57 protein-coding genes and 2 tRNA genes (2 of these 59 cut by a window edge) are annotated in these 57671 nt (G+C 43.5%); 17 read left to right on the top strand and 42 right to left on the bottom strand.

Going from position 1 to position 57671, the window contains the following annotated elements; genetic code table 11:
* The 11 genes from F6K52_RS00240 to F6K52_RS00290 all read right to left on the bottom strand — a co-directional run.
* Positions 1-933: the 5' portion of a nucleoside recognition domain-containing protein gene (locus F6K52_RS00240; RefSeq protein WP_293072464.1), read on the bottom strand. It extends 762 nt beyond the left edge of the window; only the first 933 of its 1695 coding nucleotides appear in the window; the start codon lies at positions 931-933; its stop codon lies beyond the left edge, outside the window.
* An 8-nt stretch (positions 934-941) separates the two neighbouring features.
* On the bottom strand, positions 942-2063 hold the full coding sequence (locus F6K52_RS00245) for an NAD(P)/FAD-dependent oxidoreductase (RefSeq protein WP_293072466.1): 1122 nt from the start codon (positions 2061-2063) through the stop codon (positions 942-944).
* A 432-nt stretch (positions 2064-2495) separates the two neighbouring features.
* Positions 2496-3314 (bottom strand): Uma2 family endonuclease, encoded by an 819-nt coding sequence (locus F6K52_RS00250; RefSeq protein WP_293072467.1) that lies wholly within the window; start codon positions 3312-3314, stop codon positions 2496-2498.
* A 215-nt stretch (positions 3315-3529) separates the two neighbouring features.
* Positions 3530-4777, bottom strand: coding sequence for an NAD-dependent epimerase/dehydratase family protein (locus F6K52_RS00255; protein ID WP_293072468.1), 1248 nt, complete (start codon positions 4775-4777; stop codon positions 3530-3532).
* Positions 4778-4968: 191 nt separating this feature from the next.
* Positions 4969-5304: a hypothetical protein gene (locus F6K52_RS00260; protein WP_293072469.1), complete on the bottom strand. Its 336-nt coding sequence runs from the start codon at positions 5302-5304 to the stop codon at positions 4969-4971.
* 178 nt (positions 5305-5482) lie between these two features.
* Positions 5483-6238 carry a phosphoadenylyl-sulfate reductase gene (locus F6K52_RS00265; RefSeq protein ID WP_364415402.1) on the bottom strand — a complete coding sequence of 252 codons (756 nt, stop codon included), beginning with the start codon at positions 6236-6238 and terminating at the stop codon, positions 5483-5485.
* An 806-nt stretch (positions 6239-7044) separates the two neighbouring features.
* Positions 7045-8478, bottom strand: coding sequence for a vWA domain-containing protein (locus tag F6K52_RS00270; protein ID WP_293072471.1), 1434 nt, complete (start codon positions 8476-8478; stop codon positions 7045-7047).
* A gap of 135 nt (positions 8479-8613) precedes the next feature.
* Positions 8614-8760: a hypothetical protein gene (locus tag F6K52_RS00275; protein WP_293072472.1), complete on the bottom strand. Its 147-nt coding sequence runs from the start codon at positions 8758-8760 to the stop codon at positions 8614-8616.
* Positions 8761-9296: 536 nt separating this feature from the next.
* A tRNA-Tyr gene (locus F6K52_RS00280) sits at positions 9297-9369 on the bottom strand.
* Between the two features lie 456 nt (positions 9370-9825).
* Positions 9826-9897: transfer RNA gene (locus F6K52_RS00285), tRNA-Ile, on the bottom strand.
* 485 nt (positions 9898-10382) lie between these two features.
* Complete coding sequence (locus tag F6K52_RS00290; protein ID WP_293072473.1) at positions 10383-10583, bottom strand: hypothetical protein; 201 nt, start codon at positions 10581-10583, stop codon at positions 10383-10385.
* A gap of 248 nt (positions 10584-10831) precedes the next feature.
* On the opposite strand from F6K52_RS00290, the gene F6K52_RS00295 reads away from it, so the two are divergent.
* A complete protein-coding gene (locus tag F6K52_RS00295; RefSeq protein ID WP_293072474.1) occupies positions 10832-11659 on the top strand; it encodes an SDR family oxidoreductase in 828 nt (275 codons plus the stop codon).
* A gap of 97 nt (positions 11660-11756) precedes the next feature.
* Here F6K52_RS00295 and F6K52_RS00300 read toward each other — a convergent pair whose 3' ends face one another.
* From F6K52_RS00300 to F6K52_RS00320, 5 genes are all read right to left on the bottom strand, one after another.
* Positions 11757-12479: a metallophosphoesterase family protein gene (locus F6K52_RS00300; RefSeq protein ID WP_293072475.1), complete on the bottom strand. Its 723-nt coding sequence runs from the start codon at positions 12477-12479 to the stop codon at positions 11757-11759.
* Positions 12480-12512: 33 nt separating this feature from the next.
* Positions 12513-13328: a metallophosphoesterase family protein gene (locus tag F6K52_RS00305; RefSeq protein ID WP_293072476.1), complete on the bottom strand. Its 816-nt coding sequence runs from the start codon at positions 13326-13328 to the stop codon at positions 12513-12515.
* A complete protein-coding gene (locus F6K52_RS00310) occupies positions 13325-14092 on the bottom strand; it encodes a GTP-binding protein (RefSeq protein ID WP_293072477.1) in 768 nt (255 codons plus the stop codon). The genes F6K52_RS00305 and F6K52_RS00310 overlap by 4 nt, the downstream gene beginning before the upstream one ends.
* 86 nt (positions 14093-14178) lie before the next feature.
* Positions 14179-14835 (bottom strand): GTP cyclohydrolase I FolE, encoded by a 657-nt coding sequence (folE, locus tag F6K52_RS00315; protein ID WP_293072478.1) that lies wholly within the window; start codon positions 14833-14835, stop codon positions 14179-14181.
* Positions 14836-15134: 299 nt separating this feature from the next.
* Positions 15135-15305, bottom strand: a complete 171-nt coding sequence (locus F6K52_RS00320) for a hypothetical protein (RefSeq protein ID WP_293072479.1) — start codon at positions 15303-15305, stop codon at positions 15135-15137.
* 1108 nt (positions 15306-16413) lie between these two features.
* On the opposite strand from F6K52_RS00320, the gene F6K52_RS00325 reads away from it, so the two are divergent.
* Entirely contained in the window at positions 16414-16815 is a 402-nt protein-coding gene (locus tag F6K52_RS00325) for an Hsp20/alpha crystallin family protein (protein ID WP_293072480.1), read from the top strand.
* A gap of 78 nt (positions 16816-16893) precedes the next feature.
* Here F6K52_RS00325 and F6K52_RS00330 read toward each other — a convergent pair whose 3' ends face one another.
* A complete protein-coding gene (locus F6K52_RS00330) occupies positions 16894-17190 on the bottom strand; it encodes a DUF2470 domain-containing protein (RefSeq protein ID WP_070393148.1) in 297 nt (98 codons plus the stop codon).
* A 926-nt stretch (positions 17191-18116) separates the two neighbouring features.
* On the opposite strand from F6K52_RS00330, the gene F6K52_RS00335 reads away from it, so the two are divergent.
* A complete protein-coding gene (locus F6K52_RS00335; protein WP_364415354.1) occupies positions 18117-19268 on the top strand; it encodes a HetZ-related protein 2 in 1152 nt (383 codons plus the stop codon).
* A gap of 231 nt (positions 19269-19499) precedes the next feature.
* Here the strand turns inward: F6K52_RS00335 and F6K52_RS00340 are convergent, their stop codons facing one another.
* On the bottom strand, positions 19500-19964 hold the full coding sequence (locus F6K52_RS00340; protein ID WP_293072482.1) for a CAAD domain-containing protein: 465 nt from the start codon (positions 19962-19964) through the stop codon (positions 19500-19502).
* Positions 19965-20237: 273 nt separating this feature from the next.
* Here F6K52_RS00340 and rpe point away from each other — a divergent pair, with 273 nt between their 5' ends.
* A complete protein-coding gene (rpe, locus tag F6K52_RS00345) occupies positions 20238-20951 on the top strand; it encodes a ribulose-phosphate 3-epimerase (protein ID WP_293072483.1) in 714 nt (237 codons plus the stop codon).
* Positions 20952-21091: 140 nt separating this feature from the next.
* Here the strand turns inward: rpe and F6K52_RS00350 are convergent, their stop codons facing one another.
* The 6 genes from F6K52_RS00350 to F6K52_RS00375 form a co-directional block, all read right to left on the bottom strand.
* Complete coding sequence (locus F6K52_RS00350; protein ID WP_293072484.1) at positions 21092-22573, bottom strand: family 10 glycosylhydrolase; 1482 nt, start codon at positions 22571-22573, stop codon at positions 21092-21094.
* Positions 22574-23216: 643 nt separating this feature from the next.
* Positions 23217-23621 carry a photosystem II protein Psb27 gene (psb27, locus tag F6K52_RS00355; protein WP_364415405.1) on the bottom strand — a complete coding sequence of 135 codons (405 nt, stop codon included), beginning with the start codon at positions 23619-23621 and terminating at the stop codon, positions 23217-23219.
* A gap of 193 nt (positions 23622-23814) precedes the next feature.
* Positions 23815-24645, bottom strand: coding sequence for a phosphate ABC transporter ATP-binding protein PstB (gene pstB / locus F6K52_RS00360; RefSeq protein WP_293072485.1), 831 nt, complete (start codon positions 24643-24645; stop codon positions 23815-23817).
* Positions 24646-24742: 97 nt separating this feature from the next.
* Positions 24743-25651: a phosphate ABC transporter permease PstA gene (gene pstA, locus F6K52_RS00365; protein ID WP_293072486.1), complete on the bottom strand. Its 909-nt coding sequence runs from the start codon at positions 25649-25651 to the stop codon at positions 24743-24745.
* Complete coding sequence (gene pstC / locus F6K52_RS00370) at positions 25651-26592, bottom strand: phosphate ABC transporter permease subunit PstC (protein ID WP_293072487.1); 942 nt, start codon at positions 26590-26592, stop codon at positions 25651-25653. The genes pstA and pstC overlap by 1 nt, the downstream gene beginning before the upstream one ends.
* Positions 26593-26863: 271 nt before the next feature.
* A complete protein-coding gene (locus F6K52_RS00375; RefSeq protein WP_293072488.1) occupies positions 26864-27820 on the bottom strand; it encodes a PstS family phosphate ABC transporter substrate-binding protein in 957 nt (318 codons plus the stop codon).
* A gap of 230 nt (positions 27821-28050) precedes the next feature.
* Here F6K52_RS00375 and bioB point away from each other — a divergent pair, with 230 nt between their 5' ends.
* The 4 genes from bioB to F6K52_RS00395 all read left to right on the top strand — a co-directional run bounded on the left by bioB (position 28051) and on the right by F6K52_RS00395 (position 31341).
* Positions 28051-29184: a biotin synthase BioB gene (bioB, locus tag F6K52_RS00380; RefSeq protein ID WP_293072489.1), complete on the top strand. Its 1134-nt coding sequence runs from the start codon at positions 28051-28053 to the stop codon at positions 29182-29184.
* Between the two features lie 28 nt (positions 29185-29212).
* Entirely contained in the window at positions 29213-29797 is a 585-nt protein-coding gene (locus F6K52_RS00385; protein WP_293072490.1) for a biotin transporter BioY, read from the top strand.
* A 225-nt stretch (positions 29798-30022) separates the two neighbouring features.
* Positions 30023-30529 (top strand): signal peptidase II, encoded by a 507-nt coding sequence (lspA, locus tag F6K52_RS00390; RefSeq protein ID WP_293072492.1) that lies wholly within the window; start codon positions 30023-30025, stop codon positions 30527-30529.
* A 305-nt stretch (positions 30530-30834) separates the two neighbouring features.
* Complete coding sequence (locus tag F6K52_RS00395) at positions 30835-31341, top strand: transcriptional repressor (RefSeq protein ID WP_293072494.1); 507 nt, start codon at positions 30835-30837, stop codon at positions 31339-31341.
* Positions 31342-31365: 24 nt separating this feature from the next.
* On the opposite strand, the gene F6K52_RS00400 is transcribed toward F6K52_RS00395, so the two are convergent.
* A complete protein-coding gene (locus tag F6K52_RS00400) occupies positions 31366-32385 on the bottom strand; it encodes a dipeptide ABC transporter ATP-binding protein (RefSeq protein WP_293072496.1) in 1020 nt (339 codons plus the stop codon).
* A 190-nt stretch (positions 32386-32575) separates the two neighbouring features.
* Positions 32576-32899, bottom strand: coding sequence for a hypothetical protein (locus F6K52_RS00405; protein WP_293072498.1), 324 nt, complete (start codon positions 32897-32899; stop codon positions 32576-32578).
* 46 nt (positions 32900-32945) lie between these two features.
* Between F6K52_RS00405 and F6K52_RS00410 the strand changes: the two genes are divergently transcribed.
* Positions 32946-34532, top strand: a complete 1587-nt coding sequence (locus F6K52_RS00410) for a right-handed parallel beta-helix repeat-containing protein (RefSeq protein WP_293072500.1) — start codon at positions 32946-32948, stop codon at positions 34530-34532.
* A gap of 397 nt (positions 34533-34929) precedes the next feature.
* Here F6K52_RS00410 and F6K52_RS00415 read toward each other — a convergent pair whose 3' ends face one another.
* Positions 34930-35538 carry a TetR/AcrR family transcriptional regulator gene (locus F6K52_RS00415; RefSeq protein WP_293072502.1) on the bottom strand — a complete coding sequence of 203 codons (609 nt, stop codon included), beginning with the start codon at positions 35536-35538 and terminating at the stop codon, positions 34930-34932.
* Positions 35539-35775: 237 nt separating this feature from the next.
* On the opposite strand from F6K52_RS00415, the gene F6K52_RS00420 reads away from it, so the two are divergent.
* Together F6K52_RS00420 and F6K52_RS00425 are read left to right on the top strand one after the other, a co-directional pair.
* Positions 35776-36372, top strand: a complete 597-nt coding sequence (locus F6K52_RS00420) for a hypothetical protein (RefSeq protein WP_293072503.1) — start codon at positions 35776-35778, stop codon at positions 36370-36372.
* Between the two features lie 61 nt (positions 36373-36433).
* The gene (locus F6K52_RS00425; protein ID WP_293072505.1) at positions 36434-36952 is read left to right on the top strand and encodes a hypothetical protein; all 519 of its coding nucleotides are present in this window, start codon (positions 36434-36436) and stop codon (positions 36950-36952) included.
* Positions 36953-37257: 305 nt separating this feature from the next.
* On the opposite strand, the gene F6K52_RS00430 is transcribed toward F6K52_RS00425, so the two are convergent.
* Together F6K52_RS00430 and F6K52_RS00435 are read right to left on the bottom strand one after the other, a co-directional pair.
* The gene (locus F6K52_RS00430) at positions 37258-37998 is read right to left on the bottom strand and encodes a phosphocholine cytidylyltransferase family protein (protein WP_293072507.1); all 741 of its coding nucleotides are present in this window, start codon (positions 37996-37998) and stop codon (positions 37258-37260) included.
* A 13-nt stretch (positions 37999-38011) separates the two neighbouring features.
* Positions 38012-38425 carry a class I SAM-dependent methyltransferase gene (locus F6K52_RS00435; protein ID WP_293072509.1) on the bottom strand — a complete coding sequence of 138 codons (414 nt, stop codon included), beginning with the start codon at positions 38423-38425 and terminating at the stop codon, positions 38012-38014.
* A gap of 119 nt (positions 38426-38544) precedes the next feature.
* Between F6K52_RS00435 and F6K52_RS00440 the strand changes: the two genes are divergently transcribed.
* Positions 38545-39384, top strand: coding sequence for a class I SAM-dependent methyltransferase (locus F6K52_RS00440; protein WP_293072511.1), 840 nt, complete (start codon positions 38545-38547; stop codon positions 39382-39384).
* Positions 39385-39488: 104 nt separating this feature from the next.
* Here F6K52_RS00440 and F6K52_RS00445 read toward each other — a convergent pair whose 3' ends face one another.
* The 11 genes from F6K52_RS00445 to F6K52_RS00490 form a co-directional block, all read right to left on the bottom strand.
* On the bottom strand, positions 39489-40136 hold the full coding sequence (locus F6K52_RS00445) for a class I SAM-dependent methyltransferase (protein WP_293072513.1): 648 nt from the start codon (positions 40134-40136) through the stop codon (positions 39489-39491).
* Positions 40137-40236: 100 nt separating this feature from the next.
* A complete protein-coding gene (locus F6K52_RS00450) occupies positions 40237-40944 on the bottom strand; it encodes a CDP-alcohol phosphatidyltransferase family protein (RefSeq protein ID WP_293072515.1) in 708 nt (235 codons plus the stop codon).
* Complete coding sequence (locus F6K52_RS00455) at positions 40941-41954, bottom strand: iron-containing alcohol dehydrogenase (RefSeq protein WP_293072518.1); 1014 nt, start codon at positions 41952-41954, stop codon at positions 40941-40943. Before F6K52_RS00455 ends, F6K52_RS00450 begins: the two co-directional genes overlap by 4 nt.
* 15 nt (positions 41955-41969) lie before the next feature.
* Positions 41970-42635 (bottom strand): hypothetical protein, encoded by a 666-nt coding sequence (locus F6K52_RS00460; RefSeq protein WP_293072520.1) that lies wholly within the window; start codon positions 42633-42635, stop codon positions 41970-41972.
* Between the two features lie 131 nt (positions 42636-42766).
* Positions 42767-43888: a TauD/TfdA family dioxygenase gene (locus tag F6K52_RS00465; RefSeq protein ID WP_293072524.1), complete on the bottom strand. Its 1122-nt coding sequence runs from the start codon at positions 43886-43888 to the stop codon at positions 42767-42769.
* 44 nt (positions 43889-43932) lie between these two features.
* Positions 43933-45024 (bottom strand): 2-aminoethylphosphonate aminotransferase, encoded by a 1092-nt coding sequence (locus F6K52_RS00470; protein ID WP_293072526.1) that lies wholly within the window; start codon positions 45022-45024, stop codon positions 43933-43935.
* 51 nt (positions 45025-45075) lie between these two features.
* Positions 45076-46221, bottom strand: coding sequence for a phosphonopyruvate decarboxylase (gene aepY / locus F6K52_RS00475; protein ID WP_293072528.1), 1146 nt, complete (start codon positions 46219-46221; stop codon positions 45076-45078).
* Positions 46222-47910, bottom strand: a complete 1689-nt coding sequence (gene aepX, locus F6K52_RS00480; protein ID WP_293072530.1) for a phosphoenolpyruvate mutase — start codon at positions 47908-47910, stop codon at positions 46222-46224.
* Positions 47911-48496: 586 nt separating this feature from the next.
* The gene (locus F6K52_RS00485) at positions 48497-48643 is read right to left on the bottom strand and encodes a hypothetical protein (protein ID WP_293072532.1); all 147 of its coding nucleotides are present in this window, start codon (positions 48641-48643) and stop codon (positions 48497-48499) included.
* Positions 48644-48740: 97 nt separating this feature from the next.
* Entirely contained in the window at positions 48741-48926 is a 186-nt protein-coding gene (locus tag F6K52_RS36880; RefSeq protein WP_364415380.1) for a LicD family protein, read from the bottom strand.
* Positions 48927-49055: 129 nt separating this feature from the next.
* Entirely contained in the window at positions 49056-50264 is a 1209-nt protein-coding gene (locus F6K52_RS00490; RefSeq protein WP_293072534.1) for an HhoA/HhoB/HtrA family serine endopeptidase, read from the bottom strand.
* Positions 50265-50688: 424 nt separating this feature from the next.
* Here F6K52_RS00490 and F6K52_RS00495 point away from each other — a divergent pair, with 424 nt between their 5' ends.
* Positions 50689-51033, top strand: coding sequence for a metal-sensing transcriptional repressor (locus F6K52_RS00495; RefSeq protein WP_293072536.1), 345 nt, complete (start codon positions 50689-50691; stop codon positions 51031-51033).
* Here F6K52_RS00495 and F6K52_RS00500 read toward each other — a convergent pair.
* Complete coding sequence (locus F6K52_RS00500) at positions 51030-51425, bottom strand: hypothetical protein (protein WP_293072538.1); 396 nt, start codon at positions 51423-51425, stop codon at positions 51030-51032. The genes F6K52_RS00495 and F6K52_RS00500 overlap by 4 nt on opposite strands.
* A gap of 183 nt (positions 51426-51608) precedes the next feature.
* Here F6K52_RS00500 and hslO point away from each other — a divergent pair, with 183 nt between their 5' ends.
* The 4 genes from hslO (at position 51609) to F6K52_RS00520 (ending at position 57257) form a co-directional block, all read left to right on the top strand.
* Positions 51609-52493, top strand: a complete 885-nt coding sequence (hslO, locus tag F6K52_RS00505; RefSeq protein ID WP_293072540.1) for an Hsp33 family molecular chaperone HslO — start codon at positions 51609-51611, stop codon at positions 52491-52493.
* A 224-nt stretch (positions 52494-52717) separates the two neighbouring features.
* Positions 52718-55006: a chromosome segregation ATPase gene (locus F6K52_RS00510; RefSeq protein ID WP_293072542.1), complete on the top strand. Its 2289-nt coding sequence runs from the start codon at positions 52718-52720 to the stop codon at positions 55004-55006.
* A gap of 109 nt (positions 55007-55115) precedes the next feature.
* The gene (locus tag F6K52_RS00515) at positions 55116-56543 is read left to right on the top strand and encodes an ion transporter (protein WP_293072544.1); all 1428 of its coding nucleotides are present in this window, start codon (positions 55116-55118) and stop codon (positions 56541-56543) included.
* A 258-nt stretch (positions 56544-56801) separates the two neighbouring features.
* Positions 56802-57257, top strand: a complete 456-nt coding sequence (locus F6K52_RS00520; protein WP_293072546.1) for a DUF29 domain-containing protein — start codon at positions 56802-56804, stop codon at positions 57255-57257.
* A gap of 127 nt (positions 57258-57384) precedes the next feature.
* Here F6K52_RS00520 and F6K52_RS00525 read toward each other — a convergent pair whose 3' ends face one another.
* Positions 57385-57671 carry the 3' portion of a hypothetical protein gene (locus F6K52_RS00525; protein WP_293072548.1) on the bottom strand. 61 nt of this gene lie beyond the right edge of the window, so only the last 287 of its 348 coding nucleotides appear in the window; its start codon lies off the right edge, out of view; its stop codon occupies positions 57385-57387.

Raw genomic sequence — 57671 nt, forward strand, 5'->3', positions numbered from 1 at the left:
CGGACGGAGTAAAGGATTGAGAGCAATGGTAATTCGTTCTATTAAGCCACTAGCTTTATATGCGCCCAAGAATATGGCATAGAGAATTACTGTGGGCATCGCCCAAATAAACAGCAACGGACTCATAGTTATCAGTCCATACTGACCTATCAGTATTTCTCTTAACCAGATTGGGAGTTGGGATAAAGGTTTAATAACAGGAGCGATCGCACTTTGTACTATAGGATCTGCTAAGGTCGCAAAGGAGTTAGCACCCCAGACAGCAATAATCGCAGGAATAAGTAATAAAGCGATCGCCAATAACCAGCCTAGTCGAGGATGTTCTAACAGCGTTGGTTGGGGTTCTATATACCAGCCAGCCCTTGTAGGAATCCATTGGGCGGGAAAAGGATGAGGTTCTTGCAGAGAAGCAAAAATATGGTCTTTTTGTTCTGTAGTAATGTGGCGGGCATCTACAGTGACAATGCTCAGGCTAGAAGTTTCCCTCCATTCCCGAACCACTTGTTGAGGAGGACACGGGGTCTGGGGTTGCCCCAGACCCGTGAGATGTCCGTTATGAACCGTCGAGAATACCTTATCCCAGAAAGTAATCACCACAATGCCCCTTTTATCTGCTACTAAAGGTAGTAGATCTGCTAAATCTCGATCTACTTCGGTTCCCTTGACTATCAATAGCACGGTGTCATTTTCTTGTAGCTGTCTTAAAGCTTTCTTAGTAGTTACGCTGTCGGAACGATAGAGAATTCCAGGAGTATCGATAAAGGTATAGGCTTCAGATTGATAAGTGTCACAAGTCACTGTAGAACCGCGAAAATTGGCACTATGGGCAGTCTGTCCTGTAAGAGAAGCAATTAGTTGGGACTTGCCCGTACTCTCTTTACCAATAACCACAATACAATCGCGCTCTAATTTTGACGGCGTAAAAATATTCACTTTACTTTTCAACAAACACAATCGTTATTACAGCAAGAAAGGTCATCTAGAAACAAACCTTCTCGGCGATAGGCTTCCAAGGTCGTTGTATCGATTCCCAGACTTTGAGCGATCGCATTACCGACTACAGCAAATCGCTGCCGAAATTTGTAAATAAAGCAAAAAATCAACTTTCCGTGACGCACCGAAGGACCCACGACAAATAATCCTGGAGTTATGGTAGACTCATCTTCTTCAGTCAGGGCTGCATAGCCATTTGACCAGTCAAATAGAGATGCGATTTGTTTTAAACTGCTGTTAAATCCCGTACAGAGAATTGGTGGTGTGGAACTAAACCACTGTTCGTACTCGCTCTCCACCACAAATCCTTTTTTTACTGCTTTGACTGCTTCAATGTGCTGTTCTCCAATTAGTTCGACCCGACCCATAGAATAAGCTATTTCTAAACGTTTTAGACTATAAGGAGACAGAGAAACACTAGGATCTGAGTCTAAGTTTAACCAGCTACTCTGGCGATCGATTAACTTTACTTTTTTCCCTAATGCTGCCAAATTTGACGCTGCATCTACACCGCTTTCATAGCCTCCCACAACTACAAATTCTTTCCCCTTAAGCTCTGTCCAAGAACGTATTTTGGAATTATGAATGCAGAATTCTGCTCCTGGGAACGGATTAAGATTGGGATATTGAAACTCTCCTGCTGCCCAAATCACAAACTGCGAACGCAACTCGCCTTTAGAAGTTTCCAAGACAAAGCCTTTGCCTTGAGGTAAAGCTGCAATAGTTTTCACATTTGTCTCGGTTTTTATAGGTAGTTTAAAATGCTCTGCTACAGTCTCCAAATATAGGGCATATTCTTTCCCCGAAAGATGTTCTTTTCTGAAACTGAGGGCAGGAGAAGTATTTAAAACTACTGCGTTGAGATCCAGCAAGCCAAAACCATGACTGGGAAACGACGGCGTAATGAATCGCATTTCTTCAGGCCAACGCCTAAAAGAAGCCCCTACTTGATGTCGTTCTAAAATTACAAAGTTTTCAATTCCTAAATCTTTTAAGACTACTGCACAGCCAATTCCAGCAGCCCCAGCCCCCACAATTACAACTTCAAAACGATGGTTAGTTTTGTTCACCAGCAGACAATCTCGAATAGATACTTTATGACAATTATAATCATTATATAAAAAAAAGCTAGCTTTCTAACAAACAATATTGGTGAGGAAGTGGTAAACCATGATTGACATCCTCCCACCGCTAAACTCCTTACGTGGCTATAGGGCGTTGCGAGAGCAAATGGACAAAAAACAACGCGCTCTCGTATTATTATAATAATCAAACTAAATACTCCAGAACTGAACTAAGCGTATAAGTGGACTTATATCAAATCCGTTTGTCAAAACCCTTTTATAAAAATCGACCAAATCTTTGTATTCCAGGAATCTATGGCTATGCAGATAAGGGTAGTTTGGGAACAGGATTTGATATGAGACGGGTATTGCTATATGCGTTCGCCTAGCGGCTCGTACCTAGCATCGCGTTTTCTATTCTGCTGCTAACGACACCTTTTAAACCTCTTCGGGATCAATCCCCAGCTGTCGCAGACGTTCTGCTAATCTCGCTGCCTGCTGTTGAGCCATTTCTTTTTCCTGGCGTTCCCGTTGAGCTTCTTGCTCAGCTTGCTGCAACTGTTGCTGAGTCTGCTGCAACTGATCCTGAGCCTGTTGAGCCTGTTCAGAGCCTGTGGGAATCCAGTTCCCTAATTCATCATACCAGCGTAACCATCGTCCATTCACCTCTTGGTATGACCCAGACCATACTCCTAGGCCCAGCCCTAATTCTGGCAGCCAGAATCTGTCGGTGTCCAAGCTTACTTGTTGATAGTTTAACCCTTTCAACTCAAAAATTCTTAACTCATTGGTGTATCGGCTAAACACCACATAATAAGGAATACGAAGAATACGTTCATAAACCTCCCACTTAGTCGGCGGTTGATCGATATCCCGTAGGGTTTGCCCTAAATCTTCTGATTCCGTCGTTGGAGAGAGCAACTCCACTACGATAAATGGACTGACCCCTTCCTGCCACATCACATAACTCAATCGTAAGTCTCGCTGTTCATAAAACCGAGACACCCCAACTACTCCAAACCAATCCGGTCGCTTGTACCATTGAGGATGACGAACATCATAGTACAGATTCAAGTCAGTCCCCACAAAGATCTGATCCCTTGGGTAACTCGGTGGAGAGAACGTCTCCCGTAATAGCTGAGGTTGAAAATCATGAAACTCGTCTGGCAAGCCTGGTTCCTCTGGATCTTCACTAGGGAGATCATACATTGTCGGCAGGGTTTCCTTGGCCGGACGAGGGGGGTCAGTTTGATACATAACAGGCAATCGGATCAACTAGTTTTAGGGTAGCAAGAGGTTTCACTACTGATTAACTTATTAAGATTGCCAGAGTTTCAGATACGTTGAGCGGTCAGTAATGGTGGTAATGGTGCTAAGCCCATGCTGTCCTTGTGATCAGCTATTAGTTGTAAGGCCAGCAGAAGCTGACCGCTCAAGGTATAATGTGCTCCCACTTACGCGCTACCTAATTCTTAATTGGCACCTACACCCACCGCCGTTTTGTTGGATGTGGTTTGATCAGGAATTTCTGCGGCCATACTCACTCCATTTCCCTTCTGCCGCCACAGTGATGTACAGACAATCTTCGAGCGATCGCAACGATCGACATATTTAGAGGCAATCTCGATTACCTCTTGCATCAGACCCTTAACCAAGGTGGTTGGTTCCAGACCCATTTCCAAGAAGCATTTATTCTCCACAGCCAGTTCATTTTCCGCTGATTCGTTTCTCGGGTTCTCTAGATAGGAAATTTCCGCCCCAGTGATATCAGAGACAATCTTGGCCAAATCCCGTACCCGATGGGTTTCCGTCATCTGATTCAAGATTTTCACCCTGTCTCCAGAAGCCGGAGGATTTGCGATCGCTAACTCTATACACCGCACCGTATCTTGAATATGGATAAATGCCCTGGTTTGACCCCCTGTTCCATGTACTGTCAATGGATGACCAATCGCTGACTGCATCAGGAACCGATTGAGAACCGTACCATAGTCTCCATCGTAATCAAAGCGATTAATTAGCCGTTCATCCAGCTTTGTCTGCTTGGTCTGAGTTCCCCAAACAATCCCCTGATGCAGGTCAGTGATGCGCACCCCATCATTCTTGTTGTAGTAAGAGAAAAACAGCTGGTCCTGAGTTTTGGTCATGTGATAGATACTGCCCGGATTGGCTGGGTACAAGATCTGCTGCTGTATCATTTTCCCCTCATCCGTAGTCACTTGGATATCTAAATACCCTTCCGGAATCTTCATTCCAGCAGTACCATAACCATAGACTCCCATGGTTCCTAAATGAACCACATGTATATCCAAACCCGACTCCACAATCGCAGCTAGCAGATTATTGGTCGCATTCAAGTTATTATCTACCGTGTAGCGCTTATGGCTAGATGACTTCATCGAATAAGGTGCAGCCCGCTGTTCGGCAAAATGAATCACCACATCCGGTTGATAGGTTAGCAATAGATTGAGTAAGCGATCATAGTCTTTGGCTACATTAAAGTTATAGAACTGGATTTGTTTGCCAGAAACCTCACTCCATGTCTTCAAACGAGTGGACATGGGCTGGTAAGGAGTTAAAGAAGTCACTTCCAACTCATTATCAATGTTGCGTCGTGACAAGTTATCAACAATTACAATGTCATGACCAGTATCAGATAGATGGAGAGCTGTGGGCCAACCACAAAATCCGTCACCGCCTAAAACTACAACTTTTTTCATGATCAATCTCCTGGTTGTTTCCTTACATGGTCTTTTTTGCTTTAATCGTCAGCGAGCTGCGACTATAGCATCAGGCTTTGGGAATTAACCGAGAACCAATCGAGAACCGATATATTTCCATCACCGGACTTAGTCGAGCTACGCTAACATCACCTAATCACCTTAGTGTTACGATTACAGCAATCAGTTTTTTAGATGAAATCTAGTTCAGGGTATCGATCCATAATTTCCGATACCTCCTCCCTTTCAGAAGTCTTCTGATTCAGGATTTCCTTGAAGAAACGAACATAAGTGCTATAGACTTGGGTCGATCCGTCCTCATGATCAACAATGAAGAAAGGGGCTGCTTCTACCCCGTGCTTTATAGCTAGATCTAGTCCTTCGCTAGATGGCTCACGCTCATCAGCCACCACAATCTGGTCTATGTGACCCATCAGTCCTTTTTTTTCAAGTTTTTCTACCACATTGACGCACTTGCGACAGAAATTACCGTCCTTGTTGATTTTTTTAACTAAAGTGATTTTCATTCTGTAGTATTCAATACTGAGTTGTTTTTCAAAAGCGTAATAAAGAAAATATCACAACCCACTCCCCACTTCTACCTAAAAATTAGGATTTCAACCGCAACAAGCTTGATTGTGCCGCAATGCTTAAGTACCTGAACTGAAATTTTTTACCTAGTCTGTTAATTTCCGTGAGGGTTGCTCAAACCCTTACTGTTTGGTGTTCCTTCTTCGTCATTCCCTGTTCTGTAGTGTTGTGTAAGCCACACTCTTTTTCTTTCTGCCCTTCCCACCACCAGCGACCTTCCCGTTCATGCTGATTGGGGAGAGTTGGGCGGGTACAGGGTTCGCAGCCAATGCTAACGAAACCTTTAGCGTGCAATTGATTGTAAGGCACATCATTAGTGCGGATGTATTTCCACACCTGTTCAGAACTCCAGTTAGCTAAGGGGTTAAATTTAATCAGGGTTCGTTCTTGGGTTGAGAACGCCTGGTCTACCTGGACAACAGGGATATTAGCGCGAGTACTAGGACTCTGATCCTTTCGCTGACCTGTAATCCAAGCATCCAGCTTAGCCAGTTGGCGACGCAAGGGAGCCACTTTGCGAATACCACAGCACTCTTTGTGACCATCCTGGTAGAAACTGAACAACCCCTTTTGTTTAACCAGTGCTTCCACTGCATCCGCGTCCGGTAGAATCACCTCTAGTGCAATTCCATAGTGCTGTCTGACTTTCTCAAGTAGTTGGTAAGTCTCGGAGTGCAAGCGACCCGTGTCGAGGGAGAACACTTTCACATCTGGCTTAATCTTGGATGCCATATCCACAAGAACCACATCCTCCGCACCACTGAAAGAGATCGCGATGTTGTCAAATTTGTCAAGAGCCAGTTTCAGGATTTCCTGAGGACTCTTGTGGGCGTATTCGGATTCCAAATAAGCAACATCCAGTTCAAACATGAACATCTCCTTACTATATGACAAAAGTGGTTGGACTTGCTGATTATACGACACCATCGATACCGTTATCCATCGTCAGCCTTCAGCTTTGAGCTCATGTCATCCAACCCAAGGGAAGTTCCACGATAGTTCAGAAATTATTATATATAGATAGCGTATATATAGCGTTTCCATGGCTGAAGTACATCTGAGTTAAAAGACTTATAGCGCTTTGCAACCCCCGCTAATTATAAACCGCTATAAATGTCTGGTGCAAAAGTGTGGTGAAAGGTTAAAGGATAATAAATATATTCCTTTCTGTGTTGCCCTTTGAGGTTCTCCCTTCCCCATTCTCCTTTTCCAATCCCAACCATCTGTAGCACAATTAAATGGAATTGATAGGTATTTTCCTTTTGTATGTGAGCATGCAGCCGTCAGCTATCAGCTAATAGGCGTAGCGCGATCGGTGCTATAAACTATCAACTACCAGGCGCTTTCACTGCAAGGGGTCAGATGATCAAAACGAGCAGGAATTTTCAACCAGCGGTACCAGCCCGTAACCTTGTTTACTACCTCCCGTTGATTAGCTGACGGCTGACCACTGTTCGCNGCGTATTTCTTCGCTGAACCTAGGCTATGGAGCAAATTCAAGCAGGGGTATCATCAAACTGAGCTAGGATATGACGACCAGTTTTTGGCCAACCACTAACTTGCTTTAAATAGGGTGTTTTAACTAGCGTCATAGTAATCCTTTCCTGCTTATTTTAAGCCAAGGTCACGACTATTTATGATTACAACTACTTGGTCACAAATAGTCGTGATCACGACTATTTATCATTTCGCACCGGTAGTGGTGTATCCAAAATCTCCATCAATAAGTCTAGCCGTGATGGACGAGTCATCAGTGGAACCAGGTTTGGTAGAGAATAGTAATCTCCAGCAAAGGTAAAGGTTTCTACTGGCACGTCTTCCTGCTTTAGTTTAGTTTCTACCCAGTCGTAGGAGTAACCAACTCGGACAATAATCACATTGGGCATCAATCCCAATTCACGAGAGTAGGTCTTGTAAGCGTCAGCAAAGTAAGGTCTTGTGTTTTCACCTTCATCGGTAACCAAGATAATCTGGTCAACTGCCTGCTTCCGAGAGCGCATTACTTCTAAACCACAACCAATGCTAGTCCCACCCCCTGCCTTGATGTGCCGGAAGGCATGTTCCCAGTCACTCAACTCTTTTCCTTGAGCTTTAACTGGGTAAGGCATATTATCGAAGGCATAGACAAACAGCTCAGCTTCAGTAATACCAGAGATTAGGGCTGCCAGCCGCTTACCAACTTCAATGGCTTTGTCCATTGAACCGGACTTGTCCACTAGTAGAGCAGTGGGCTTGGTAATGGTACCTTTGCGCTTTACTTGCTCATTGGTAACTTGCTCTAACTTAGCAAGAGTTTGAGTATCTAACTGAGCAGCCTCAGCAGCAACTTGTGCCTTGAACGCAGAAACGCGATCGCTTTTCTGTGCCTGTTCTAGCTTTGCTTCAATCAACTCCTTGACCTGTGGGTGTTCCATCGCACCCCGCCCTTGGAGGGATTTAAGATTATTAATTACCTCTTGGGGTGTCATGGAATTAATTAGTGCTACCAAAACCGTAGGAGTGACAGAGCGCACAGCACCAATGGCGATGGTGTAAGGAATCTTATGTTCAACAATCAATTGCGCCTGTTCAGCAGCAGTTTCAGTTTTCGCTAACTGCTTGAGTATCCAAGCTAAAGAACCTTCTGGAGGATGATCCTTAAATAAGACTGCATCTGCTCTAGGGCTAGGCTTAATATGTAAACTAGCATAGAGATGCTTCATCGCCTTTCGACCCCGCAATGCTGCTCGGTCAAACAAGGCTGGAGTCTTTTCCCGTGTTTTAAGGTAGCGCCGCACTGCTGTCCGAGCCGAACGAGGCACCTTATTGCGCTGCTGCTTCATGAAATCCACTACTCGTGCCACCTGGTAGGGTGGGAATTTTTGCAGCATCACAAAGCCAGCATCTCGGTGTTCAGTCAAATTGCTAGTCAACAAATGACCTAGAAACACTTCTTTGTGGTCACGGACATCCCCGTGATTTTCGTACCAAACAGCTAAGTGACCGTAAAAAATTGGGTCAAGTTCTACCATCAGTTGGTGCAATTCTGTCACTTGCTCCAGCTTACGATGGGGTGTAGTTAATAAACTGTTTAGTAATTCTAAACGCAGGTCACGCTCTTCAGTTTTCATAGGATTCACCTCCTATGGTCCTATGTAATTTCTTGATAAATCTATAAGTTATTTGGTTGTTTGGTTGTTAGGTTATTGGGTTATTTAGTTAAAGGTTGAAGGTTGAATAATTAATAAAAATTTACCTAAAATACATCAACTAAGCCACGATTTATTAGCAGTGTTTTGAATTACCTTGTCTTGATGCAGTCGCTCATGGTTTTGGGTTTGTGTGCGGAACCTGCGTCCGCACCTGTCTTGATGCAGTCGCTCATGGGGGAAACCCCCAAGACCGCGCTGCATCGCTCTCCAGCCCCGTGGAAACCCCCGCATGAAGGCGCTGCATCGCTTCGCGCAAGTTCAGAAAGCCGTTTTTTCACACACGGGATTTGAACCCGTATATACTTGAACAGAATCAAGTGCCTTACCATTTGGCGAGTATGAAAGCTTTCCGGGTCAGGGCGCGAAAGTGACTCAGTGAATTTTTAAATTGTTTAGTTATGCCAGTAAAACCACTCTAATTGCACTAGAATTGGGGTGCCCGCGCAAGTCAGTAAAGCTTTTAATAAAATGATGCTCTATCCATTTGAGCTACAGCGGCAAATAGCGCCGCTGATAGGATTCGAACCTATAACCTTCCGATTAGCAGATCGGTAGTATGTAAGCTTCAGCGGTTAGGGCGCGGGGGTAAATTTAAAACAATTGCTCTTGTGCAAGTTAACGAAAGATTTATAGTAACTTACAATCGTCCTTTAACCAGTACTTTTATCACTCTGTAGCATGATTTGTAAATTATTCCTAGAAAGTTGAATCAATCGCGCAAGTTCAGAAAGCTGTTGTTTCACACACGGGATTCGAACCCGCATATAAAGGATTTACAGTCCTCTTGCCTTACCGTTTGGCTAGTATGTACTAAAGCTTTCCGGGTCAGGGCGCGAAGGTGATTCAATTTTTACCTTACACGTTTAATTTGAAAGTTATTTATTTATGCTAGTGAAAACCTCTAGAATTGGGGTGCCCGCGCAAGTGAGTAAAGCTTTTTACAATATGATGCTCTATCCATTTGAGCTACAACGGCAAATAGCGCCGTTGATAGGATTCGAACCTATAACCTTGTCTTGATGCAGTCGCTCATGGGGGGAACCCCCAAGACCGCGCTGCATCGCTCCGATTAGTATATCGGTAGTATGTAAGCTTCAGCAGTTAGGGCGCGGGAGGAAATTTGTAACACTTGCTTCTGTGCAAGTTAATACAAAATTGATAGGAACTTATAATAGTTCTTTAACCAGTACTTTTATCACTCTGTACCATAATTTAGAAATTATTCCTAGAAGGTTGAATCAATCGCGCAAGTTCAGAAAGCTGTTGTATCACACACGGGATTTGAACCCGTATATTCTCGATGATAAGTCAAGAGCCTTTTCCATTTGGCTAGTATGAAAGCTTTCCGGGTCAGGGCGCGAAGGTGACTCAGTGAATTTTTGAAATTGTTTGGTTATGCCAGTAAAACCACTCTAATTGCACTAGAATTGGGGTGCCCGCGCAAGTCAGTAAAGCTTTTAATAAAATGATGCTCTATCCATTTGAGCTACAACGGCAAATAGCGCCGCTGATAGGATTCGAACCTATAACCTTCCGATGAGTAGATCGGTAGTATGTAAGCTTCAGCAGTTAGGGCGCGGGGGGAAATTTGGAACAATTGCTCCTGTGCAAGTTAACAAAAGCTTTATAGCAACTTACGACCGTCCTCACCAAGCATGGCTCAGCAGTGGACACGCACGCCAAATCTCTGTAAGACAATGGCTTAGTGCTCGCGCTCCTCGGTTACCCGAGTTCGCTACCTTAGGATCGTTATCTGTGTGTAGGCTTCTTGAGATTAGGGCACAGGACAAAAGGTTTAACCTAACACCTTATAACCATAAACCTTAACCATAAACCGCTTCAGGTCTGATAATCAGATTGCGGTTGGTAGTGCGGTCAATGACATAAGAGGTAAAGCGCTCTGGGGCTACATCAAAGTACTTCGCGAGTTGCTGTTTAACAACGATATCGTTCATACTTTTGGCTATACCCAGCTGACCTTCAGCAATGTCGTAGGAACGACCTTCAAACCGAACATGAATCATTGGGCATCCCTCCTTGTAGCGCGATGTTTTCTCTTTAACCTTACTTTTATACTACATACATATTACAAATGTGTCAAGTCCTTGGCACAAAATTTTTTAGGACTTAGGGACAACTGAGGTGTTTGACATCTTTAACCCTTGAAAGCGGGGAGATTCATTAGACCTTATACTAGGGACGGTAACTTGGGGCTGATATGGTTAGATTGTTCGCGAGCTCACAATATTGAAATTAACTTTAAGCAAGCAATATGATGAGCAACTTTAAGGATCAAGTGGCACTAATCACAGGAGCTTCCTCTGGCATTGGAGCAGCTCTTGCTCAAGAATTAGCCCGTGAAGGAGCCAATGTGGTACTCCTAGCTCGGCGAGCAGAACGATTAGAAGCCATAGCGTCACAAATTGATCCCAACGGTCAACGTGTACTTGCTATCCCCTGTGATGTCACGAAGGATGGTGAGCTTGATCAAGCGGCAAGCTTTGCCCGTAGTAAATTCGGCAAAATTGATATCGTTGTTGCTAATGCTGGCTGGTCTTTGAAGGGTAATGTCGAAAACCTCAGGGTGAATGACTATCGACGTCTTTGGGAAACAAATGTTTTTGGGGTACTGAGTACCATCTACGCGACCTTAGATGACCTCAAGAAAACTAAAGGAAGACTGGTCATCATTAGTAGCGTCAAAAGTTACGTTGCCTTGAGTGGCGATTCTCCCTATAGTATGAGCAAATTTGCTATGCGGGCTTTGTGTGAGTCGTTGTCTCAGGAGTTGGCTCCCCATGGCGTGTCGGTCACACACATTTGTCCAGGGTACGTTGCTACTGAAATTCGTCAGCTAGACAATCAGGGAATTTGGCATTCAGACTGGGAGGATCCTATTTCCCCCAGGCTTATGATTTCTGCGGAGGAAACTGCCCAACAAATTGTTAAAGCTATTTCCCGACGACAACGGGAACAGGTAATAACAAACTACGGCAAGCTGATTGTCCTAATCAAACGTCACATGCCTTGGTTGCTCTCATTGCTGATTTCAAAATTTAAAATCAAGGTAGCTGCTAAGCCGTCACCTATTCAGCAATAATATTTTTTAATCTAGCAATTATCAGCAACGCCTTTTCCAGAAAGTTGTCTCTGACTACCTGTTGCATGCACTTAGCCATACCTTTACCAACCTGAAACTAATTACCATAACCCTTTTTCTTGCCATAAAAAACTGTTTTAAACTCTAGAAAATCGGTATTTGGACTATAAAGGGTATAAGTAGCCTTTCCTGGTTCTTTGCCTACATTTCCTACACCAACAACTCTTCTTTTGGGAGCAGTAATAGTTTGCATGGGTTGCTGGCGATCTAAAGTCATCACCGAACTATTTACCGAACCTCCTTGTAGTTGATATTCAAATACTTGACCCGAACGACCACAAAAGAGATGATTTGCCTGGACTCTTTGCAAGCGGTCTAACATTTGCCAGGGTGCGGTTTCGGGGGTTAACTCATCGCTGACGCTAACCATGCTACCGTGAATTAACAAACAATCTAATTCAAAGAAGCCAAAATGACAGTTGCGTAACCACTGTACGGTTTCGCGAGATACCGAATCCCAAAGAAGTTTAGCAGTTTCTTTACCAAAGCGCTCGATTAATTCTGTCGGTTCTGGTGTCGAACCCAAACCGTGTAAAGTAAAGCATTGTTCTTCCCACCAGCCGACGCATACTTGGGGTTCTAATTCTCCAGGTAAAGGATTCTGAATTCGTTTAATTACTTGTTCGCTATCTTGGTTAGCTCCTACGATATCCCCCAGAATATACAATGCTTCCACCTTAAAGCGCTGGCGTTTGATATCTGCCAACACTGCTTCGTAAGCTGCGATATTTCCTTCAATTCCGCTTAAAATTGCCCACATTGATTTTCAATTTAAATATTTAAGTAATTTAATTTACCTCTCACACACATGAGTCGGATCGTCGGCTTTTTCAGCAAATTCCAAACCTCTAGCCAAACGCCAAGCGAAAATCGGTGGTAAACCAGCATCTAAGATGGCAGCGCAGGTTGTTTGATAGTCATACTCCACTTCCCGCAAGTCTACTGCTTGTGTTTCCGTGTCATAGATAACATAGGTAGCATTGGGACGACCATGACGGGGTTCCCCTACCGAACCGACATTGATAATTTGCTTCAGGGGAGTATTAAAACTTATGGTTGGTTGTTCGTTTATACTGGGTTGACGAACTTTAACCTGTAATTGTCCAGAATCTAGGGTGCGGACATAGGGAAAGTGGGTATGTCCGCAAAATAATATATCTGCATCGCTGGAGAGAACTCTTTCTAAAGCAGTGAAAGCATCCATTTCGGGTAACAAATATTCGTGGTTGCTATTAGGACTACCATGTACGAAACAGAGATTATCTTCTTTGTAGGTATGGGGTAGTTGGGCTAAATATTCCCTAACTTCGGGATTGACGTGCTTATTTGTCCATTCGTGGGCGATTTTACCTCTTTTTTCCGCCAACAGGGAAGGATAACTACATTCACAAGCATTTAGTCCTTCTACAATATCTTCATCCCAACAACCCTGTACAGTGGGAATATCTAAAGAACGAATTTGTTCCACCACTGCATTAGGATAGGGACCATAACCCACTAAATCCCCCAGACAATAAATCTTTTCTGCTTTTTGCTGGTCAATATCCAGTAAAACTGCATCTAAAGCTGCATAATTACCATGGATACAAGATATCACTGCTATTTTCATACCACGTCTACCTCTGGTTCACTTTCTTCTGGTTCACTTTCTAAAGACTCTTTTACTTGTTGTTGGTAATAATTAATTGCCGATTCGGGAAGACAGCAATCTTGGACAGTTTGAACAATTTCAGCTTTATTTAAATTACTACCTACTATTTCAAAACCACTAAAACGATCTGGTTTACCATTTAACCAACGGGGTAATTTTAAAGGTTCAAATGCTAATTCGGATTCCCCTAGTATGAAGTCACCATAATAAATTTGTCCATCCACTAGGTCGAAAAGTCCTTTTACCCGAGCTACCTCACCGTAAGCACCTTGAGTAAGTTCCAGCCAAAAAGTAGCTAAACTATCAAAATCTAAAATTTCCCCCGTCAAAACCCCCCGATGAATCTGCAAAGCTGTGGTTGGCTTAGTGATGTTATTTCCTGGAATAACTTCATCCGCCCAAGAATTTAACTCTTTACTATCTGTATCGCCGGGGATTATGGCTACTCGATGGGCGTTAAAAGTTTGCAGTAAAGGTTCAATTCCGGCTAAATCCAAATACCAGGGAATCTCTAGATAAGTAATGGTTTTGTCTAATTCCGCTTCTTCCCCTGTCTGATAAAGTTTTAGTTGAGGGTATTCACTTTGGAGATATATGGCATCAATGGGTACGGAATCGGTTTTAGGACTGAAATAACCTACAGGTTTATTGGTTTGGGCTATTTGTTGACCAATCCAGTGGGTTTTACCGCCACCGGTCGGACTGGCGACAGCAATAATCATAAGCAGTTTTTTTTGATGACGATAATCATTGTATCAAAAAAAGAGATGAGCTTTATACCCATCTCTCATGCTGACAAGCGAATTAATTAATGCATTGAAGGTTTGTAGTGAATTAAACTCATAAACTCCTGACGGGTTTTTGGATCATCTGCAAATACACCTCTAACCGCACTAGTGGCAGTCCAAGAACCGGGTTTTTGGACTCCTCGCATTACCATACACATATGGCTTGCTTCCACTACTACCGCCACCCCTTTTGGTTTTAATAATCCTTGAAGGGCATCGGCAATTTGGGCAGTTAATCTTTCCTGTACTTGCAAACGTCGTCCGTACATTTCACAAATACGAGCAATTTTTGACAGTCCGATTACCTTACCGTCGGGAATATAAGCGACGTGAGCGTGACCAAGAATAGGTAAGATATGGTGTTCGCAGGAGCTAAATAGGTCAATGTCCCGAACTAAGACCATTTCATTGGTATTTTCGTGAAATACTGCCCCGTTGAGGAGTTCGTCTAAAGATTGATGATAGCCAGAAGTCAGAAATTTTAAGGCTTTGACCACTCTTTTAGGAGTATCTTTCAAGCCTTCGCGGTCTGGGTTTTCTCCCAATCCTAACAGTAAAGTCCGTACCGCTTGGCGCATCTCTTCTTCAGAAACGAGAGGTTGTTGGGTGGTATTTAGTTTTGGTAATTTGCGATCAATTTTATCAATCTGGTTGGGTTCGGACTTACCTAAGGTCATGTATTTGAATTAGATGAAATTAAACAGTAACAGAAGTAGCCAAGCAGTTATTTAACTTTTGGCGAAGTTTATCGGCATCTATAATGATAACCGATAAAGACTAGCTGATTCGTAAATTCGCACTAAACCTTGTAGGATAAGGCTTGCGCTACAATAGAAAAACTGAACTATTTAATAACCAAAAGACAATCATACCAAGGCTTTCAGACTTTTTAAGATTTACGTTACGAATCAGCTGTTAATTGCGATGCGGCTTTGCCGACGCTACGGGAACGCAACGACTTCTGTTGTTTTTCTTGCTAAAAGCAAGCCAAAATCTCGGAGTCAATAGGACTAATGTACTGGTTTTGACCGGAGTTTTTCCGAACTTCACTGTCAGCCATGCAGTCGCTCATGGGGGAGACCCCCGCAGGTCGGCGCTGCCTCCCCAAGACCGTAATGGTGCGTTTTCCGTGATGGCGAGCAATCACGGGTCGCAACTCTGCATAGCTAAAAATAGGTTGACTGTTTTTTTTCAGTTACAATTTATACCAAATTAGATGAGCTTACCCTGGACGATTTTCCTGGATGATTCCGATGAGTCTTAGGATTTTCTGGATTTTCTGGATTTTCTGGATTCTGAGCCTGAAGGGTTTCAAAAGTTTTGGATAAATGAGTTTGGGAAGATTCCTGGCTGGTTGGAAAAGTCGGGAATCTCAACCCTAGTTCCGTCGCGCCCCGCGTGACAAGCAGGTCAAACGCGCCCCCCGTGACCGTAGGTCAAACGCGCCCCCCGTGACCGTAGGTCAAACGCGCCCCGCGTGACAAGCAGGTCAAACGCGCCCCGCGTGACAAGCAGGTCAAACGCGCAGCGGCTCTTTTGGAGCATCACATTACTCGAGTTTTCTTTGCCAGAGACAAGTGACAGGATCTCGAATTTTAGGCATTTGTGGAAATTTGTCAGTATTTCATTGAGCGCTTCTCATATTAATGAGATAAACAGGATTTTTGGCGTATTCCCTATAGCGTATTCCCTATGGCGTATTCCCAACCCATGCCAAGTTCCCTGATCCCAAGTTCCTTATGGCGTATTCCCAACCCATGCCAAGTTCCCTGATCTCAAGTTCCTTATGCCCTGTCTTGATGGATCAATAGCTAATTAGACAATGATAGAGTGTTTCATCAAAGCTCTGATTATTAAATTATTAAAAATATTAAATTAGTATTAAAAATATTAAACAAGTTTGTCAAACCGTCCAGCAGTTTTTATAAGATTTAGTTATAATAGGATTATTAGAAATAAATACTCATAATTAGATCTCAAAAAATAGATAGATCTCAAAAATAGATAGATCTCAAAAAAGTAGATCTCAAAAGAGTAACATCTGCTCACTGCAGCCCAAACAGTAAAATCAGATACTAAAGTAAGCACCCCGCTTGTGCATAGACGGGGCTTCCAAACATCCTAAGATTTTCTGTGAATCAATTCCTGCCAGTCTGGAACTTTCTTCTATCTAGAGTGTGGCTAGTTGGGCAACAATAAACTGGGCGGAAATTAGAGGTGAAGGTAAAAAAACTGGATAGTTGGAGATAACCATAATGGCTATTACTCGTTCTGAACATTTGCCAGATCTAGAAAGTGTGCATCGGGAACTCAACCGCCGACTCACCCATTTCATGAATAGCGACGAGGGAGGATTTCCAGGGATGACGTTTATGCCCTATGCAGAGATCGAGGAAACTCCTAAAGCCGTTTTCCTGAGACTAGAAATTCCAGGCATGGAAGCCAAAGACCTTGATGTTGAACTCACGGAAGACTCTGTTTGCATCAGTGGCGAGCGCCAGTCAGCAGCTAGGACTAAAGCAATAGGTATGGTACGCTCGGAACTACGCTATGGGAAATTCAAACGGGTTATTCCAATACCAGCCAAGATTAACAGAAATCAGGTTGAAGCTGAATATCATAACGGCATGCTCAAACTCACCCTGCCTAAAGGGTAAGCTTGAATCTTCAACCTTTGCTATGGTGAAAGTCAGTGACCTGAAGAGGTGACAACAAGGCGCTTCAAGGCGTGCTTGTCACCCCTTCAGGTTGCTTACTGACTGCCTTGCTTGTTTGATCATGTCTATTAAGGTGTAGTGAGCATCTTCAGAATCTTTAAGTACATGATCAAACGTAATGCGCACAGTGGAAGACTCCCCCTTGACTTTTGTGATTATATTCATGCCTTGAGGATCAATGGAAACCATTTCTGCTTCTTCTGTATCAGGCGAATTACCGAAAGTCTGAGCATACAGTGCCACAGCATCAGCATGATCATCGTTCATGTGCTTACAAATGCGATCGCTTACCTCAGGAGACAATGGGTCAGACATGATTAACTCAACAAGTATAGTGATCAAAACAAGTATCTTTATCAAGATATCAGGTTTCCATTCTTAAAAAAGTCAGGACTTACCTAGCTCAAAGGAAAAATTAAGGTTTTAGCCAATACGTAACCGGCAACGGCGAACGGCGATATAAGAATTACAGACCTTTGATAGGTCTGGGTAGATATACTGTCTATGAGCAACTCCTGATTTACCTATTAGCAGTTGACTAGCTTGGAGGAGAGAATTCATACCCACAGGGGTAATTCCAACCTGTGTAAAATTCCAAGGGTGCCTGTTTCAGCCATCTTGTTAGCTGATAGGATGGGTGTTTTCTGATATATTCATTGTTAGGTATGAGCATTTCCGTGCGATTCAAGAAGGTATGTTAAATAGTAATCCCTAAGGTCAAGAGCTACCGGGATATCGGGTGTACTCAGCTAAATCGTCAGGGTCAGATTATCAGGGTAGACGACTGAGTTAAACACCTTTAGACTAAAAGCTTGATGAATAATTATGAACATACTGTGACGGTATATCAATTGGCTGCTATCAGCATAATTCATATAATTCTCAGTGATATCTAAATAGTGGTGCTTACCCTAGTTTACGAAGGTAAAACTTGCTGGGTGTCCCAGAAGTCTAGTCTTGATGCAAAGCGCGAGTGGGGGAAACCCCCGCATGAAGGCGCTGCATCGCTTGAGGGCTTGTGATCTAGAACACATCTAAACACGATCTAGATCTCCAGACAGGCGTGCTATCTATCACCCTACTGGTGTGACTTTCGTAAGCGTAGTTATGGGAGTTTGATCACTTCCAATACCTAGGAATTAGTGGTCAAATAGAGAGCAGTCACTACCCACTTCGAGTGAGTAGAAACAGGGAGGGTTGTCATGCAAACTTTAAAACAGGGATCCAAGGAGTGCAATGTCATGGCAAAGTTGGCGGACAAACTGGAAACAGAATGGCAGTCGCGCTTGTTGAGTGACTATCCAAACCAAACTCCAGCCACCAGCTCAAGTATTGTACAGTGGTTAATTGGAGAAGATAAAGAAGGGTTTGACACTCTCACTCAGAGCCAACTGGCAATCGCTGTCCAAGCAATGGAGTATCGTTACAGAATTTTGCGACAGCGTTACTTGGGGGTGCCACCAGAACGTTGCTATCGCAATTTGACCACCCGCTTAGCTAGTCTAGTTACCTTACGCAATAAAATCCGCACTTGGGTGTCCCTAAGTCGCGATCGCCAAAGGGCTGTGGTGGATGTTCTCCAAGAAGTGATTCAGGAATTATTAAATAGCGATCGCTATATCCAAAAGCAAATTGCCTGGATTGGAAAATGTACCAAGGAAGAACAGCTGCGCAATGCTTTATTATTAACTACTCTTGAAGAGTATTGTCTACGCCCGATTCGCAACCAGCCCTTAATTGTCTATCGGTTTGTCAACTTTCTGCGTCGGTCTCAACGTGGCGGTATGACCCATGTGCCGGAAGGAGACATGATACGTTTAGTGTCAGAGTCAATCAACCCGGAAGGTGAAGCTGATGCACCAGTGAGTCTATTGGATAACGAAGCCATTGCTAATTATCAACATAAGGAGGCTTGGGAAGAGAAACAAAGCCTAAGGATGTCTGTATCTAGAGAATTTGAGGCTTACTTAGAGAAAAACTTAGGGTCTGAGGCGGCCCAATGGCTGCGACTTTACTTACAAGGTCAATCTCAAGAGGCGATCGCTCGTCGCCTAGATTGGCCGATCAAGAAAGTCTATCGTCTACGGGAAAAAATTAGCTACCATGCCATTCGTGTCTTTTCCATCAATGGGGTAAAAGGCAACCCAGACTTAGTAGCAAGTTGGCTGGAAACATCCTATACTGAGCACAGTTTTGGACTAACCCCAAGGCAATGGCAAGAATATCAGCAAAAACTGACCCCTGAACAACAGCAGTTGCTGGATAAGATGAAAGCTGGTCAGACCTTAGAAGCGATCGCTAACGATCTTAACTGGAGAACTAACCAGGTGATGGGTGAATGGAACAAACTCTATCTAGCAGCTCAAGCCCTGCGCAGTGCTTCGGCAAGTTGACGTTTGAATTTTATTATCCAATAAATCGCGCTAATTTTTTATAAATAAGTGATAGGTATTAATTAGTATAGCTACAAGGAGCTACAGCAAAAAAACAGTAATTTACTGTCAAACTAATTTACTGTAAAATTAAATTACTGCAATAGGGAATGGAAACCAATTGAAACAATTGTCCATGCCCTATTTTTTATACTCCTCACCTGACAAGGGCTAATGCCACCACACTAGATATCACTTTTTAGCTATAAACTGACCTTTAAGGGATTGAATCTCCCCTGATAATTCTTGGCGTGTTTCGACTTTGAGTAGATAACGAGCTACAAACCAGATGGTATAGCCAATACCCACTAATTCAAACAACGGTGCCATCAGCGGAATATCATTAATTGCATCCAGCACCGCCAACGTGATCTTAACAGTTATGAACCCAGCGAGCAAAAGACCAAGGGTAAGCAGGGGTTTTTGGTAATTGCTAACAAATGCACCGATATATTCCGGCAATTGTGACACAATGTCTGTAAGAGTTTGCAACCATTCTTGCCACGGTTGGGTGAGTCCTGGCTCAGGAGCAGTGAGTTTGGCTATAGCACCAGGTTTGTCAACTTTGAGGTCTACTTTCAGCTGTGTTTGATCCTCAAGGGTAGTTTCTGAGGTACTGCTCTGAGTATATGCAGATGCTTGGGGATTGGACTCCATATTTCCTCCAAAATTCTATTAAAACAGGATATTCTATCGTTTGAGCAAGGCAGCTGCATAAGATCACAGACTGACTAACTGTTGCCCATGTTATCAAAAGTTTCAGAATGACCTGCTAGGGGTGAGCATCTGTGGGTATGGGCTGATTTATAGCCAACTAGTCACGATCCCAGTGGTCGCTAAGTAGCTCAGCAGCACAACAACTGGTTAGGGAAAATCTAAAGATTTTGTTAAAATACTGAAAAATAAGCTTCCAGGAGAACACCTCCAATCATGAGCAACACCCTATCCGAAAAGCAAGTTGTTATTTCGCCTTCTATCCTGTCAGCTGATTTTAGCCGACTGGGAGAAGAAATTAAGGCTGTGGATGCCGCAGGCGCTGATTGGATTCATGTTGATGTAATGGATGGTAGATTTGTCCCTAACATCACCATTGGTCCTCTAGTTGTTAGCGCCATTCGCCCGATTACCCAAAAGCCACTAGATGTCCACTTGATGATTGTGGAACCAGAAAAGTATGTGGCAGACTTTGCTAAGGCAGGGGCTGATATTATATCCGTTCATGCTGAACACAACGCTTCACCCCATCTGCACCGCACTCTGTGTCAGATTAGAGAATTGGGTAAGCAAGCAGGTGTTGTACTTAACCCCTCCTCATCCTTGGATTTAATTGAGTACGTCCTAGAAGTCTGTGACTTGATCCTGATTATGAGCGTCAATCCTGGCTTTGGTGGTCAAAGCTTTATCAAAGAAGTTGTACCAAAAATCCGCACACTGCGTCAGATGTGTGATGAGCGCGGTCTTTCTCCTTGGATTGAAGTGGATGGTGGACTTAAGGTTAACAATACCTGGCAAGTGCTAGAAGCTGGAGCGAATGCCATTGTGGCTGGCTCGGCTGTATTCAAGGCACCAGATTACGCAGAGGCAATTAGCGGTATTCGTAACAGCAAGCGTCCTGAACCCGAACCCGAATTAGTAACTGCTTAATCAGAACTATCCCAATTAGGCAAATCTTAACCAGAGGTCGAGGGGGCTGATTCTCAGCAGCCCCCTTCCCACACCCAGCCCCCTACTCCCTACTCCCGCGCAACCCTAAGGTCATAAGTACCTCAGTTAATTGAAAACTGCTATAATCGGCAAAACTTTCGCTCGCGGTCAAATTCTGGATCTTGCCAAGATAAGGCAAAATGACTGACTGAATTGATTTGTGGTGTCACTCGGCGCAGCGCCTGCATCTGGTTTTCTAGGGAAGGACGATTTTTTATGGATCTTCCCCAAGTACCTGCTAATGCTGGTTTTACTTCTGTTTCCGACGATGCCCACTTAAACACCCGTTTGACTAAATTGGCAATACAACCGGTGTGACCACAAACACCATAAGACATGGGATGCCATTCCAGGGAACGGGGAAAATGTTCCCAAGGCTGTAGTCTCGAATCATAACCCATGCGACCTACAACTTGGTTGCCATCGGGGAAAAACACTGCACCAGCTTGTACTCCAGCTCGCTCTGCTGCCAATTCCCCTAATTTGAGAAAGTCTAATATCCCTTGGGCAGCGTGAGCAACACTGAGTTGCCACAACTGCCATTGTATAGTTCGAGTACTTTCTCTTGCTGAAGGAGTGCGACCTTGCCAGAGGGGAGTTTTTTCATCAGGGTAGAGCTTTTTGACAGCTTTTATATCCTTAGCGCTAATGGAACCTTTACTCAGATAGCGCCGAATTAGCTCCTTACCTTGATTGTTACCAGCCCGTTGATACAGGGCTTGCTTAGCTGCATCACTGTAAATCCAAAGATCCTTGACACTGCTGGCCACAGACTGGGAACCTGAACCACGGGGATAGCGAATGTAGTCGAATAAAATACCATCCGGGCGTCGCTTTAATACACCCTTAAGCATCTCATAGTAGTCTACCTGGGCTTGTCGATTGTAAGGGTCGATAAATACTTGAGAGCCATCCTTAACTACAGACAAACTCGTTTCTCCTTGACCATTGCGGGCAAGAATCTGTTGGCGCTCGGCACGATGACCGTAGGTGTAACCAAAATTCATCGTAAACATCCAGGCATACACCTGCAAACCGCGCTCACGACCTTTTTGAATCGCTTGGGCTAATAAATCTACGTTCTCAGTCCCCGGTTGTTGTATGACTGACGGCCAAGGAGTACGATTATCTGCCTTTGGTAACAGGACGCGACCATCGTAAAATACTTCAACGTAGACCTGATTGTAGCCTTGGTTCACAATACGGTCGAGGGTTTCCTCAAGGGCTCCAGGACGAGCATCACAGGGATATAACCGCACCCAAATTGCTTGATTTTGCGGCCAGGTTTGGGAACGACACTGCTGTAAGAAACTGGCGTGTTCCTGGATAATGGTTTGGTAGCTGATTTTAGAATCTGAGTTGTCCTTTAAGGAATTAACTCTTAAGCTTTCTTTTTGAGCGATCGCTTCCTGAGTAAAGTGGCAATAAGCTTTTGTTTTTGCCTCAGCGGTTGGTACAAACCAACACTGACTCAAAAGACTACTTCCTACTGCAAAGGTGGCAATCAAGCTACGATGTAGACCTTGCCGGTGTTGCCTCCGTTTACCAAAACTGTTATACATTCCTAGAAACACTACAAAAGAACAGAAAGTTAGCCAAAAGCCAGTTAACTCATCCCCGATTGCTTCAATATATTTGAAATCTCCCCCAGGTGCAGCATCAGGGATTCTAAACAGATACTATGAGAGGGTGAGCAATTCACTAACTCGTTTTAATCCCCATCCTTATTGCACAGGGGTTTTTAACTATGATTTTTTGTAAAATTAGCTTTAGCTTGTTATTATATAGTTTAGGGATAAAAAGTGAAACACCAAGGCAGGGGGTAGAGGTAAATCTATAAGTAAATCTATATCGTTTTATTTGATGCATATATAATTAAATTTGTCAAATTTGATTATTGTAGCATTACCCTAGTAGTAGCCATAAACCCTATAATAATCTCTCTAACCCCTAACCGCGCTTCGGCTGGCATTACCTTAACTGTTTTCAGCTCTCTTACCTACTGTTCCGGAAAATTCTTACTTATCATGAGAGTTAGGACGAGAGCCGATAAAAAAATTGGCCAAAACTTTGATATCATCGATAATCGACCCCTCCCTTACCTAGGATGTTCTCAAGAAACCTGAAGATAGGACAGGTTTCTAATCGCAGTTTTTTTGTTAACCCAGGTTATGCCTCGCCTACAATAGGCGAGGTATCGACAGCTTAAGCGCCCCGTTTGAGAGAACGCTCTACTTGGGAAAATTCCTGCTCTAGACGATCCTTCACTTTTTTCGGTAAAGGGCGATTGGGATAGGAACTGTAGTAACCAGCCAAGGAATTGACAGCAGTTCGCATGGTAGTAAAGGAATTAAGGGTAGACACAGCTCTATCTCTGCGGTAGCGCGAAGCATAGTCATTCATCAGTAGAGTTGCTTTTTCACGAATTGCCGTCTTATCTGGTGAATCTTCTGGTAATTCAAGGGCTTGTCTTAATTCTTGTAGAGCAATTATTGTATCCTGACGGTAATCTCCTGTTAAGCCTGTACCACTTGAGGCACAACCAGTTAAACCGATAACCATAACCAGTACCAGGGCAATAAAACCTGATAAGTAGCGCTTTATTCGCATCATTGACAACAAATCCAATTTTATAATCAGATTTGATCCTATCTTGAATTGGTACTGGGGGGATCATCCCCATCAGAAAAAAAAATCCCACGGGCGTGTTGCCGTGGCATGTCTAGTCTGAGATCAAATGTCCCATGAGTTGAGTTTAAAACACAAGGTTTAGTTGCATGTTAGGGAAAAATTTTGGGGGGATTTAGCCGAAACGCCCACTCACATAGTCCCTAGTGGCTTCCTGCTGAGGATTTTGGAAGATGACTTCAGTTTTATTGAACTCTACTAAATAGCCTTGTTTGCCACCTGTTTCCGTTGCCCTAGCGTTATAGAAAGCGGTCATGTCTGCTACTCGGGTAGCTTGTTGCATGTTGTGGGTAACGATAACAATGGTGTATTTTGCTTTCAGCTCGTGCATTAGTTCTTCCACTTTCAGGGTGGAGATCGGGTCAAGAGCGGAGCAGGGTTCATCCATCAACAACACTTCTGGCTTAATGGCTAAGGCGCGAGCAATACACAAACGCTGTTGTTGACCACCAGATAGAGACAGACCACTTTGTCTTAGTTTATCTTTGACTTCATCCCAGAGGGCAGCTTGTTGAAGACTGCGCTCCACTAATTCATCCATATCCCCTTGATAGCCATTAATCCGGGCTCCAAAGGCAATATTTTCATAAATGGATTTGGGAAAAGGGTTTGGCTTTTGGAATACCATGCCAATGCGGCGACGTACTTCTTCAATGCTGTTGTCAAACTTTTTATCATAGAGATTTTCGCCATGGAAGGTAATTCTACCTGTCACCCGTGCTCCCGGAATCAGGTCGTTTAAGCGATTAAAGCACCGCAACAAAGTGCTTTTTCCACAACCAGACGGTCCGATAAACGCGGTAACTTGGTTTTTGGGAATATCTAAATAGACATCTTTGACTGCTAAAAATGATCCATAGTAGACGGAAACTTTTTCAGCCCGTAAAACCGGAAATTCTACTTCTACAGAAGAAGTGGTGTAGTCCATAACTTGGTTGTAATTCATCTTTAAATACTCTGTGGAATTGTCAACGTTTTAAATCCAAACTGAAAAATTTTCTATGCCTTTTAATCGGTCTTTTACTACTGGTGCAGGTGACTTGCTATCTATTGGTTTGGAATTTATTGCGCAGGAAAATTGCTCCAGCATTCATGACCAACAGCACTATCATCAACATCACAATTCCCGCTGCCGCGTTAGTGTGAAAGGCTTCTTGGGGACGGGAGATCCAGTTGTAAACTTGAATTGGCAGTGCAGTAAATGGATCTTGTGGGTTCATGGGCGGCCTGGTAATAAAGCTCAAGGCTCCGATAGTGATTAAAGGAGCAGTTTCCCCAATTGCCCTTGACAGTGCCAAAATCGTTCCTGTCAAGATACCAGGTAAAGCGAGAGGAAAAATATGCTCTCGAATCACTTGCCAGCGAGTTGCTCCTAAGGCATAACCCGCTTGACGCAAACTATTGGGAATTGCCCGTAGACTTTCACGGGTGGCAACAATAATGATGGGCAGAATTAACAACGACAGGGTTAGGGCACCAGTTAGTATGCTCCTACCATTAGTAATGGGTTCCAACCACCGGACAAAAACTTGTAAACCCAATAAGCCGTAAATAATTGAAGGTACAGCAGCTAGGTTAGCTATGTTGATTTCAATAATCTTGGTCAAGAGGTTGTCAGTGGCATATTCTTCTAAGAAAATCCCTGCCCCTACTCCCAAGGGAAAAGAGACCATTGCTGTTATCAGCAATAGCCACACACTACCGATTAAAGGAGGAAAAATACCAGCTTGGTCTGGTTTACGGGAGGGAGGACTGGTGATAAATTGCCCATTGAGCCGGGACAGACCATCGAGAAAAACATCAATCAGCAATACTGCCAGTATCACTAGCCCAAAAAAGATCGCAACCCAGGCAGCAAAGGCGAAGATTTTATCAAAGTTATAGCGCTTGGGTAGCGCAAGATTGAAGTAACCTGGGGAATCGTCTCCTAGAGGTTTTAGGTCTTGTGCCATTAGTCGTATTTCTCCCGGAAGCGACGGACAAACCAAAAGCTAAAGATATTTAGGGCTAAGGTCAATAAGAACAGGGTCATACCTACGGAAAAAATAGTTTTGTAGGCTAGGGAACCTGCTGGTGTATCTCCTAAGCTGACCTGAACGATATAGGCTGTCATGGTCATCACTGGTACTAGGGGATTCAGTCCCAAGGTGGGATTTTGACCGGCAGCAATGCTAACAATCATGGTTTCACCCACAGCACGGGAAACCGCTAGTACGAAGGAAGCAACAATTCCAGATAATGCTGCTGGTATTACTACTCCGATAATGGTTTCTCGTTTAGTTGCCCCCAAGGCATAAGCACCTTGTCTTAAACTGTTGGGTACAGCATAGATAGCATCTTCACTGAGGGAAGCTACCATGGGAATAATGGCTATTCCTAAAACAATCCCAGCGCTTAAGGCATTGAATCCTTGTAACCCGGGAATAAATGTTTTTAAGAAAGGGCTCACTAGCATCAGGGCGAAGTAACCGAATACCACCGTAGGAACCCCTGCTAATATTTCTAGGGCAGGTTTGAGCCAGCGACGGATATCAGCAGATGCATATTCACTCAAGCAGATAGCTGCAAGCAATCCCAACGGTAATGCCACCATCAGCGCGATTACAGAGGTCAGGAAGGTGGCACTAATCAGTACAAAAATGCCAAACTGGGGATTAGCAAACAAGGGAGTCCATGCTGTATCAGTCAGGAATTTCCAGAGTGATACTTCTTGGAAAAATGCTACTGTTTCAAATATTAAGGTTAGAACAATGCCGATGGTAGTTGCCACAGAAACAAAGGCAAAGGTAGCAAAAACTATTTTTACTATCAGTTCTACCCGCTTGTTTAACTGCCGGTTTGGTCGAAACATCTCAGAGTCTGATGACTCAAAAGATGGCGGAGTGGTAGTCATCAGTAAAGTATTACCTGTGAAGGATCAAGTGTGTTCGCCTGATAGCGTTCTCTTAGGGTAGGATGCAGTGCCAAGCATAAAGGGTAAAGGATGAAGTCTGAAGTGTGAGGAATCAATTGTGATAAATCAAGTGTGATAAATGAAATAATTCTACTTATAGATGTACTGCTGATATCTATCAAGGTGACTGCGTGACTTAGCAACTTTTTTCTTTCCACCGTTCATCATTCAGACTTCATCATTCACACTTTAAGACATCATTTACTATTCTTTATTTCTCTAATAGCTGTTTCACTTTGGAGCCTTTAGGAGCATTAGCAAAGACTGTACCAACTGTACCTTCGCTAAAACGCTTTCTCACCAACATCATAATGTCTTCTGGCATTGGAACATAGCCAACTTCTGAGATTAATTTGGAATTTGCTGCTGCCAACTGATAGTCTACAAAGGCTTTAACTTCAGGTCGAGTTGCCGCCTCTTTCTTGACGTAGATAAACTCTGGACGAGATAGAGGTTTGTAACTTCCATCCGCAATAGTTGCTGTGCTAGGGGCAACGCAACCACTTCCTCCGTCAATCTGTAACAGTTTGAGTTTATCTTTGTTTTCTTCGTAGTAGGCGTAACCAAAGAAGCCTATTCCACCCTTATCAGTAGATACCCCTTGCACAATCAAATTGTCATCTTCACTAGCGGTATAGTCGCCCCGAGAGCCCTTGTCTTTACCAACTGTCTTTCCCATAAAGTAGTCATAGGTTCCGGAGTCAGTTCCTGGACCATAAAGTCCTAGTTTGCTATCAGGGAAACCAGGACGAATTTGCTTCCAGTTTTTGATTTTGTCTTGAGCTGCTGGCTCCCACATTTTTTTGAGTTCAGAAATTTTTAGGCAGCTAGCAAAGTTATTTTCTTTGTTAACTACTACAGAGAGTCCATCAAAGGCGATGGGTAATTCGATGTACTCAATTCCTCCGTTCTTGCAAAGCTCTATTTCTGATTCTTTGATCGGACGGGAGCCGTTGGAAATATCCGTTTCTCCAGCACAAAATTTCTTGAATCCACCACCAGTACCAGAGACACCGACAGTAACTTGGATTCCCGGATTGGCTTTCTGGAACTCTTCCGCCATGGCCTCAGAGATGGGAAATACGGTGCTGGAACCATCTACCTTAACTGTAGCTGTGGGGGTTGAACCACCACAGGAGGTAATCCCCACGACTAAGGAGGTGATCAATGCTATTGAGAATAAATTATTCTTTTGAGACAACATGGAATTGGCTTGATTTTTTTAGGCGTCACAGCCGGAGTGTACCGCTCTACCATAAAGACTAGGTTAAGCATTAGGTTAAATTATAATTAAGAAAAGGTTAAATTTTTATTTGGGGTAGTAGAGTTCACTAGCAAAATTACTCTAAGGTGGTATATTGAGGGGTGCCTTTAAAGCTGATATACGTGGGAGATACTGTGGTTCAAGCACCTTTGTCAACTGCTGTAGGTCTATCTGTAGATTTATCAACTACACCAGCAAGTACACCAGAACAATGCTCAACATCCCCAGCATCCCTGAATCAGTGGCTGCAAAAGCTAACTGAGGGGATTATTGCAGGCGATCGCATTACTAGAGAGGAAGCCTTAGCCCTGACCAAACTGGAAGGGCAGGATAATATATTGCTGCTGTGCCAAGCAGCTGACAAAGTGCGCCAAGCCTGCTGTGGTAATACGGTGGATTTGTGTAGTATCGTCAATGTCAAATCTGGTGGCTGCTCAGAAAACTGTGGCTTCTGTGCCCAGTCGGCTCACCATCCTGGCGTTGATTCCCCGATTTATGGTCTTAAGTCTAAGCAAGAGATTATGGCTCAAGCTAAGGCAGCTGAAGCCGCTGGAGCCAAACGTTTTTGCCTAGTGAGTCAGGGACGTGGACCAAAGTACAGTAGTCCTAAATCGAAAGAGTTTGAACAAATTCTGGAAACGGTAAGGGAGATTATTGCAGAAACCAGCATTAAGCCTTGCTGTGCCTTGGGAGAAGTGACCTCGGAACAAGCCGAAGCCCTGAAAGAAGCTGGGGTAACTCGCTACAACCACAACTTGGAAACCTCAGAGCGGTTTTTCCCAGACATTGTCACTACTCACAGCTGGCGCGATCGCGTTGAGACGATCAAAAACTTGAAAGCCGTCGGGATTCAAGCCTGCACTGGTGGCATTATGGGCATGGGAGAAAGCTGGGAAGACCGAGTGGATTTAGCTCTATCCCTGCGGGAGTTAAAGGTGGAATCAGTACCCCTGAACTTGCTCAATCCTCGGTCTGGAACCCCTTTGGGAGAATCTGGGAAGTTAGATACCTATGAAGCACTAAAAGCGATCGCAATTTTCCGGATGATCCTACCTGAGCAAATCCTGCGCTATGCTGGTGGGCGAGAAGCCGTGATGGGCCAATTGCAGGCACAAGGGCTAAAATCCGGAATCAATGCTATGCTGATTGGACATTACCTCACCACTCTGGGACAGCCACCAGAGCAAGACCACGCTATGCTGGACTCTTTGGGTCTAACCGGTGGTGAAGCTCCGATTCCCGGAGAATATAACTCCCAGAATAAATAGCCAGAATAAATAGATTATCGATGTAACTGTGTCTGCTCCCAATGAGATTTTGTGGGCCATAATTGGTTTGCTGCTGACCATCGGCGGCACGTTCCTAGAAGCGTTCTTTATCTCCAATCCACCCTGGGATTGGTCAACTCAAGGCGTTCACACTATATCCCTAGGGGTTACCTATCAGATTGGAGCAGTCCTACTAGCGGCTTGTTTAGGAGGCAGAAATGCTGGTGCTCTTTCTCAAATTGCCTATGTTGTCATCGGGTTGAACCTCCCAGTCTTTACTCAAGGTGGAGGTATTGGCTATATCAAAGAACCCAGCTTTGGATACATACTAGGCTTTATTGCCGGAGCCTGGGTGTGTGGTTTTTTAGCCTTTCGCGTACAACCACGAGTCGAAACCTTGGCATTTAGCTGCCTATGTGGTTTACTAACCATCCATGCCTATGGTGTCGGCTATTTAATGATTTTCCACGGCATCAATTGGTCAGTGCTTGGCGCTGTGCCTCTCATGGAAGCCATCATGAAATATACCATTTCGCCTTTACCCAGTCAGCTAGTGGTAGTGTGTTCTGTGACCGTTGTGGCATTTGCTCTACGGCAGTTGATGTTTTATTGATAGTCATTCGTCAAAATTTGTTAATTGCTAAGGGTTAATTAACAAAATACTAATCACTAAAGGGCTTACCCACCGTTGATGCGTAAAACGACTTTGACACTCCCTACTCCCTACTCCCTACTCCCTACTCCCTACTCCCTACTCCCTACTCCCTACTCCCTAAAACAAAACCCATCGGTGTAAGTACCTGACCCAATTAATAAATGCTATCATGACTAATGACTAATGAAAAGAAACCCCCTGTTTTGGTTTGCTGCTGCTATTGGTCTAATTCTGGATCAGCTGACTAAATATTGGGTGGTGCAGAATTTTGAATTGGCTGAGACTCTACCCCTGTGGCAAGGGGTGTTTCACTTTACCTATGTGACTAATACTGGTGCCGCTTTCAGTCTCTTTAGTCAAGACGGCAGCTGGTTGCGCTGGCTGTCCTTAGCCGTCAGTCTTGGTTTAATCGCCCTAGCTTGGTTTGGGCCAAAGCTGATTAAGTTGGAACAGCTTGGTTATGGCTTCATACTGGGAGGAGCATTAGGGAATGGCATAGACCGTTTTTTCAACAGTTGTTTGCTAGATAACCAGACAGTAACCGGTTGCGTTGTGGATTTCCTAGATTTTCGGTTGATTAACTTCCCGGTATTTAATGTGGCCGATGTGTGTATCAACCTAGGTATTGTATGCTTACTTATTGCAAGTTTTAAGCATCAATCGCCAAAGTCTAGGGATAGGGGGCAATAACTTACAAGCCACAAGCCACAAGGGTTATGGCCAATCTGCTTCCATAAGCCTGTTCCCTGTCTTGCCTCTGTGCCCCGTTTTTCCGTTATTCGCCCTTTTCCTAACTTATTTGCCAAATCCGGATCGTAAAGCTGGATTTGGTATTTTCGTCGTATCCCTCTATCAGAGGTCGATCCGTGCCTGGCCTATTGTCAAAAGTAACCAATAATCCTTTACTATTTATTCTCAATTAAGAAATTTTCTTGCAAGTGAGATAAATCATTATTTAAGATTGTCAATAATGGCTCGTTTTTGAGAGGGTTACCATGGCTAACTATACAGCTGCTTCACTCAAGGCCGAACTCAATGCTCGAGGTTGGCGTATGACACCGCAACGGGAGACCATTCTCCACGTTTTCCAAAATTTACCGAGAGGAACCCATCTCAGTGCTGAGGAACTTCACGACTTGCTCGAGCAACGAGAAGAAGGAATCAGCTTATCTACAATTTACCGTAGCGTTAAGTTAATGTCACGGATGGGCATCTTGCGGGAATTGGAGTTGGCAGAAGGGCATAAACATTATGAACTCAATCAGCCTTTTCCCCATCATCACCATCATCTGGTATGTATTCAGTGTAACCAGACCGTTGAATTCAAGAATGACTCCATCTTGAAACAAGGGATGAAGCAGGTGGAAAAGGAAGGCTTGCAGCTGATTGATTGCCAGCTGACCATTCATACCATTTGCCCAGAAGCCCTGCGGATGGGATGGCCTTCGGCTCTACCGAGTAATTGGCGTTGCTCTCGATCCATTACGATGGACGAACATTAGTTTTGTGAGTGGTTAGTCGTTGTGTCAATGGACTAAATGACAGGCAACATAATGGCCTCCACCTGCATCTTTAAACTCTGGTTCTGGGTCTTGCCGACAAGTATCCATTACCATAGGACAGCGAGTGTGAAACCGACAACCTTTGGGGGGATTGCTCGGGCTGGGTACATCCCCTGTTAGGATAATACGTTCCCGTTGACGCTCAAGTTCAGGGTCAGGAATTGGTACGGCTGAGATTAATGCTTGGGTATAGGGATGCAAGGGGTTCTCATATAAACAGACGCGATCTGCCAGTTCTACTATTTTGCCTAGGTACATTACTGCCACCCGGTCAGAAATGTGGCGCACTATACTTAAATCGTGAGCAATAAATAGATAAGTTAAGCCCATATCTGCTTGCAAAGACTGCATCAAGTTAACGACTTGGGCTTGAATGGATACATCTAAAGCAGCAATCGGTTCATCACATACGATAAAGTCAGGGTTTAACGCTAAGGCGCGAGCAATGACAATCCGCTGACGCTGACCCCCAGAGAATTCGTGGGGATAGCGATTGATAAACTGGGGATTGAGTCCTACCACCTCTAGTAAGGACTGGACTCGTTCTTGTTTTTGTTTACCGGTTGCTAACCCATGGATTTGCAGGGGTTCACCGACAATACTTCCTACGGTCATCCTGGGATTGAGAGAAGCATAGGGGTCTTGAAAAATCATTTGCATCCGGCGGCGCATCTGGCGCAGGGATTCAGCATCTAGCTGGGTTAGGTCGATATTGTCAAAGTAAACATGACCAGCTGTAGGACGGTATAGTTGTAGGATCCCTCGTCCGGTGGTACTTTTGCCACAGCCAGATTCTCCTACTAAGCCTAAAGTTTCGCCACGGTTGATATCGAAATTGAGTCCATCGACAGCTTTGATGGAGCCAATTTGCTTTTGCCAGATGATTCCTTGGGTGATGGGGAAGTGCATCTGTAGGTTTTCTATGTGTAGGAGACTGTTGTTTTGTGGGTTGGGCTTGGGGTTGTGTAGCTGTGCTGCAGTCATGTGATTGTTTAATGCTTAATCGCAATCATATAGCGTTTTCATTTAAAAAGGCTATAGCTTGCTTAGCATCTCCAATAGTTTGATCACCCAATTTATTTTCGAAAAATGTTTTTAATAAATTGACAGGATTTTTTTTGTTACTAGTAAATTTGCTCAATATTTATTTTAAATCGATTATTTAAAATTCCAATTAATAGTCATAAAAGGTAATCAAAATAGCTTTCAAAATGGTATAGACTAAGGTAAGTTGCATTAAACCTGTCAAGAACAGCCTGGGTAAAAAAACGGGTAATTTATTCTCCCTAAAAAAACTTATGTGTTTGGGGTTATGGATAATACCTGACAGGAAAAAATAATCAGCTTTGTCTTGATGCAGTCGCTCATGGTTTTGGGTCTGTGTGCGGAACTTGCTTCCGCACCTGTCTTGATGCAGTCGCTCATGGGGGAAACCCCCCCGCGCTGCCTCCCCAAGACCGTAATGGTGCGTTTTCCGTTGGCGAATTAAATTCGCCACGGGTTGCACCTCTGCATCGCTATCAGTCAAATAAGGATGGCTAACTATGGCAGTTTTTAGAGTTAATACAACAGCTGACGGAATTAATCCTTCTGATGGGGTCATCACTTTACGAGAAGCCATCGCGCTAGCGAATAATACTCCTGGTCAAGATACAATCTTATTTGAACTTGAACCAGGTCAACAGACGATTACTCTAGACTCTAATCTTCCGAATATTCCGAATCTTCCGAATATCCCGAATCTTCCTAATATTCCTAATATCCCGAATCTTCCTAATATCCCTAATCTTCCTAATATCCCTAATCAACCGACATTCGAAAATCAACCGACACTCGAAATTACCGACAGTGTTAATATTGTTGGAGGTGAAAATCCTAACCAAATCACTATCGAAGGTGACGGTGATTCTTTTGATATCTTTACGATTAGCAATGGTGCCGATGTTACCGTCACAAGCCTGACAATTTCTGAAGGAGATGATGGCATCCAGGTGGATGATGGTAATCTAAATGTGATTAATACCATCTTTACAGACAACGAAAGCAATGGCATCAAGATCGAAGGAAATAACACTAATCTCAATGTGATCGGTAGCTTTTTTGTAAACAACAAAAAAGATGGCATTAATATCAATGGAAACAACACCACATCATTTGTTAACAAGAGCACCTTCAGTCAAAATTTAGACAATGGTTTTGATATAAATGCTGTAGGTCAAAGTGTAACAGTTATTGATAGCACTATAATCAACAACGAAAACACTGGAATAGAAATCGGTAGTGGCGGAAAAGTCAATAACAACGTTGTACAGATATTCAAGAGCCAGATTATTGAGAATTTGACAGAAGGTAGTGGCGGTGGTGTCAGTGTCCTTGGCACTGATAATGAGGTGCTGCTGCGCAACAATCAGATTACTGGTAACTCCGCAGAAGTCAATGGCGGCGGCATTTCTGTCGAGAGTGGAAATAGGATGTTTCTGGGCAGAAACAGAATCATTGGTAATGTTGCTGACAGTGACAACGATGGGATCGGCGATGGTGGTGGTCTCTTTATCGGTTTGGGGGCTGTCGTGAGGAGCAGAGCAACCCAAATTACCGATAACGTTGACCGAGGAGGTGAGTATCCCAATAGATTTGGTAATTTCTTCAACCTGCGAGGTATTGACTTAAGAAACTTTGCAGCTAGTAACTTAATTGACTTTGAAGGTATTGACTTAAATAACCTTCTAGGTATTGACTTAACTAACCTTCTAGGTATTGATTTAACTAACCTTGGAGTTAATAATTTAACTAACCTTGCAGCTAATAACTTAACTAACCTTCTAGGTATTGATGTAACTAACCTTGCAGCTAATAACTTAACTAACCTTGCAGCTAATAACTTAACTAACCTTGCAGCTAATAACTTAACTAACCTTGGAGGTATTGATGTAAGTAACCTTGGAGGTATTGATGTAAGTAACCTTGGAGCTAATAACTTAACTAACCTTGGAGCTAATAACTTAACTAACCTTGGAGGTATTGATGTAAGTAACCTTGGAGGTATTGATGTAAGTAACCTTGGAGGTATTGATGTAAGTAACCTTGGAGGTATTGACTTAAGTAACCTTGCAGGTATTGACTTAAGTTAAAGCTAGCTTGGACTTTGGACAAAATCAAGGGTAGTAAACATCTGTGCTTAACATATCAAACCTCTAAAAAGCTTACAGAAACTGTGTATTATCAGAATCTTAACCTGAGGAGATGCTTGCCATAGGAATAACTTGGCAGAAGGGGTAAAAATATTTTTTGCCTCAAACCTCAAACTTATTGGTTAAAAAGTTATTGGTTAAGCAGAGCCTAAGGTAGCATCAAACCAAGCAAAATTATTGAATTAGAGCTTACGTGAATAGGGATTTTTCCAAAGTCTAATCAGGGAAATAGGTGACATTATTGCTTAGTTATCCCCTGGACACAACCAGTTGTTGTCCAGGGGATAAACTTTTGTCTATTAAAAATTAATAAAAGCCATTAAATCGGTTATGTTGATTAGGGATTACCAGAGCCAGGAATAGGATGGGTAGACAGTAACTCGTTAACGTAGCGCCGAATTACAATCTGCTGCTGGTCAGGGCTAAGGCGTTTGGCTTGAATCAGGGAGTCTAGGCTAACTCCATTCACTAGAGCTAACAGGGCGTTGGCTTCTAACTCTGGCTTTATGTTAGCTCGAATCAGTTTAGCTGACTGTAGAGCTTTCAACTCCTGAATAATCACTTCACGGAGCTGAGCAGCACTCTGTTGATGCTCAGCCATCAGGGATTCTCGTCCAATGGCATATCCCAAAAAGGCCACCCAGACCTTGAGAATATCTTGCCGTTCAGTGTCTAGTGGCAAAAACGCAGATAGCATTTTTACTAGTCGATCCACTCCCCTAGCGTGCTCTGTTGCAGCCTGCATCGTTTTTTGCAGACGCTGAGTTACTTGATTAAGGGCAAACAGAATAAGCTCCTGCTTATCCCGAAAGTGGTGAGTAACAACTCCAGTGGTGCAACCCAGCTCTTGGGCGATCGCGCGCATACTGGTGCGATCTAACCCCTCTCGGACAATAACTCGCCAGGCGGCTTCAGAAACTTCAAGGCGGCGATCCTGTTGGGACATGAGCATTAAAGGGAACTATAGCAGAAGTCAGAAGTCAGAAGTCAGAAGTCAGAAGTAAAACTATTGCGCTTACTTAGGTTTGAGACTTTTGTCATGTCCTAACTGCCCTGGCGACTGCTATAAGCCAGATATACACCAGATATAAAGTGGGACACAAACAAAGTTTTAATGCCTATTGACAGCTTATCATAACAGTTGTTATATTAAATGCATAACAACTGTTATGAGGTTAGGCTAATGCACTCTGACTTGACTTGTCCCTCTCCTCGCTCTGGTCTCAAAGGTTTGCTTGATCGCTTCACCGGACCAGGGGCAACCCAAGCTGAGTTACTCATACAATTTGTACCGTCGCTGGTGGCTTTGGTAGCAGCGCCAACCTACGCCGTGACTCTCCCTATACAGTGGAACCCGTTGCAATTAGGACTGATCGCTGTTCTTGCCCTGGATTTAGTGGGGGGTGTCCTCACCAATGCCACTTCCACCGCTAAGGGTTGGTATCACCGACCGCAACAGGGTTGGCAGCAGCATTTAGGATTTGTGTCTGTTCATGTGATCCATGTCTTGTTAGTGGCGCTGCTCTTTCGTGGGGGAGATTGGGGATTCTTTATCGGTGTGTCCAGCTACCTGTTGGGGGCATCAGTCTTGATTTTGCGGTCTCCCCTCTATCTTCAACGTCCAGTGGCTCTAGGTCTTTATGGCTTAGCACTGTTGGGCGATCGCTATGTATTTCCCCCAATACCTGGTTTGGAATGGTTTCTGCCTTTGTTTTTTCTAAAAATATTGGTCAGTCATTTGCTAAAGGAAACCCCTTATCGCCCTAACGAAACCCGATAAGATTTGCTGCCACTGATTTGTGGTGTTTGACAGAAATAATTCTAGTTGTGAGGTAATTACAATGACAATAACTATTAGACATCTGGTATCTGCACTCTTAGTTTTATCGTTTGGATTGTTGGGGTCTCTAATTCCTGGTGGTTCAATTGAAACAAGGAGTTTCTCTCATATTGATCCCTTGATATTGGGGGCATTTAATACCTTCTTAACTTCCCTAGAGATAGTCAGCCTTTTAATTATTTACTTTATCTTTAAAGATTTGAAGTGGGCGTTCATTGTGTCTGGATTATGTGCTATTTCCTATTTTATGGTATACGCCCTAGATTTAGGAACACTATTTCCCGTCTCGCCAGATCCCATGCCTCAGGCGCTATTTGTAATTGAAGTATTGGGAATGATTGTTTCTCTTCCTTTACTATTTCTTTCTGTTCGCGGAGCTATGAATAGTAACAAGAGTAGTAACGATCAAGTAATGGTAAACAAACCCTATTCAAAGACGTTTGTATATTTCGCTTTCTTTTTGGTTGTTGTTGGTGTTGGCATTATCACCTTTGCTACCAAATCCGCTATGGGTAGCTAACAGTGCTTAAGAAGGGGACGTAACCCATAGCGCATAAGCAGCTCAAGTAGTATGTAAGCATTCAGCAGTCAGCAGTCAGCCGTCAGCCTTTAGCTCACGCTGCACGAACAGCTTTGTAGCACAGGCTTTGGCCTTGGCCTTTGGCCACGCTACGCGAATGGCCACGCTGTGCGAACGACGCTGTGACATAACTCAGCATTATTCGAATGCTGACCTGTTTTATTCAAAAGCTGTTCGCGTAGCGTGCGTGTAGCGCTTAAGCTGATAGCTGATAGCTGATAGCTGATACCTGAATGCTTACATTACTAAGCATCTTTCTGGAGAATTGCTGGATAGATTTGCTCTGTTGCTCTGGCAAACTGGTATCGGTCATCAATTTCTCCCCATAGTAGATCCCTAATCACCGTATAGTATACTGGATAGGATGTTGCTGCTGCTATCAGCCCATCAGTTTCATAATTCACCTTGAGGCTGGTTTTAAATCTTAGGCTGGCTTGCGCCAACATCCTTTGAAACAAAGGCTGGGATATTTTGGAAATACCGACCAATTCACCAGCAATTTGACTCCCCAGTTCAGCCTTATTTTTCGACATCGCAACGATTGTCTCACCTGAGGTTTCCACATACACTTCATCGCCAGCGTTTGTTTGACCAGATAGTAAGACTACATTGTCTTTAGGAAAGTTCAAGACTGCTGTCAAAGCACGCTGTTCGTAAATCAGATCTGATTCCAACAACAGAAAATCACCCTCAATCAGTTCACGGGCACAATAGAGGGAATACATGGTACCTGATTCGGCATAGTGTGGATTATGAACCGTCAATATCTGATCATTAAAACGTTGCTGCAGACGCTCATAAAAGTCAGATAAATGACCAGTGACAATGATGATGCGCTGCATACCGCAGGCAGTCAGGCGCTCTATCGATTCCTCAATAATGGGTTGCTCTCCCAACTGGAGAAAACCTTTAGGAGCCGATTGCCCTAATTCCTGGAGTCTAGTGCCCATGCCAGCAGCTAGAATAACAGCTGTTTCTACTTTCATTAGTGTTTATGAATCAATAGATTGAAACGGTATTTGCTATTTTCGTAGCCGACCCTGACACCACAACATCGAAGTGAGACTCCCTGGGCAGATCAATGGCCTCTCCTACGCTGATTATGGCTTCGGGCATGGCAGCTAGGGCAATTTTAACCAAGTTTGCTGAGTAATCAATCCCTGTGACGGGGTTTCCTTGTTGGTAAAACGGATAAAGAAAGGTACCCGCGCCGCACCCGACTTCCAACCATGAATCCTTTGGGGTGATGTTGAGCTCGTCCGCGATATGCTGCACATAGGTCATAGAGGCTGATTCCTGGACGCCTGAGAATTGGGTATCATAGCCATTTGCAACCAGTAACGACAGCAACTTTGGCTGTTCTATCCCATCGACCTGTCTGCGATTCCAGATTTTGTACCAGTTGTTCTGCAATATTTTACGCCTTGAAATATCTCTTAAAACCATATCTATGGTATACAAAAATACATTAATTTAGTATTCTGAGTACATAGAACATCATCTATGGTACCGAGAATGGTAAAAGCAAAGCCATGATTAAGGAGTACGAAAACTATCAGGATACATCCAAAAACTACGACACGACTCGTATCCCAATCGGGGTTGAGATTTTATTGGGTTGCTTTGCGACTACCCCTCGTCCTTTGCCAGAGCAGGTGATCTTGGATGGTGGGTGTGGTACTGGAAACTATATCCAAGCCTTGAAGAGCAAAGTCAATAGCCTGTGGGGTCTAGAATTCAATGGGGGAATGTTGGCGCAAGCAACAGAAAAGTTCCGCAATGACCCCAATATTCACTTAGATCAAGGCAGTCTTCTCGATCTTCCCTATGAGAATGAAACCTTTGATGGGATAATGTGTAACCAGGTTCTCCATCACTTGGGTTCGGAGGACGCAGCTCAGGAAAATTTTCCTGAACTGAACCAGGTGTTTGAGCAAGCGTATCGAGTGCTGCGTCCCCAAGGCGTGTTTGTGTGTAATACCAGCAGTCATCCACAGGTTTATGATGGATTTTGGTGGGCTGATCTGATTCGAGACGCGGTATCGAGAATGACTAAACGCATGCCACCAATAGCATGCATTACTGAGAAATTGGATCAAGCTGGCTTTTGCTTTGGGGGCATTGTTGTGCCAATTCATGCTGTGATGCAAGGTGACCATTACCTTGACCCAGAAGGCCCGCTCAAGCCAACCTATCGGAATGGTGATTCTACTTGGTCTTTGGCAAAGGAAGCGGAATTAGAACAAGTATTGGAGCGAGTGCGAAATATGAACAAGGATGGAAGCATCATTCACTATCTTGAGCAACGGGAAAGTTTGCGCCGAAAATTGGGGCAAACAACCTTTGTTTATGCCTACAAGAAACCGAGTTGAGAGCCTCCATCGTTTAATTTATAGAAGGACGTGAATTAACGACCTTTTAGAATCTGCGGTGCTATGAGCTAAGGCGCAAGCTTCGGCAACAGCCCAGAGAAATATCAAATGCACACCTGATAGGCACAATAAAGAACTTTGATCTTCTCTGCATAATCCTGATTATTCGGAAGATAGGGTTGTGGTGGCGAAAGATAGGCTGGTTTTAAAATGCCTTCTGACTCCATCTGTTGCAAGGTAACGTCGAATTGTTTTTGATAGTGGATATCCTCTCGGTTTGTAAACACCAGATATCCTCCCGGTTTTACTACTCGGCAAAACTTATACAACACATTTGACGTTTCCATATTAGTAAGCACAGCAGTGGAAATGATTCCATCAAATTCATGATCTTGAAATGGCAGTTCTTGCTGTATATCTGCTTTATATAGAGCAGTATAAAGATTTTTATCCCTAGCAATGTCCAAAGAGTTTTGGGAAATGTCAACTCCAATTATGGTTTGATAACCTTGTTCTCGAAGAGCTTGTCCAGCAAGTCCGGTTCCACATCCGAGATCCAAAATTTTGCCATCGGTAGCAACAAACTTTGCCATCAGTTCAGCAGCAACCTGATGACAAGCATACTGCCAATTCAAGACTTGATCCTCATACACTTGAGCTAAAGTATCATATTCTTTTTCAACGTCGGCGATCTCAGTGTTCCATCTGTTTGACCAGTTAGATAAGAATTGGGCTTGTTGATTATTAGTCATTAATTATTCTCTTTACTTAGAACTATACTTACTTATTGAACCTTGACAATATAGCATATTTATCAAGGTTTTATACAGACTTTAAAATTATTTACAGTGATTAGTTGGATTCAAATGATTTCATGATGTAATCTCTGGCATCCCATAAATATTTAATACCCGAAACCCAGATCAATGATTGAGTTATAAGTATGAATAACACAGTCAAATCAAAAAGACTCTCATTTACAGGTCTTAATGTAGTTAAGGTAACTACTGCAATAGTCGCAAAACACAATATTATAGAATTCCAACGATTTTCTAAAGGATCAGAATATCCAAAAATTCGACCTTCTAGTAGTATGTGTAACCCAATAACAATAAACAACCATTCACTTGAAAACCCATAAATTTTATACCAATAAAGCCCTACCAAAGGATAACCAATATATACGGCTTTTAATTTAGCAATAACATTGGCTTCAATTACAATATTATTTAAATTTAATATCTGTCTTGCAAATGTTGCTAAAAAGTCTCTTGTCAGAGCTAGAAAAACAAACCATACAGGGAGAATTTCCATTTCAATACTAATGACATACAAGGCTAGGAAACCTATATAGTCTACAATCGGATCGAAATACTTACCGAAATCTGTTTTTAAGTCTTTTGTTCTAGCTAACCACCCATCAACAGCATCCAATAAAAATGCTATATAAAATAACACACCAATATACAGATAGTCTTGAGGGGGAACAAGATACCATGAAACAAAAGCTATAAAAATTAAAATCAATCTAAATAATGTAATGTGATTCGGTTTAATCATGATAGCTCTAACTCCTTTATTATTTCTTTTATGATAATTTTCCAGTCAACGGTTGTGGAATCCACAAGATTCCACAACCCAAATCTTTCAGGTCGTACTGAAGATAGTTTTTTCATTCTTTTATAAGTATTTAATTCTAGAATAGTATCAAATCCTTGTTTTAATTCTAAGCTTATTTCTAATTTTCGACAATAATATAATAACCGCTCATATAAATCAGGTAATTTATAAATACATCTTATCTTCATAGCAACTAAAGCACCCATTAAAACTAATTGACCGTGTGATAGTTTACTATCTGCATATAACTTTTCAAATTCGTGTTCAGAACGGCTACACCAACTACTATCATTTTTCATTAATAAAGAAAATGAGTAAAGCTGTTTGATTATTTCGATTAATGAGTTTTCATTACGTTTCGTGTATTTGTTGATAAATCCTTCAATTTGATAAAAAGGTGTTTGATCAAATTCCTTGACTTTTTTATCAACTTTTAAGTCCTCCAACACATTTAATTTTGATAATAATTCACCCAGAGCACTAACCCAAAATTTATGTGGCATGTGCTTAGTTAATAAGGGCAAACAAGCATAAACAGACTGAGGTGCTTTTGATGGATAACTCTGATTATATGACGTTTCATCGGCCTTTAATGAACTAAAATTAGATGAAAAACCATCATTGGAAATAGAAGATAACAAAACAGTTAAAGAAATTTTATCCCGTTTAGCACAAACTTTTACAAAATCTATGAGACTTCCCCCCCCAAAAACTAAAAAACGTTGACCACTGGTAGGAAATTTTAATTTATCAATATTTGAATAAATTAAAGGAAATTTTGGTACAATGATCGGGAGCTTATTTTTATTAACATGCTCGTAAATGGGAGCAAAACAATTCATTGAATAGACACTTGGACCTATAACACTACCGTCTATTTGTTCATTTATTATGATTTTTTCTATGCATTGATCTATCGAGTTTTTTGAAATATGTAATGTAGAATTCATAAATTTAACTACTGTTCAAATACCCTGATATCTTTCAAATTCATTATTTCCTTTGCCATAACCCCAAGAGGCGAAATAACACTTAACTTTTGAAGATTTCTGCAAATTCTCTATCCTATCATCAACTAAAACAGCCTTATTATATTCTAGATGCTTATCTAAAAACTTTTCAATAAAATTTACTTTACCGCCATATTTGACAGAATGACTATAATCAAATACTTTTCGATCGGGTATTTTAATATTGAAATGGTTTTTTAAAATTAAAACATCATCCATATTTTTACGAGTTAGAATAAAATGATTTTTGGTATTTTCTTGATTTGTCAGTGTTTTGCCATAATCAGTAATACTATGTAAACCACACCACCAATTTAAATGATTATTTTGATAAAATTTTCTAATTTTATTGAATTGTTTACTATAACTATCTATTTCTTGATTATCTACTTGTTTGCGTATTTTTTTAAAGTTATTTAAATCTTGAATTTCTAATGCTTTTAATAAACAATATTCATCTGCATCTGAATAAAGTAGATGGCAATTATCTTTGTATAGTTGTTTATGTTGACTATCATGAGTTGCTTTGTCGATACCATAATAGGCAAGTATACCAATGTGATACCATTCTTCAAGAGAATCTACGATTACCCCATCAAAATCCAAAAAAATAGCTTCCATTTGTATCTTCCCAACAGATATAAGCTAAGCACTGAAAAATCGCTGAAACCCAGGTAGATCAAGAAAATAAGTAAAGCGAAGTAAAATTACTACTATGTATGGGTTTGAGGCTGTTTTTAGCTAAAAAATGTCTAACTACCGATAATGTGTCGTTTCAGCACTGCCAGCTTACTACACAAACCATCAATACCTGCATAACATCCTTGTAAATGACGCTTGCCTGTATTGAAAAAAACTGTGCGACCATGCAACACTCGCCGATTGTCCACCATATATACTTGCCCTGGTTGTAGCTTAAATTGCACCTGATTGTTGACATCCATTATCATCTCGAAGAAGCTACGATAGGCATCATAGAAAGACCCCATCAATTCTGCATCCATACGCAATGGTTGTAACGATTCATTGTGGAAACAAACTGCTGTCAACTCATCGCGCCGATTGACTTGTATGATTGTTTTTTCGGCGGAGATTTCTACATTTGGATCGCTAAAGCAAAAGTTGACAGGGATAGATGCTAGCAATTTAAAGTATTTAGGGTTTTTCTGACGTAGTTTTTCTGCAACTTGAAAGCCATCCACGATGATGCTATCACCCCCCTCAACGTCCGACGAAAGGCAGTGCAAAAGCATCACTGTGGGTGCGGGGTCACGATATGGATTATCTGTATGAGGACTCAGGTAATCATTTGTATAGGCTAAATTCGTGGCATTAGTAACAGTTTTGACATCAAATATGCGACCAAAGTTAGTTTCATGTATATAGCCAAACTGATCGACAATATTTTCCACCGCACCCAATTGAGTAGGGACATTTTTTAGAAAGCCAACCCCATATTGACAAAAGGCAACTAGCCAATCATATAGTGTTCTTTCTTTAGAGATAATTTCTGGGTAGTCAAAAGTGAGTGAATTGATGTCAACAGAGCAATTCCAAAGCTGGATTTGCATCTCATTATTGGAGCCAGACAATGGCATGTCATAGACATGGTTATATAACCAGTCAGCACTGTAGCTACTTTGGTGTCCATCGACCCAGACAATTTCTAGAGACTGTTCCTTGATAACTTGCACAGAGCTAGGATGAATATCTGCTGGAATATCGACTGTTTGAAGCAGTCGTTGTCCATTTGGGTGAAGTGACTTTGGACTTTGGCAGTTATCCCGCAACCAGATATAGTGAAAATTGGAGTTTTTCCCATTTTGCCAATGAATTGTCAATGTTTTCTGGTTGATGGAGATAGATTGTATCATCAGGAATAATCCCCTCTCATCTTTTCTGCAACACTAAGGGTGGTCTACCCTGAATGCTTAAATAAAGCATGAAAACAATCCAGCAGACGGTCTAGATCACTCGGTTGGATATCGCCCATATTAGCTATGCGGAAAATCTGGTTTTTGAGTCCCCCCTGCCCCGCATAAATTACAAAACCCGATTCTTTGAGCGTGTCATGGATTTGCTCATAGCTGTAGCCTGGGGGCAATTTAAAAGAAGTCAGGACACAGCTATAATCCTCCACATCCAAGAGCGGTTTGACCCCGAGATTTTGCAAAGTCTGCAAAATCTGCTGAGAACGCTTAGTGTAAGAGCTGTGTCTGGCTGTCTGCCCACCCATGTCCTCCATTTCATTGAGAGCCTCCTGGAGCCCATAGGCCACCTGTACGGCTTGGGTAAAGGGAGAATAGCCCTTTGCCTGCTCTTGATGATAGCGATAGAGATCTAAGTAGACGGTTCCAGCGGCAGAGGGGCGAGTTTCTAAAATAGATCGCTTTACCAACACAAACGATAGACCAGGCACACCATGCAAGCATTTATTCGCCGTTGCCGCACAGGCTTCTAAATTCCAAGGGGCAAACTCGATGGCCTCGGCACCAAAGCTAGAGACACTATCCAGCAGCAGTGCGACATTGTAGCGCTGACACAGTTGACCCAACTGAGCCACATCATTCAGCCGTCCAGTGGTGGTTTCGTGATGAACGGCAATCACATGGGTAATGGCTGAATCCTGGCTCAGGCACGTTTCAACTTCTTTCAGGTTCATGGGCTCGTGCCAGGGGGCAGTGACCACCTCCAGGGACTTACCATGAGCCTTGATCATTGCTGCCATGCGTTCACCGTAGACCCCATTTGTTACCACTAAAGCCTTGCCATCCTGAGGCACAAGGGTTGATAGCATTGCCTCTACGGCACAAGTGCCGGAACCGGTAAGTAAAATAGCCTCATATTCCTCAGCGGCTGCGGGATACACCTTGGCTAAACGCGCTTTGATATCTAGAGTCAGCTCAGCAAACTCAGGTTCACGATGGCACAGGTCTGGCTGGAGTAAGGCACGGCGCACGCGATCGCTGAGGGTAACAGGGCCAGGGTTGAGTAAGATAGTCCGGTTCATGTTGATGTAAAGCTTAGAGTTGGGCTAGATTCAGATCGAATCAAGGTGTGATTATCGGGCTTCTATAAACTGCCGCAGACGTTGAGCAACCTCTAGGGGGGTAACGTGGGGCCGAGGTAATTTGTCAGGAATACCAGGCTTAATCTTGGCGTGAATGAACATTAATTGCTCGGATGGGTCTTGGGTCAAAGCTTTCACCTCTTCAGGGGTTGTGGCAAAAGCAACCTGTTCGTAACCACAGGCTTTTGCGATCGCACCAAAATCAATGGAGGCCGACACAGTGGACTGTCCCCCTGTGGATTCATGGCGCTGATTGTCTAGGAGAATATGCCGCAAGTTGGGCGGACGTTCATAGCCAACGGTGGCTAAGGCTCCTAGGCGCATCAAAGCAGCACCATCTCCATCGACCACAATCACTCGACGGTGGGGCTGAGCCAGCGCTATGCCCAGGCCGAGACTGGAAATACATCCCATGGAACCAACCATGTAAAGTTGATTGGCTTGGTCCTCAATAGCATACAATTCCCGACCGGTGTAGCCCGTGGTGGCCAACAGAATGTCCTCAGGCCCAGTTGCCGCTTGGATGGCTTGCAGCATGTCACGACGGGTGAAGGAGGGCTCCTGTTGAAGGGGGAGAGTATCAGCAGGGGTGATCGACAGGGGCTTGACGGTTAATTGAGAGCTTAAGGGGCAAGATTCCACTGAACCTTTTTGCATCACCAGGGCATAGGGGGTCTGATGCTGCTGCATATGGGCAACCGCCCGGTCTAGAGTCGGCTCAACCTGGTCTATTTCCGTGGGAAAAGGTTCCCATGGCACCTGGATCAGGTCTAGCAATTGGGGAGTAATGGCTCCCATCAGCTGGTGCTGGGGTTCGTCCGGTGCCCCACCGGGTTGTCCTCGCCAGGTCACAATCACCAAGATAGGAATCTTAAAGGTGTGAGTCAGGGAGGTTAGGGGATTGACAGCGTTACCAAACCCCGAATTCTGAAACATCACCACACTGGGCACTCCAGCCAATTCGGCCCCGCAGGCGATCGCGACGGCATCTCCTTCATTCGCAGCTCCTACATAGCGGAGATGATCAGAGTCAATGACCGTGTTAATAAAAGATTTGAGGTAGGAGCAAGGCACCCCTGTATATAACCCAAACCCTTTTTCCTGAGCCGCTCGGATAAAGTATTCGGATTTGATCATTTAGAAACTTCCAGCCTTGAACAGATCTTCGACTTGATCAATATCGAGCCAATGCCCTTTGATATAAAGCACATGTACCCGATGGCCATGGCTGATCAACTCATTAATCAGAGTCGGCATTCGTCCCTGTTGCCGCATCTGCTCTGACTGGAGCAAAGTATTAAGGGTATCCTGTAATTTCTGCTGCCCCTGTTGGGAAACTTTCAGCAATCCAGTCCATCTGCCGCAGATTTCGCCCTCGGGCAGCTGATCGCTGATTTGCTGTAGATCAACATGTTGATAAAATGCCTGGGTCGAGTCGGGTAGAGAACAGGCAACGTAATCGGGTCGGATTTGCTGGGTTTGGCGGTGCTGACTCGAATCTATAATGACCACAAAGTCATGATCAACCCCTAACAGCATTTGCAGAATGTACTTTTTGAACAGAACATCACCGTAGCCTATGATCCAATCCTGTCCATCTTGGGGCAACTCCTGCAAGCCTTGACTAAGGGAAACGAGTTCACCTGTGGTGTCATAGTCGTCGTTATCTACATAATCGAGGCCAGGTAAATTGACAACGTCCTTTTTGTAGCCACGCACAACCGTGATGTCTTGAATACCGACACTGTGGTGCTCTTCCACAATCCGTGATAGCAGGGGTTGACCGTGCAGATCTACCATGCACTTGGGTTTATCTTTAGTGAACTGACCCAATTCAATCCCGCGCGAGGCGGCTAGCAAAATCGTGCGGTTACCAGCACCAGGGTTCTGGGGTAAATATCGCTGCTCCGCTTCCAGGTGTTCCGCAACCCCTTGAAGCCGGAAGATCTCAGACACAGGCACAATCTTGTCTTCAACATTTAGCAGGTTCTGCTCTAGCATTAACGTCTGAGCGACCTTTTGGGTCATCGTCACGGAAGCTCGGAGTAGATGATTCGCCCAAATGGCGATAGAGAAGCCAGCATCTCTAAAGACTTCAGTTGGTGTAGCGTAGTACTTGGTCGGTACAATCACCACTGGGGAGCGATCGCCCCACTCCCGTTTAAAGGCCAACACTTCATCAGCCACATGCAAGGAGCTGTGGATCAAAATGCCATCCGCTCCGGCATCGTAATAGGCTTGGGCTCGCCTTAATGCTTCTGAGAGCCCCCAACCGGCAATAAACGCTTCTACTCGGGCAATTAGGACAAAGTCATCATCACTTTGGGCATCTTTAGCGGCCTTGATTTTGCCGCAGAACTCGTCCATGTCAGCCAGGGGCTGAGCTGTGCCCTTAATAAAGCTATTGGTCTTGGGGAAGAGTTTGTCCTCAATACAGACACCAGCGACACCACGCTGCTCTAATTTTTTGACCAAGCGTTGCACATTGTTAAAATTTCCGTAGCCCGTATCCCCATCCAGCAGAATTGGGACAGAAGTGGCATCGGACATGAACTCAACCACTTCCAAGACTTGAGTCCAACTTGCTTCGTTGTTATCACGCACACCCAACTGGGCAGAAATGCTGAGTCCACTGCCCCAAATGCCCTGAAAGCCTGCCTCTTCAGCAATCTTAGCGCTGATTCCATCATGGGCCTCTATCAGAAACTCTAACTGGTTAGAGTTCAGCAGTGTTCTAAGTTGTGTCGTTTTTTTAGGTTGTGTTGTTTTTCTAAGTTGCGTTGCTTTTCTAGGTTCTGTCGTTTTTAATTGTGCTGTTGTTTTCATTTGGCATCCTAAAATTGCAACAATGTTTGACGAAAGTGGTCTAGGAAATAGGCTTACTTTTTATCTTTGTTAAGGATCTCAATCGATCATGAGCCACTCAAAACACAGTTAACTCAGGATTAGCTCTTCCTACCCTGATGCTGCTGTCGGCTCATAGCTTTTCAACACTACTTGACTAGAAGTTTTACTAGCAGTGTTTAGAAACATGATAAGCTTACCTAGCTCCCAGCCCTTCCATGGTGGGCAAGAAATCAGGGGAGTTAGGGAAACCAGTGCAAAGGCTCAATAGCCTTATCTGACCACGTTTAACTAGCATTTAAGCTAAATTTAAAATAATTTTAACCTTTTTTGTGCTCAATGAATATAGCTTCGGATCGTATTGCAGCTCTTAGTGCGACATTACAAACGATGATTCCAAATCCTGCAAACCTTTAAAACGTCTTGCCCGTATCCTCTTTTGAGATACCTCTCGGCCTGGAAATGGCCATAAATCTTAAAATCGTAGAATTGAAACTCTCCCAAAGGAAAGATCTCATCGAGATCTCGATACTGAGGATTTCCCCCTTCACAGGGCAATCTACTTTGGTCATAGATATATAGCAATTCTACGACTTGTGAGGTACAAATTTCTGGTTTTTAGGGACTTCGGAGCAGGGAGCAGGGACTTCGGAAGAGCTAAGAGGCAAGAGGGAAGAGAGAAGAGGGAAGAGGTAAAAACTAATGTGTACCTCATGAGTCCTATAAACGCTATAGATTTCAATCCAGTTACTTATTTTGTAAAGATTTTTTTCGATATTTCTAAAGTAGAAACCATGATCATTGAGGATAGTTTATAAAGTAAATAATTTATGGAAATCTGCCTCTGTCATCTCAATATCAATGTCATCATACCAGGGAATGACTCCTTCGTGTCGGAGAGCACCGATTAATGTTCCTGAAATAGCCCAGTAAGGGATATGATGCTGTCTAAGGAGGGAATCAAGGAACTGGACTGGAAGTCTTGGCGCAATTGCCAATGTATGTATTGGTTTTAATTTCTGATAATCGCTTCTGCACCTAGGTTTGATTCCGGAGGAAGGCCGACCCTTAAGGATTTGCAGACCTTCCCTCGGGTTTTACCACTTCTAGATTACGGCCTTTAATCACTAAGTAGGATTTTTTAGTGCATCGGTGCGAACAAACACGCTAGTAGTCTGCTTACCGCGCCTTACTTTTATCTCTAGTACCTTATTTACTCCACTATTTTCCACAAGGCGCTGTAGTTGTGTAGCATTAGTAACAGGTCTTCCATCAATTTGAACAATTATGTCCCCACGACGCATACCAGCATCAGCGGCTGGTGTATCCGGCATTACTTGAACTACCAAGACACCATTGACTTCTGGTAATAGGAAAACAGAATTGGGGTCATTGTTGTTCTCTTGTGCTAGTTCCGGGGTTAGGGTTGTCATCCGAACGCCGATATATGGATGGACAACTTTTTGCCCTTGGGCTAGTTTGTTGGAAATCTCTTTGACTTTGTTGATGGGAATAGCAAAACCAATTCCCATGGCATTAGCCCGAATAGCAGTGTTGATGCCAATTACTTCTCCTGTCGCATTCAACAACGGACCACCAGAATTTCCAGGATTAATAGCTGCATCGGTTTGAATAAAGTCTAGTCGCTTGTCAGGAATACCTGCCTGAGCACTGGAGCGTCCAATGGTGCTGACAATTCCCAGAGTTACTGTATTATCTAGCCCGAGGGGGTTACCAACAGCAATAGCCCAATCTCCAACCTGAACTTGACCCGAATCCCCTAGAGAGGCAATCGGTAAGGAAGTACCGTCAATTTTGACAACAGCTAAGTCGGTGAATTCATCCACACCCTTGACTTGACCATTAAACTTGCGCCCATCCTTGAGGGTAACGGTTACTTTATCTGCATCTTCCACAACATGGGCATTGGTCAGTAGGATGCCACTGTTGTCAATAATAAAGCCAGAGCCTTGACCTTGTAAACGTCTTTGTTGGGGCATTTGGGATGAAAAGTCATCACCGAAAAAGCGCCGGAAGAAGGGGTCATCCAAAAAAGGATCAACGCGCCTGGAAACTGTGCGCTCGGTGTCAATGCGCACCACTGCTGCTCCAACCCGATTCACCGCTGCTGTTACAAAACTGCTATTATTAGCTTGCTGTGGACTCAGGAATTGTTGGGCAATAAGTGGCGGAGTTACTGAGTCTGTGCTGGGTACAGGAGCAGCCTTGGAGGGAGATACACGATAAACGCCAACTGTCAATAAGACTCCAAGTAAAATAGCCAAGAGATAGTTACTAATTGAGCGAAGCCAAATCGAAAATTTAGTTGATGACATAGTATTATCGTATTCTTCTGGTTAATTTTGGGGAATAGTATTGCTAAGCCAATCCCACGACCTAAAACCCATGGGATTTACTTGGCTTTGGCTAGTGGTTAGTAGTCAGTTGTTGCTGACCCTTAGCATTAACCCCTAACTCAAGTTTAGCTTCCCTGATATTCCTCCCACCCATAGCCAGGATTGGGTTTCGAGGCAGATTTTTAGGATTGTGGATTAGTTGCTACAAGCATCTAATCGCTATGGGTGAGAGTTAGTTCTATGACGTTAGTACGACCTAGGGTAGTTCCAGGGGGTGCGACCCAAGGGCGCGAGCAATCCCTCGCGCCCTTGAGAGCCCAACAAGTTAAGCTTAATAATTATCAATAATGATATACCCCTCGAAGTTGGTTAACCTTGGACTAAGAAAACTAATAAAACCGCTATGATCGCGAAAGATAGGGAATATGCCCTGACTCAAGAACTGAATCACAACCATAGTGAAAATACCCATGGTCACGTCCATGATGAAGAATCTCTGAGGCGAATTATCAATCGCCTGTCTCGAATCGAGGGGCATATTCGAGGGATTAAGACTATGGTGCAAGAAAGTCGCCCCTGTCCTGATGTTTTGGTACAGATTGCTGCAGTTCGAGGGGCTTTGGATAAAGTGGCACGAATTATCCTGGATGAACATTTAAGCGAGTGTATCGGTCGAGCCGCTGAGCAGGGCAACATTGAGGTAGAAATTGAGGAGTTGAAAGCGGCTTTAGATCAATTTTTACGTTAGGAGTCAGAGGCTCTATGCTGCTCTACAAACTGACGTAGCCTCAGCAAACTTAAGGTTTGACCCCAATTCAATGGTAACAAAGACACCCCTTCTAGGCGAGATTGTACCCAACCATCTCCCCAATACCATTCATGATAACCATCAATTCCCTGACTCAAGAGCAGTCTTAAACAGTTCGGCTGAACAAGCTCAACTTTGTGTTGTACTGCTACTGGCCCGATGGAAGAGGTAAAGGTCAATCCTAAATCTAGCTGTTCGGGTAACTCGGAAGATAAATTCTCCGGCCACAACCACTGGTGCAGTTGCGCAGTATAGAGCAGACTGTCCCGGATAACATTTTGTGGTGCTTCGACTTCAATCCTCAGATGACTTTTTTGAAAGATTCCTAGCATTTTGGTATTTATCGTCCTTATTCGTAGGAAATATTTGTGATTAGTGTGAATGAACCAATGGGATAAATCCCGTCTGTTGTTTTGAACCCTCGGCTAAAGGGAGAGGGCAAGCAAGTGGCTCGATACTTTCTCAATACTTTGTAAAATAAACATTAATTATATTAAGAAGTGTAAGAGTTTTCTATGGCTGACCAGTTAATTCGCGCCACAGCAGCTTCAGGGGGTATTCGCGCAGTTGGTGTGATTACTACACGCCTAACCGAAGAAGCTAGACAACGTCACCAACTATCCTATGTGGCAACGGCTGCCCTAGGTCGTACCATGTCTGCAGGTCTTCTTCTGGCTTCTAGTATGAAGCGAGCCGAGTCGAGGGTCAATATTCGTATCAACGGCAATGGTCCACTGGGTGGAATTATGGTGGATGCAGGATTAGATGGTAACGTTCGAGGTTATGTAGACAACCCAGAGGTGGAACTGCCACCAAATAAGAAAGGCAAATTAGATGTGGGTGGTGCTGTTGGTACGGATGGTTTCCTATATGTAGTTAGGGATGTGGGTTATGGCTATCCCTATTCGAGTACAGTAGAGTTGGTTTCTGGTGAAATAGGTGATGACATCGCTAACTATCTGCTAAATTCGGAACAAACCCCGTCAGCGCTGGTGGTTGGTGTGTTTGTAGGTGCTCAAGGGGTCACTGCGGCTGGGGGTATTTTAATCCAAGTTATGCCTAAGGCAGCAACGGATGAGGCTTTAGTTCAAACTTTGGAATCTCGCATTAGCAAACTATCAGGCTTTACACCGCTACTCCAAGCTAACCAGACCTTACCAGAGATTTTTGAACAGTTGTTGGGGGATATGGAGCTAAGGATTTTTCCAGAAACCCAGATGCTGCATTTTTACTGTGGTTGCTCCTTTGACCGGATGTTGGGGGCTCTGAAAATGCTCGGAAAAGAGGAACTTCAGGATATGATTGAAAAAGACGGTGGCGCTGAGGCAACTTGTCATTTTTGCTCAGAGGTCTATCATGCCAATCCTGATCAACTCTCTCAATTGATAAAAGAATTGTAAATTGAGTAGCTACTGGACTTCCTACAGTAACTGGAAGATTAGAATCCTGACTTGTAAAGGATTGCAAGAAATATGGATCAGTATATAAACTCAACCAGAATTCTAAGAACACTACTATAAGATAGGGTGTAGACTCTATATGTGTAAGGTGGGTAAAATCTCAACAACTGAGGTTGCTGTAAACAACCTGCTGTCTTCCGGTGTAGGGAGTGTGGAAGTGAATTATGACCAGAAATAGAGAATTTCCAGACCGTTGGCCAACGTCAAATGGTTCAAGTTCAGGTAAGTTTAATGGATGGCAACCTAACCATAGCGAACCGGTTACTCAACCGAATGTAAACTATCCTAACCGAGGAAACCCATCGACACAGCCCCCCCAGCAATCAGAAAAATTTGGGGTTGGTCAACCAGTAGCTAACTCTCGATTAAACACAGCACAAACTACCGGTAGACAAGCTCCCTCAGGAAAAACGACTGGAGTAAAAAACCTGTTGCCTCGCAGTTGGCAGTTTTGGTCAGCCTTAGTTGTGTTGCTTTTCGGTAGTGCGGGATTTGCTTCAGCAATGATGTTGTTAAGGTTGCCAGCTGTACCAAACTGCCGTGCTGTGTTTTGGCCAACGGCTTCAGCATCGATGCGCCTATCTTGTGCTCAGGTGGCAGCAAATCAGGAAACTGTGCCCCAGTTGCTAAAAGCGATCGCATTAGTGGATGCCCTGCCCGAAGACCACCCGTTACGCCCACAAGTTAACGAACATATCGAAGAGTGGTCACAGGTAATCCTGGAGATTGGAGAAGCTAAATTTCAAGCTGGTCAGCTCAATGAAGCTCTTAAGATTGCTAAACGTATTCCTTCAAAATCCGTAGCTGGGGCGATAGTAGAAAAACGGGTAAAACGTTGGCAGAAAATCTGGTCAAGGGCAGAGGGAGTTTATGATCAAGCAGAAAAACAGTTGAGGTTATCAAACTGGAACTTAGCATTTCGCGAAGCAGTACGATTGACCTATGTGGACAATGACTACTGGGCTACGGCTAAGTATAACCAGCTAACAGATAAGATTAAGATGGGACGGGAAGACTCGGCTAAGCTGGATAAAGCTTTTGAGCTGAGTAGAAGTGGCAATATAGAGAAGATCCTGGCAGCTATTAAAAAAGCTAAGGAAATCACAGAGCAAAGTTATGCTTACAAAGAAGCTCAGGATTTAATTAAAGACTCTGGCAACAAGCTGGTGGAGATTGCTCAGAACAAGCTAGAGGAAGGGAAGTGGTCGGAAGTTCTTGAGATTGCCTATAAACTTCCCGAAACGATTAAAGTACCTGAACTCAAATCTGATTTAATTGACCTAGCTCATGCCCTATCTCGTGCTGAGTCCGGTACAACCTGGGATTTAGAAGAAGCGATCGCATCTGCCCAAAAGCTCGACTCAGAACGTCCGCTATATAAGAAAGGGCAGCAATTAATTAGCCGTTGGCAACGAGAAGTAGAAGATGTGGCGCGACTAGAGCGAGCCCGAACCTATGCTACCTCGGGTTTACCTAGTGACTTAAGACTGGCAGTGGCTGAAGTGGAACAGATCCCTCGTGGTAATCCCCGCTATCAGGAAGCACGGGGGGAAATTCGAGATTGGACTAGTCAAATTCAGCTGATCGAAGACAGACCATTCTTGGAGCGGGCAGCACAACTGGCTAGTTATGGGAACATTGATTCTTTGCAAGCTGCTGTTCAAGAAGCCCGTAAAATTTCCCGAGGTCGTAGTCTTTACCAGGAAGCTCAAAGTAAAATTAATCAGTGGTCTAGAAGTATCCAGCAGCAAGAAGACCAACCTTATTTAGACCAAGCACGCACTCTGGCAATCCGAGGTGATCTATATGCCGCCGTGGCAACTGCCGAACAAATTAAGTCAGGTCGGGCTCTGTACAATGAAGCCCAAAGCAAAGTCAGAAGCTGGAAGTTAGAACTAGAGGGTCAGCAGCGTTTACGGGAAGCTTACCAAATTGCTGAGGCTGGAACTCCACAAGCCCTAAGAAAAGCGATTCGAGTAGCTAGGCAAGTGCCAACCTCAACCAAATCCCGTAGCGAGGCGAGAACAGTAGTCAATCGCTGGAGTTACAAAATCCTATCCATAGCCAGAAGTCGTTCTGCCTATAACCTCTCTGAATCCATTGCGATCGCAAACATAGTTCCGTCTGGTACTCGCCCTTACCAGGAAGCCCAACGGCAAATTCAATCATGGCGCAAGATTTTAGCTCCACCTCCCCCACCTCCTGTACCCGTAAGACGACCAAGACCGGTTCCCCCTGCATCTCCCCCACAAGTGGTGATCCCGAAACCAGCTCCCTCTCCACCATCAGTGGTAAAACCACCATCACCACCAGCTCGCTCCTACCCAATTGTGGTTCCACCACCGGAAGTTATCTCACCATCGGGTATTGTAAAACCACCGACTCAGCTAGAGCCACCTAGGTTTAATCCTCCGGCTGGTAGGAAGATTGAGTTAATTGATACTGACTCTTAAGAGTTTCCGAGGGTAGTAGAACTGGCTAGGATAAAACCTGTGGAAATTGGACATTAAACATTCTTAATATTAAATGGAATAAATTCCATTTAATATAGAATACTTTAACTTGTCATCAACCCTCAAGTCCCGTCTTGACCAGTTCATTCACGCTCCCCAAACTGAATTCACCCTCATTGTGCTAATTCTACTTTCGGTAGTTTTAGTGGTTCTTGAAATAAGTCTAGAGGGTGCAGGTTTCATATATGGACTGGTCTATGTCAGCGAAGAGCTACTGACGGGCATATTTATCGTAGAACTAACTATCCGCTACCTAGTGGCAAGAAACAAACGTCGGTTCTTGCGTCACTACTGGCTGGATATTATTGCAGTGCTGCCTTTGTTACGGGCATTCCGCTTATTGCGAGTGTTACGGATGTTAAGGCTGCTCAGAGTCGGAATTTTGGTAAACCGTAACCTCAACCGCATCTCTTCCTCTCTCGCTGCTAGTATTAGTGCTCAGATTGGAGTTTTTCTGATTATCGGCTTAATTACATTAGTCGGTGCTTTAGGGATTTATCTGCTGGAGGGAGGACAGAATGAGTCATTTGCTTCCCTAAGAGACTCTTTATGGTGGAGTTTTTTTACCCTAATCTCAGGAGAACCCATTGGTGGTGAACCCCAGACTGATGCTGGACGTTTGATTACCCTGATGGTAGTCATTGGCGGATTAACTATGTTTGCCGTCTTCACCGGTGTAGTGTCAGCAGTGATGGTGCAACGACTTAGAACAGTGATGGAGGTGAAATACTTGGAACTGGATGAACTGCGCAATCACATTGTTATCTGCGGCTGGAACCGAGGTGGTCACCTACTGATTGAGGAACTCCAGGCAGACTCTGACCTAAAGCACTATCCAATGGTGGTTGTGGCAGAGTTTACCGACACACCAGAGTGGGAACTCAAGGGAGTGAATCGTTCCCAAATATATTTCTATATTGGTGATTACACGACTATTGATGTACTCGAAAGTGTGGGGATCTATCATGCCTCACGGGCAATCCTCCTTGCTGATTCTACCCGTCCTCGAAGTGATCAAGACCGGGATGCACGAACAGTCCTAGCGGCCTTGACCATTGAAAAACTCCAACCCGAAATCTACACCTGTGCTCAACTCCTTGACCGGAAAAACAATGTCCAACTGCGAGTAGCGGGAGTTGAAGATGTGATTGTTGTTGATGAATTAGCCAGTCACTTAATTGCTACCTCAGCTCGGAACCTAGGAGCTGTAGATGTGCTAGCAGAGTTGCTAACTGTACAAGTGGGAAACCAGTTCTACAAAATTGTTTTACCACAGAAGTGGGTTGACATTTCGTTTTGGGAAGCTGCTCGGCTGTTGAAAGAGGAGTTTGATACAACGTTGATTGCAATAGAGCGCCATAGCAATGGAAATCGGGAAACCCTAATTAATCCCCCTAAAGATCAAACACTACTATCTGGCGATCACTTAGTTATTATTGCTCGTAGTCTGCCGAAAATTGGGGTTCCAGTCCGCTAAAGTCTCAACTTTTTTGCAGGTCTTTTATAGTGCGTTCGCAAATATAGTGCGATCGCATAAGCGCGGAAGCTTGGCTTCATCGCAAATTAAGATCCCCTTGGGGTTTACCATGATTGCAACTTCTTAAACCCAGATTCCGCTTGTCTTTGTCTAGATAGCCTATAGCAGTCGAAGTAAAGCTTAAGACATCTTCTGCTCCCTACTCCCTGCTCCCTGCTCCCTAGTCCCCTGTTCCCTGTTCCCTATTCCCTTTGCTATATGTATGAACAAGATTTTAATCGTTGGCGAGAAATCATCGTTGAACAAATAAAAGCTAGAAATTTATCGGCAATTGATTGGGATAATTTGCTGCTTGAGTTAGAGGACATGGGAAAGGCTGAAAAGCGAGCATTCATTAGCAATTTAACTATATTGATTGCCCATTTACTCAAAATAATTGTTCAAACTGACGCTCCTGATTCCATGAAAGGAAGTTGGTATAGTTCAGTCACAGAACATCGGTTTCGTATCCAAAAAGATTTACAAGACAGTCCTTCATTTAAACGTTATTTAGAAGAAGCAATCGCTAAAGCTTATCAAGATGGTCGCAAGTTAGCTATAAAAGAAGGTAAAAAAGCCAGCTTTGGCATTCGTAAGCCCAACCCTGAAGACTATCCCAATCAATGTCCTTTTACAATTGAACAGCTATTAGATGAAGAATTTTATGGGGATTAATTCATTGTTATACTAACGCACTTCAATCCATATCTTATCTTAATTATCGAAATTTTCAGTGCTTTATGCTGTTGCGCTTCACACCCTACTGGCTTGTAGTTGGCGGGGGCATTTCAATGCATGCTGTTTAACGCTGCTCATTGACCCATTCTTGAGCATCTTGACCTTCTAACAAGTTTGGTGCAATTCCTCTAAACTCTCCCAGAGGTCGTTTACATTCTTTATCTGAATTATCAGTAATATACTGGAGTAAATTTTCATAATCTGAGTCATTATATTGATTTTTATCATGTTCTAATTCTGTTTTAATACGCTGGTCTAAATAATAAAAAACCTCAAGCTTTTCTTTTTTATTTAATCCATCAATTTGTGTTAGAACATATTTTATTTTGGTACGCATTTTAGTTCCTAAAC

This window comes from Moorena sp. SIO3H5 (assembly GCF_010692395.1).
GTDB lineage: Bacteria > Cyanobacteriota > Cyanobacteriia > Cyanobacteriales > Coleofasciculaceae > Moorena.

What these genes read in the sequence shown, in the direction of transcription:
- F6K52_RS00395 (WP_293072494.1), top strand. Translation starts at nt 30,835, where the DNA reads ATGGCTAACTATACAGCTGCTTCACTCAAGGCCGAACTCAATGCTCGA.
- F6K52_RS00455 (WP_293072518.1), bottom strand. Translation starts at nt 41,954, where the DNA reads ATGAATTCTACATTACATATTTCAAAAAACTCGATAGATCAATGCATA.
- F6K52_RS00340 (WP_293072482.1), bottom strand. Translation starts at nt 19,964, where the DNA reads ATGGAGTCCAATCCCCAAGCATCTGCATATACTCAGAGCAGTACCTCA.
- F6K52_RS00400 (WP_293072496.1), bottom strand. Translation starts at nt 32,385, where the DNA reads ATGACTGCAGCACAGCTACACAACCCCAAGCCCAACCCACAAAACAAC.
- F6K52_RS00305 (WP_293072476.1), bottom strand. Translation starts at nt 13,328, where the DNA reads ATGAAAATAGCAGTGATATCTTGTATCCATGGTAATTATGCAGCTTTA.
- F6K52_RS00255 (WP_293072468.1), bottom strand. Translation starts at nt 4,777, where the DNA reads ATGAAAAAAGTTGTAGTTTTAGGCGGTGACGGATTTTGTGGTTGGCCC.
- F6K52_RS00300 (WP_293072475.1), bottom strand. Translation starts at nt 12,479, where the DNA reads ATGTGGGCAATTTTAAGCGGAATTGAAGGAAATATCGCAGCTTACGAA.
- F6K52_RS00410 (WP_293072500.1), top strand. Translation starts at nt 32,946, where the DNA reads ATGGCAGTTTTTAGAGTTAATACAACAGCTGACGGAATTAATCCTTCT.
- F6K52_RS00500 (WP_293072538.1), bottom strand. Translation starts at nt 51,425, where the DNA reads ATGCTAGGAATCTTTCAAAAAAGTCATCTGAGGATTGAAGTCGAAGCA.
- F6K52_RS00460 (WP_293072520.1), bottom strand. Translation starts at nt 42,635, where the DNA reads ATGGAAGCTATTTTTTTGGATTTTGATGGGGTAATCGTAGATTCTCTT.
- F6K52_RS00430 (WP_293072507.1), bottom strand. Translation starts at nt 37,998, where the DNA reads ATGAAAGTAGAAACAGCTGTTATTCTAGCTGCTGGCATGGGCACTAGA.
- F6K52_RS00470 (WP_293072526.1), bottom strand. Translation starts at nt 45,024, where the DNA reads ATGAACCGGACTATCTTACTCAACCCTGGCCCTGTTACCCTCAGCGAT.
- F6K52_RS00510 (WP_293072542.1), top strand. Translation starts at nt 52,718, where the DNA reads ATGACCAGAAATAGAGAATTTCCAGACCGTTGGCCAACGTCAAATGGT.
- folE (WP_293072478.1), bottom strand. Translation starts at nt 14,835, where the DNA reads ATGACCTTAGGTAAGTCCGAACCCAACCAGATTGATAAAATTGATCGC.
- F6K52_RS00295 (WP_293072474.1), top strand. Translation starts at nt 10,832, where the DNA reads ATGATGAGCAACTTTAAGGATCAAGTGGCACTAATCACAGGAGCTTCC.
- F6K52_RS00490 (WP_293072534.1), bottom strand. Translation starts at nt 50,264, where the DNA reads ATGTCATCAACTAAATTTTCGATTTGGCTTCGCTCAATTAGTAACTAT.
- pstC (WP_293072487.1), bottom strand. Translation starts at nt 26,592, where the DNA reads ATGACTACCACTCCGCCATCTTTTGAGTCATCAGACTCTGAGATGTTT.
- F6K52_RS00465 (WP_293072524.1), bottom strand. Translation starts at nt 43,888, where the DNA reads ATGATACAATCTATCTCCATCAACCAGAAAACATTGACAATTCATTGG.
- F6K52_RS00415 (WP_293072502.1), bottom strand. Translation starts at nt 35,538, where the DNA reads ATGTCCCAACAGGATCGCCGCCTTGAAGTTTCTGAAGCCGCCTGGCGA.
- hslO (WP_293072540.1), top strand. Translation starts at nt 51,609, where the DNA reads ATGGCTGACCAGTTAATTCGCGCCACAGCAGCTTCAGGGGGTATTCGC.
- F6K52_RS00330 (WP_070393148.1), bottom strand. Translation starts at nt 17,190, where the DNA reads ATGTCTGACCCATTGTCTCCTGAGGTAAGCGATCGCATTTGTAAGCAC.
- F6K52_RS00445 (WP_293072513.1), bottom strand. Translation starts at nt 40,136, where the DNA reads ATGACTAATAATCAACAAGCCCAATTCTTATCTAACTGGTCAAACAGA.
- F6K52_RS00335 (WP_364415354.1), top strand. Translation starts at nt 18,117, where the DNA reads ATGGCAAAGTTGGCGGACAAACTGGAAACAGAATGGCAGTCGCGCTTG.
- lspA (WP_293072492.1), top strand. Translation starts at nt 30,023, where the DNA reads ATGAAAAGAAACCCCCTGTTTTGGTTTGCTGCTGCTATTGGTCTAATT.
- pstA (WP_293072486.1), bottom strand. Translation starts at nt 25,651, where the DNA reads ATGGCACAAGACCTAAAACCTCTAGGAGACGATTCCCCAGGTTACTTC.
- F6K52_RS00350 (WP_293072484.1), bottom strand. Translation starts at nt 22,573, where the DNA reads ATGTATAACAGTTTTGGTAAACGGAGGCAACACCGGCAAGGTCTACAT.
- F6K52_RS00265 (WP_364415402.1), bottom strand. Translation starts at nt 6,238, where the DNA reads ATGTTTGAACTGGATGTTGCTTATTTGGAATCCGAATACGCCCACAAG.
- F6K52_RS00425 (WP_293072505.1), top strand. Translation starts at nt 36,434, where the DNA reads ATGACAATAACTATTAGACATCTGGTATCTGCACTCTTAGTTTTATCG.
- F6K52_RS00440 (WP_293072511.1), top strand. Translation starts at nt 38,545, where the DNA reads ATGATTAAGGAGTACGAAAACTATCAGGATACATCCAAAAACTACGAC.
- F6K52_RS00495 (WP_293072536.1), top strand. Translation starts at nt 50,689, where the DNA reads ATGATCGCGAAAGATAGGGAATATGCCCTGACTCAAGAACTGAATCAC.
- aepY (WP_293072528.1), bottom strand. Translation starts at nt 46,221, where the DNA reads ATGATCAAATCCGAATACTTTATCCGAGCGGCTCAGGAAAAAGGGTTT.
- F6K52_RS00485 (WP_293072532.1), bottom strand. Translation starts at nt 48,643, where the DNA reads ATGAGGTACACATTAGTTTTTACCTCTTCCCTCTTCTCTCTTCCCTCT.
- F6K52_RS00250 (WP_293072467.1), bottom strand. Translation starts at nt 3,314, where the DNA reads ATGTATCAAACTGACCCCCCTCGTCCGGCCAAGGAAACCCTGCCGACA.
- F6K52_RS00275 (WP_293072472.1), bottom strand. Translation starts at nt 8,760, where the DNA reads ATGCAGCGCGGTCTTGGGGGTTTCCCCCATGAGCGACTGCATCAAGAC.
- rpe (WP_293072483.1), top strand. Translation starts at nt 20,238, where the DNA reads ATGAGCAACACCCTATCCGAAAAGCAAGTTGTTATTTCGCCTTCTATC.
- aepX (WP_293072530.1), bottom strand. Translation starts at nt 47,910, where the DNA reads ATGAAAACAACAGCACAATTAAAAACGACAGAACCTAGAAAAGCAACG.
- F6K52_RS00260 (WP_293072469.1), bottom strand. Translation starts at nt 5,304, where the DNA reads ATGAAAATCACTTTAGTTAAAAAAATCAACAAGGACGGTAATTTCTGT.
- F6K52_RS00450 (WP_293072515.1), bottom strand. Translation starts at nt 40,944, where the DNA reads ATGATTAAACCGAATCACATTACATTATTTAGATTGATTTTAATTTTT.
- pstB (WP_293072485.1), bottom strand. Translation starts at nt 24,645, where the DNA reads ATGAATTACAACCAAGTTATGGACTACACCACTTCTTCTGTAGAAGTA.
- psb27 (WP_364415405.1), bottom strand. Translation starts at nt 23,621, where the DNA reads ATGCGAATAAAGCGCTACTTATCAGGTTTTATTGCCCTGGTACTGGTT.
- F6K52_RS00325 (WP_293072480.1), top strand. Translation starts at nt 16,414, where the DNA reads ATGGCTATTACTCGTTCTGAACATTTGCCAGATCTAGAAAGTGTGCAT.
- F6K52_RS00520 (WP_293072546.1), top strand. Translation starts at nt 56,802, where the DNA reads ATGTATGAACAAGATTTTAATCGTTGGCGAGAAATCATCGTTGAACAA.
- F6K52_RS00420 (WP_293072503.1), top strand. Translation starts at nt 35,776, where the DNA reads ATGCACTCTGACTTGACTTGTCCCTCTCCTCGCTCTGGTCTCAAAGGT.
- F6K52_RS00290 (WP_293072473.1), bottom strand. Translation starts at nt 10,583, where the DNA reads ATGATTCATGTTCGGTTTGAAGGTCGTTCCTACGACATTGCTGAAGGT.
- F6K52_RS00270 (WP_293072471.1), bottom strand. Translation starts at nt 8,478, where the DNA reads ATGAAAACTGAAGAGCGTGACCTGCGTTTAGAATTACTAAACAGTTTA.
- F6K52_RS00310 (WP_293072477.1), bottom strand. Translation starts at nt 14,092, where the DNA reads ATGATTATTGCTGTCGCCAGTCCGACCGGTGGCGGTAAAACCCACTGG.